The following is a 47,155-nucleotide window of genomic DNA, read 5'->3' as shown; positions in this document are numbered from 1 at the left end:
TGTTGATTGAGGGCCTTCACTTGGTGTTCTTTAACAATGATAAGACTGTATTTCGACAGTTAGTTAGCTTTTTAACCCCTAAACCTATGAAAATCGGGTGGGGATGATTTTTTTGTCGTGTGCAGAGTTATTATTTATAACTTATTGTTTTCGTTTACTAGCTTCTTAGGGTTCGTGATTATTGCTATTCACTATTACATGGCATCGAAAAGCCCTGAAAATATCGGCTGGCATGACAAATTGGCCAAAACCTTAGTGGTAAAAGCAGATAGCAGTCAGTTAGTGAAAGAACCAAAAATAAAATAGCTTGTTTATTAACAATCCATCTTATTGTTTTGATAAAAAAGCAGCGTGATATCGCTGCTTTTTTATGAACCGAGCATTTCTAATTATTGTTATAATTTATTAACGGTGGCTTAGTGATTAACCTTTGTGTTAGTTGCTAAGTACTGTTATAATACGGCGCTTTATAAACTAAGCTTATTTCTTATTATTTTTCATAATAATAGCTAGAAATCGGGCTTACCTTATAAATCTCCTTGCTATTAACATAGGGTTAATAGCTACTAATCCGTAAGGAGTCATAATGCGACATTACGAACTGGTGTTACTTGTACACCCAGACCAAAGCGACCAAGTGGTCGGCATGGTTGAGCGCTACATCAAGTTAGTTCAAGACAACAACGGTGTTATCCATCGTTTAGAAGATTGGGGCCGCCGTCAATTGGCATATCCAATCAACAAGATTCACAAAGCTCATTACGTTCTTTTCAACATTGAAACTGACGGTGAAACTTTAGCTGAACTTGAAGAATTATTCCGTTATAACGACGCGATCATTCGTAGTCTAGTTATGCGCCGTGACGACGCTGTCACTGAAGAGTCGCAGTTAGCCAAGAATGCCGATGAAAAACGCGCACGCAAAGCAACTACTCGTCGTCCAGACAGTCGTGAAAACGATAATGACGACAACGACAACAGTGAAGACTAATTAAAGGAGAATACTCATGGCACGTTTCTATCGCCGTCGCAAATTCTGCCGTTTCACTGCTGAAGGCATCACTCACATCGATTATAAAGATGTTGAATTGCTAAAACAGTACATCAGTGATAATGGTAAAATCGTACCAAGCCGCATTACCGGTACATCTACTAAATATCAGCGTCAACTAGCTACTGCTATCAAGCAAGCTCGTTATTTATCGCTACTTCCATACACTGATAACCATCAGGGTTAACCGTTAATTTTAACTAGGAATGACTCATGCAAATTATTTTGTTACAGCGTATCGTCAACCTTGGTAAACTCGGTGAAACTGTCGATGTGAAACCAGGTTACGGACGTAACTTTCTTATCCCTTTGGGTAAAGCACTACCTGCTACTGCAGCTAACATTGAAAAGTTCGAAGCACGTCGTGCCGAGCTTGAAGCTGAAGAAGCGAAAGAAGTAGCTGTTGCTCAAGAACGTGCTGATGCGCTAACTGACGTTAATGTCATCATGCGTGCTAAATCAGGCGACGAAGGCAAGCTATTCGGCTCTATCGGTACTCGCGATATTGCTGAAGCATTGACTAACTCAGGTCTAGAAGTAGACCGTGCTGAAATCAAGCTTCCTGAAGGCACTTTACGTCAAGTTGGCGAATACAATGTTGATATTCAGCTACATCATGACGTTACCGCTACTATTCTAGTTACCATTCTTTCTGAAGATGGCGACAACGAAGAGTCAGCAACAGAAGTTGAAGACGAGAACGAAGATTATTCAGAAGAGTAATTTTTTGAATATCTAGATCTAGTCTAAAAAAGCCAGTAACGTCATGTTGCTGGCTTTTTTGCGTTTTGCTATCACGCTTAATTTATGATTTTATTAGGTATCTTTAACAGTGATATATTCTAGCAACTATTTGTAATAAATAGCTTGGAAAGCCTATACTTAACAATAAGATACTACCTATAAAGTCATCTTTATTATTGTCACCTGACTTGATATGCTCGTTGTATTTGATTGATAGATTTTATTTAGATAACGATAGGCTGCAATGACATGATAAATACTGACGACAAATTACGATGTACACAAGGGAATCATTTTTATAGCGAAGGTGAAATTTATAAGGTGGGTAGAATCGTTAATAATAAATACTTTCAAATCCTAACCGATAATGATGCAGACCATTGGTACGCAACACTGGATGTTAGAGGCATTTATGTGAGCTTTGATTCTAACCTAGGCTTAGCAGAAAACGAGAGAGCTTACTTTGAAAAGATCGATGAGCTACAAGCTGAAAGCTAGCAGCCTCCTAAATTATTCAAAAGCACTCAAAAGCATTCAAAATTTAAGAACGGTCAACATAATGGCCGTTTTTTTAATTAAATATCAATACGATTACAGGATAGATATGCTACAGAGCGCGGCCACTCAGCGGCTGTTTTCGGCACTTCTTGGTCAGCAGCTATTATTTTGGATGCATTTATCCAGCCTGCATGACCGATGACTAATACTGGGCTATCTTTTTGTTCAGCTGAAACCTTAACCAACCAACCTTCAACACGCTCAAATAGCTGCTGCAAGCTCTCTCCATGACTGGGTGCAAAATGGGCAAAATTATGACACCACTCATCAATCTCTTGCTTGGTGATTTGCGCCCACCGACATCCATCCCATTCGCCAAAATGAATCTCAGCCAATTCAGGTGCGACTCGACACTCAAAACCACGTTGCGCTAATATTTTCCCAACCTTTAGTGAACGTTGTAAGGGGCTGACCCAAATTGTTTTTGGTAATTTATGCAAACGCACAAAGCGCTCGATTTTATTGGCAAGACGTTTCAACTTACGTTTATCGACGCCGATATCCGTTTGTCCAATACAAATTCCTTCAGTATTCATCGGTTTGGGATGACGCCAAATATAGAGAATCATGAATGAGTATTGTCCTTGTTGACGATTTGATTTAAATAAAGGGTATAGAAGCAGCCAGTCCGATATAAATAGCAATTTCACTAAGCTGCTGCGTCGCGCCGAGCCCATCGCCCGTGTAACCATCCAAGCGCCTGCGCAATAAACGTCGCATGTAGTCAGTGGCTATCAGCGCCAATATCATGGCTAACAACCATTGAGCAAGCCCAATCTGCTGCATCGTATTGGGAAATATAAGTGCGACTAAAATAATAGCCAATATTAGCCAGCCACTGCTATATAGCCCTTGTATTGGCGTCAACTGCTGCGCCATCGGTTTGGCTTTTGCGTGTTCTATCTCTCCACCATAAGGCAGTAAAGACAGCAGGCTAATGCAAAGTAAACGCGACGCGGTATGTCCTATGATAAGCGCGAGGACAGCCATCGTTAAGGGCATCGAGGCAAGTAAGCTAATTTTGAGTAATAGCGCCGACACCAAACCTAATACACCATAAGTACCTAGGCGTGAGTCTTTCATAATAGTCAGTGTTCGCTCGCGAGTCAGACCACCGCCGAGACCATCACAGCTATCCGCCAGACCATCTTCATGAAAAGCGCCCGTCAGTTTAATTCCAAAAGCTGTGCTCAGCGCTGCAGCAACTAGGGGCGTAAATAAGAGACTGCCCAGCCAAAACAAGCCAGCACAGAGTAAGCCCACCAGTAAACCGACTGCGGGAAAATGGCGACTGCTTTGATGCAACCATTGCGGATCATAATGCTTAAATGACGGTACAGGTATTCGGGTTAAAAATTGAACAGCAACCAGTAACAATATCCATTCATGCTTTATCAATTGAGCAAGGGTTCGTCTAGGCGAGGATGGCTGATTTGATGGTTTGTTTAATGATTGTGACATCAGTTGTTTTGCTCACTGATACCGGCGTCACTAAAGCTTGCCATCTCATTGATAATGGCGCAAGCGGATTGCAACAATGGATACGCGAGCGCAGCCCCGCTACCCTCGCCTAAGCGCATGCCCATATTAAGTAAAGGCTCAGCATTTAGTGATTTCAATAAATGCGCGTGCCCCGGCTCAACAGAATGATGAGCAAAGACCGCGTATTGAGCAACACCGGGCGCTAGGCGTTCAGCCACCAATAATGCGCTACTGGCAATAAAACCGTCAATCAGGAGAATACGCCGTTCACTAGCAGCCTGAATCAGCGCACCCGCCATCATGGCAATTTCAAGCCCGCCCAATGCAGCGAGTACATCAAACGGTGCTTGTGCCTGTTGATGACGCTCTAATACTTGCGTCAAAACATCCGTCTTATGCTCTAATCCCGCATCATCAAGCCCTGTGCCGCGACCAATACAATCAGCAATGGGAAAATTGCCCAATCTCGCCAGCAAGAGACTCGCCGCCGAAGTATTACCAATACCCATCTCCCCAACAATCAACAGATTACCCGCTAGATCCTTGACGACTTTCATGCCGTTTTCTAGCGCTGCTAAACACTCTATTTCTGTCATTGCAGGCTCTGTTAGCGCGTCTCGGCTACCATGGCGAACCTTGTAATCTAGCAATTTTGGATGAGGAGCAAAGTCGGCATCCACCCCAGCATCAACAACCTTTAACTCAATATTATGCTGGCGTGCCAGTACGTTGATGGCGGCACCGCCTTGCAAAAAATTATGAACCATTTGCGCAGTGACAGCACTAGGAAACGCTGATGTACCATGCTTAGTCAAACCATGGTCTGCCGCAAACACTCGTATTTGCGCTTGCTCAATATGCGGTGTGATCGTTCCTTGAATCATGCCCAACTGCACAGCGAGTGCCTCTATTCGCCCAAGCGCGCCCAGCGGCTTGGTTTTTAGGTCTATAATCTGCTGTAGCTGCTGACGTAATTCATCATTTTCTATATTGGCGATAGTAGGCGCAGTAAATATGGTCAAGGTAGGCATCCTGATAATGGTACGTGTGAAGCAAAAAGCACATACTAGCAGAGTATCTAAGCTTTACCATGAATAAAATAAAATATGAGCCGAATAGATTCCCTAGCAGCTTGGATTTACTATAGAATATGCCCCTTTAAAAATCCATATACCTATTGATGCTGCTATCAATGAAATAATAGCTCAGTAGCAGCATCCACAATTATCGCTATCAACCCTACATGTAGAGACAGTAATGATCGTATTTTGGCTTGTGCTGACCATTCTTTTTATTATTTTTGCCACAGCAAAGTTAAAGTGGCATCCTTTTTTAGTATTGATATTATCAGCCTTTTTAGTAGCACTATTTTACCAAGTGCCGCTTAATACTGTTGCTAAAACCATCTCGGATGGCTTTGGCGGTATTTTAGGTTACATCGGTCTGGTTATTGTCTTTGGTACTATCATCGGGCTAATCCTTGAAAAAACAGGTGCCGCCATTGTAATGGCAGAAACGGTCATCAAAGTTTTGGGGCCCCGCTTCCCTACTTTGACCATGTCTATCGTTGGTGCTGTAGTTTCAGTACCAGTATTCTGTGACTCTGGCTATATTATTTTAAACTCATTGAAAGAAACATTGGCCGAGCGTTTACATGTATCCAGTGTGGCGATGAGCATAGCCTTAGCGACAGGCTTATACGCAACTCATACCTTTGTACCGCCAACCCCAGGTCCAATTGCCGCAGCAGGTAACTTAGGACTAGAGTCCAATTTAGGTTTGGTCATCATGGTTGGTGTGGTGGTAACAGCGGTTGCTGTATTGGCTGGCTGGTGGTGGTCTAATCGCTTCTTGAATGTCGCTCCCGACAATATCGACGCACTGGATGCGCCAGCAGCGACTTTGCCTGAAAAAATGAAGACACGCGACGACTATAGCAGCATGCCGTCAGCAACAATGGCGTTTTTGCCTATTATTGTGCCTATCCTATTAATTTGCTTATCGTCTGTTGCGAACTTCCCAAGTGCACCATTTGGCAGTGGCACGTTGACAGATATTTTAGTGTTTATCGGCAATCCACTCACGGCATTACTGATTGGTTTATTCTTGTCTTTCTTACTAATTAACACTGAGCAAAAAACACAGCAAATTAGCGACAGCATCTCACAAGGTTTGGTTGTGGCAGCGCCTATTCTCTTAATCACTGGCGCTGGTGGTGCATTTGGTGCCATGCTAAAGGTCACACCTATTGGTGACTATTTAGGCACAACGCTATCTGCGTTAGGGCTTGGTATCTTTATGCCATTCATTGTCTCTGCTGCGTTAAAAACGGCACAAGGCTCGACCACAGTCGCCTTGGTCACCACCTCTGCGATGATCGCCCCGTTATTGGATCAAATTGGTCTCGACAGTGAGCTTGGTCGCGTATTTTGTGTGATGGCCATTGGTGCAGGTGCCATGACTATCTCGCACGCCAATGACAGCTTTTTTTGGATTGTCAGTCAGTTTAGTCGTATGAGTGTGGCGCAGGCTTACAAAGCCCATTCTATGGCAACGGGTATTCAAGGCGTTACCAGCATCGTCTTTATCTGGTTATTAACCTTGGTATTTATTTAAAGAGATTCAAAGAGATTCAAAGAGACATTCATGAAAATTTTAATTGCTCCCGACTCATTTAAAGAAAGCTTAGACGCATTGGATGTTTGCCGCGCCATTCAATCTGGCTTCAGTCAAGTGTTTCCAGAGGCTGATTATAAGCTACTACCGATGGCTGATGGCGGCGAAGGCACGTCTGCGGTACTGTCTTATGTATTGGGTGGACGCTGGAAAGAAGTGGTGGTCAATGATCCACTGATGAGACCGATAACGGCAAAGTATTTGTTATTGCCCGACGCTACGGCTGTCATCGAAGTTGCTCAAGCGTGCGGGTTACATCTATTGACAAGCGGTGAACGCAATCCTGTCATTGCTAGCAGTTACGGTGTCGGCGAGCTGATTGCTGATGCGTTAGAAGAAGGGGCTAAACGCATCGTGATTGGTCTAGGTGGTAGCGCAACCAATGATGCAGGTCTTGGCATGCTAATGGCATTAGGCATCACATTTCACGATATCAATGACACTCTACTCACTCATGGTGGTGGTGCACTTGCCAGCCTACATAGGCTTGATAATATAAATATTCATGCAAAGGTATTAGACACAGTATTTGAAGTCGCTTGTGATGTGACCAATCCATTATGTGGTCTTTTGGGTGCGAGCGCAGTATTTGGTCCACAAAAAGGCGCTTGTGCAGATCAAGTCAAAGCCTTAGACAAAGCTCTCAGTCACTTTGCCACCATGTGCGGTCATCACGGTTATGAGGACTGCCAACATGTCGAAGGCGCTGGAGCAGCTGGTGGTCTTGGCTACGCGATGATGACATTCTTTCAAGCTCAGCTAAAATCAGGTTTTGACACAGTTGCTGAGGTGGCTCACCTGTCGCAGCATATCGCAGAGGCTGATCTCGTTATCACTGGCGAAGGTAAGCTCGATGCGCAAACAGCCATGGGTAAAGTGGCAGGTGGTATCAGTCAAATCGCCAAGGCTAGCCATACACCTGTTATCGCTATCTGCGGCAGTGTTGACGGACTCAAACCTGCGCAAACTAGCCAGTTCGAGGTCATCATGCCCAGTATTCAAAAAGTAGATACCATTGAAAACGTACTGAGTCAGGCTTATGACAATATTGAAACCACGGCTGTAAATATCGCTGCAAGTATCAAACTTGGGCAAAACTTGAAATAACGATAGTCTATTAAATAAGCGGCTTCTATTAAATGCACAGCTATTTAACCTTTGATAGCTGTGCATTTATCATTTATTCTCAAAATATCTATAACCATTTTTTTACTTCATCAATGACAGTATGTATTCTATTAGAGAGTGCATGCTGTCGTCTTACCGCAAGATATAGCGTCTCGCTAACGGCAACAGGCAGATGATGGCTTTTAATCAGCTCAGGCTTTGGATAAGCAGCCACTGCATGTGCAGGTAATACGGTAAAGCCTATTCCTCTGCTGACTGGCTCTAAGATTAAACCTATCTGGTTAGAAAAGCCTTTTTTCTCAAAGTCATTGATATGCTGGAATTGCTCATAATTGGCAGTCAGCAGCATACCTGCATGATGTGCACCATCTGGATGATCAATAAAACCAAGCTCGGTGAGATGCTCCCAGCTCGGCTCCACCGTAGTTGCAGGTGTTACTAATATTAGCGCTTCTTGAGCCATAGACTTACAACTGACTGCCTCATCATCTGAGACATCCGTCATAAAACCGATGTCAATCTCATGATTGGCAAGCGCCCGCTCTATATCAGAATTTGGGGCAAAGCGATAATCAATCACTAGCTTTGGATGCTGCTGTTGTAAGGTCAAAAGCTGCGGATATAGCTTGAGTCCCACACTACCAGGCGACATCAAACGCACCAATCCTTCATAAGGAGGATCTTCACCGATGCGCTGCTCCAGATTTGATAAGCGCTGCAATATCTCCCCTGCTTCTTTATAGAGCTGCTCACCTGCATTGGTCAGTGAAAACTGCTTTCCTTGACGAATCAGTAAGTCTGTGTCCAACTGATCTTCTAGCTTACGTATATGCTGACTCACGCCAGATTGGGTCATGTGTAAGCGTTCAGCCGTACGAGTGAAGTGCCCGAACTCGGCAAGCGCACAAAAAGTGCGCAACCATGTGATATTTATCATTACGATACATAATTATTTATATAATATTTGATAATTTTACATAATAATCGTATGTTTGTATACTGGCCTCACGTTAAAGAAGAGTACAACTAACAGGAGCAAAAGCTATGAACAACGTTTATCCAAGGAGTTTTTCGCACATCGGCCTTTCAGTCCCTGACTTAGAAGCCGCCGTAAAATTTTATACTGAAGTAATGGGTTGGTACACCATCATGGAGCCAACAGAGATTGTTGAAGATAATAGCCCGATTGGTGAGATGTGTACTGAAGTATTCGGTTCAGGTTGGGGCAGCTTCCGTATTGCTCACCTATCTACTGGTGACCGTATCGGTGTTGAGATTTTTGAATTTAAAAATCAAGAAAACCCTGAAAATAACTTTGAATATTGGAAAACAGGTATCTTTCACTTCTGCGTTCAAGATCCAAATGTTGAAGAGTTGGCTGAGCGCATCGTTGCAGCAGGTGGTAAAAAGCGTATGGAAAAACCACGCTATTATTACCCTGGTGAAAAACCTTACCGCATGATTTATATGGAAGACCCGTTTGGCAATATCGTCGAGATATACAGCCACAGCTACGAGCTTATTTATAGCGAAGGCGCATACTAAGCTCAGTGTAAAGACAGCTTAATACAGCCTTGGCTTGTATCTGACTGATAAACAAATAGCGACCCCAGAATATGAGATCGCTATTTTTATTTGTCTGCTTTCTACATGAGCAACCTATTATATAAGAGGTAAGCCATGCTACTATTTAGGTAGCTATACATAGCATCTACCAAATGAAACAACCCATTATCAAGGATGATAAATGACAAACTCTGACGTTACCTTAGCCATGGACGACCTTCTCGTTATTAGAAAAGACGATAGAAAAAGTGGCGTGGTCACTCTCACCTTAAACCGACCAAAGCAATTCAATGCCTTATCCGTTGAGCTACTCTCTGCGCTACAAGCGGAACTGGACAGTATTGCTCAAGATGACAATATCCGTGTAGTCGTCATTGCAGCAAATGGTAAAGCGTTTTGTGCCGGTCACAATCTAAAAGAGATGCGCGCACATTCAGATGAAGCCTTTCAGCGCGCCCTATTCCAGCAATGCAGTCACATGATGCTCACTATTAATCGTATGCCGCAAGTCGTGATTGCAAAAGTGCAAGGCATCGCGACAGCAGCAGGGTGCCAACTGGTTGCCGCCTGTGATTTAGCCGTTACCGCTGATGAAGCCAAATTTGCCACTTCAGGGATAAACGTTGGGCTTTTTTGCTCTACGCCTGCCGTTGCAGTCAGTCGCAACCTACCTCGTAAGCAAGCGTTTGAGATGCTCATTACTGGTGAGTTTATCGATGCACATACTGCTTTACAATATGGATTAATCAATCGAGTAGCCCCAGCAGATCAATTAGAGCAAGTCTTGCAATCGTTGATAACGGCGATTACTACCAAATCTCCAGTAGCGGTAATAACTGGCAAAGATATGTTTTATAAACAACTAGATATGAGCGTCGAAGATGCTTATGACTATGCCTGTGAAGTGATGACTTGTAATATGATGGCAGACGATGTGAGTGAAGGTATTGACGCCTTTATTGAAAAGCGTCAAGCCGTATGGAAAGGATGCTAACTGTTTGACGAAAATACTCTGACTAAAGAAAGATGACGTTGCTATTATTATGAAGCCATCAAAGCGCCCACAATCATAAATGCAACGGCTATGAGTGATCTCAAAAATGGTGAACTGCACTCTGCCCAGCGAGTGATAATAAAGTATAAATTGGCAAATGGAAGAAATAGATATAACAGCCCCCAGAGTACCGACTCTTGGAAGGCTATAATAATTAACTTAATGCTATAAATAATGCACATGATGCTTGCGATGACAAGTAAAATAACGCCTATGAATTCCACGTGAATTTCCTCAAAATGTTTAATAAGAAACAAACTATTATTAATTTAAAAAGACATCGAAAATATAACTACCAGCAGTTCGCTTAGTCATTAATGCTAAAAAAATGATGGTTTTGAGAGACTGTTTATTATCTCAGAACTGTTGCTGGCGTATAATAACAGGTAACGTGAGAAACACATAATATTATAAAACATAAGTTGAATAAATATAGCTTAATCTACTTTGATAGCTTATAAAAATATACTCACAACCAATCTATGAGAAAACAGGAAAACAAAAAAAGGCCATGATAGCGATATCATGGCCTTTTTTATTTAATACAACTACTACAATCAATCTACTACTCAGCGGCGATGGCAATCATCTCAACCAACAGCTCAGGACGTGCCAATGCAGACTCGCCACAAGCACGAGCTGGCGGCTGAATGCCTTCAAACCACTGGTCATAGACTTCATTCATAGCAGCAAAGTCTGCCATGTCTTTTATCCAAACCGTTACTGACAGTAGTTTTGATTTATCGCTACCCACTTCTTCTAACAATGTTTGGATTTTTTCCAAACAAGTCAATGTTTGCGCTTTGATATCGTCTTCTGCATTACCTACCTGACCACATAAATAGATAGTCTGGTTATAAATTACAGTTTTGCTCATACGTTGATTGCTATGCAGCTTCTTTATCATGTTATATACCTTCAATTTATTAATTTAAGTCTGTGCTAAATCTGTCAAATGCGCTGTTAATTAGAAAAACGCTGGGCACTGAATGGCGCAACATCTACTAATACTGGCTTGTCATGAATCATCTCTTCAACCAGACGCCCTGTCATAGGCCCTAAAGTAAAGCCTTGATGACTGTGACCAAAGGCAAACCATAATTTTTCATGCTTGTCTGCAGGACCAATAACTGGCTTCATATCAGGCATACAAGGACGTGATCCTGCCCATGCTTCGCTCTCAACCGCATCTTCTAATGGTAAGATTTTTCTTGCCAGCTTCAGAACCGTTTTTAATTGGCCAAAGTTCTTTGGTGCATCCATCGTGGTCATCTCAGCACCAGTCGTGATACGGATACCCTGCTGCATTGGACCCATCACAAAGCCTTTGTCCATATCGAACATACTGTGATTGATGGTGTTCTTTTCTGTCACTTTGAAATGCTGATGATAGCCACGCATTGGGAACAATGGCAGATTATAGCCAAGTGGCTTGATCAAATCATTAGACCATGGACCTGCTGCGATAACCAACTTATCACTATAATAAGTGTCATTATCAGTAATGATTTTCCAACCTTCACCGTCTTGTACGATTTCTTTTACATCGCTCTCTTTAATCGTACCACCCATCTCTTGGAAATTTTTTGCATAGGCTTTTACGAGCGAGCTTGGGTTTGACACTTGCCAAGAGTTTTTCCAATGAATCGCACCAACGAAACCTTCAAAATTAGCGCTAGGCTCCATGGCTTTTAGCGCTTCAAGGTTCAATACGTTATGCTCAACTCCTTGATTGCGCGCATCAATGGCTGATGCTTGCGCTTCTTTAAACGTCTCTTCAGAACGATGCAGTTGTAACCAACCATCACGAGTAATTAGCTCGTCAGCACCAGATGCTGAAATCATTGTTTGATGCTCATTGGTACAATGCGCAATCAATGTCTGCCATTCTGATTCTATTTTTTTGACCGAAGCGGGCGTAGAGTATTTCCAATACTGCAACAACGCTTGGTGATAACGCAAAATTGCTGGGATACGATAACGAATATCAGTGCCTTGGTTCGGTAATACTCTGATCATTTCAGTCAATTGACGAGGAAAAGGATGGGTATGAATGGCTTCGCGCTGAATCAATCCTGCATTGCCATACGAGGTCTCTGAGCCTGGCAACTTCTTGTCTAACATCAGTACTTTTGAATTATTTTTTTGTAAATGCCACGCGACTGACGTGCCAACCATACCTGCACCGATAACGATCACTTCATAGCGCATAACCTATCCTTTTCTTATGGTGTTAATACAGAGTATCAAATATGAGGGTCTAACGGAATAAGGTGGTAATAGTAACGTATTGAGCTGAATATTAAACCCCAATCTCATAAATATTTTTGCTATTAAATACTTTTGGTTATGGGGTTTTTGAAAAGGTATTTTTGATAGGAATAATTTAATAAGTTAACGAAGGTTTTGTCTTTAAATTATTCTTTCTAAACTGAATATAGGTAATTCTAGTCGGTTATTTAGAAACGCTATTGAAGTAATAAACATATTTTACAAAAAGGTGGTGCGTTGCGTAGCTTCCAAAATTTTATTTGTAGTCAACTTCTCTTTCAAATAATAGCTGCAACCAGTCACTGAGACCATCAGTATCAAAAGCCTTTGCACCATAGCCAAGATTTAATAAATCCTCAGGCAAATATTCATCAAATTTCTCAATCATCTTGTTGGGTACGTTTTCGGCAAGCTCAGTCGCAGACGGCATATTACTGGAGGCTAAATCTCTCAAAAACCTAATAACCTGAACCGAATTGACTTTATGAACACAGATAACTCCTGCATATACCTCAGTAGAGAAATCATGCTGCATAAGCAAAGCTGCTAGGGTATGAACGACTTTGTCTCCGCGCCATGTAAAAATATAAGTATTACCGTCTTGATCTATTATTGGCCGATGACGCAATTGACACCTATCAAAAGTCTCAATGCTTTCTGTAAACAATTCACGCGCCGTTTTATCAGCAAAATCGACTTTTTTATCGCCGACTGAAATACGATAGTCACCTTTAGTTAATATGTCATACATCTCTTGACGGACTCGGTCGTGTATCGACATATCTCCGCCGCCATCAAATTTTGGAGGCTGACCGCCGCCTTGGACAGCAACCACATAAATGACCTTTTTATCCATATCGATATCTTTGACTTGCCAGCGTATACCCGCAAAGATGATGTATTGTTCGGGTAGCAGCAAAGTAGTGACGGGTAATGTGCCTAGTGTTTTACTACCAGCCACAAGACGATATTCCTCTGGCGTTTTAAACACCGCATAAAAAGTATAATGACCAACGATACGCTCGCCTACTATCCCTAATACCAATTGCTGATTGCCAAGCTGAGTAATCAGTTGCATCGCGCCCATTTGTGATAATAAGGATTTAAAGTGAGTAGGCGTTATCTTTTGAAAAGGTCCTTGTCTACATAGCAAAGTATAAATTTGGTCGGCACGGATACCACCCCATTGACCGATAGTCGCGAGCACTTGATGAAGGAGCGTTGAGAAGTGATAGAGCGACGTATCGGCAGGCTCAAACCATCTGCTAGCGATAAGCAGTCTTATCATTGCTAATGACTGTATAAGCTGTAGTCGCAGTCTATCCACCAAACTGGTATCGATATCGATTTGCTTTTCGGTGATAAGCATACGCAGCACTGACGAACCACCGCGCCTACCCGAGCGCCCAAGCCGTTGCCGTAAGCTTGAAACTGAATGCGGAGCTGTCACTTGTACGACAGAATCAACTTTACCAATATCTATACCTAGCTCTAAAGTCATGGTACAGACGGCGGTAGTCGGCAAATCCTCTTTTTGCAAACGCTGCTCTAAACCTTCTCTTAATTCTTTTGCTAACGAGCCGTGGTGGGGGAAAAACTCATTGGGAACGATATTATGCTCACACTTGTCACTTAGCAATGCAGCTATGAGTTCAGTACGCTTACGGCTATTGGCGAATATAAGATGATTACCGCCACGGCAGAAGCGATATAAATCCGTGCATATTTGTGATTGAGCATCATGAGCAAGCTGATAACTATGAATTAGAGAATTATCATCCTTAAACTCACTAATCTGAGCACTTTCGCTTTTCGAATCAATAGCTATATAGCTCTCATCAATGTCATTATTATCATAATAGCTCTTAGACCCATTGCTTTGAAGCTTGTGCATTACTTGGTTAGGGTCTACATAACCTTTTAGCTGAACTTTGACGTTGGAAGTCGATTCAGTATCCTTAATAATGACACAAGGTAAAGAATTATTGGGGCGTAGTGATAAAGGCACAGTTTCTATATCGCCCAAAGTTGCACTTAATGCCACTCGTGGAATAGGCGCGTCTAGCCGTCCAGCTACATGCTCAAGACGGGTCAAAAGTGACAATAGATGCTGACCACGCTCGCTACCCAAGAAGGCATGAAACTCGTCAATGACAATATATTTGAGCTCGCCAAAAGCTTGTTTCACCCAGCCTGCATCTCGTATTAGTAGAGACTCAAGCGATTCAGGGGTAATCAAAATAATACCCGATGGCGACTTTTTCTGTTGCTTCTTTTTAGCTAGCGCACTGTCACCATGCCAAGGCGTCACTTGCATATCGAGCAGCTCTGCTAGACTTTGCAAGCGTCGATACTGGTCATTAATCAAAGCTTTTAACGGACTGATATAAAGAATACCAACGCCCTTGTCTTGATGAGCGATAGCGCTACAGGCAGGCAAAAAGAAAGCTTCTGTTTTACCCGCAGCGGTTGCCGCACTAATAAGCACATCCGTTTGCCCTGATAAAATGGGCGCAATGGCTTTGGCTTGTACTTCCCGGAGTCCATGCCAGCCTTGGTCAAATATCCAGCGTTGTATACGCTTATCAAGCTCAGTATGGGCATCTCTCAAATTAAATCTCTCAAAGTAGGCATTCGTCTTATAAGCTAAAGTCTGCTAGTCCATCATCTTCATCCATGTCACTAAGGTCGCTCATATCGATGTCCATATCTGAAGGTGTTTCAGGGTCGATAGCTACGGATTGAATCAGATGATTCCATGAGATAGTAGGATTTTGGTCGATGACAGCTAGCATATCTAAAAATGCCTTGATGGTATTACGTGGCGTTCTGAAGTAAGCATCGCCAATCGTTTGGCTACAGTGTTGCAAGAAAGCTTGTAGTGATTCATCAGGCACTAGATATGCAGACTCATCGCCGCCTGCATAAACATGACGTAGGTTTTTTAGCAAAATATACAGCTCCTCTGGCGTTAGGCTAGCCAAATGTAACGCTGGAGAAGAATAATCAATTACCCCTGCCTGCTTGGCAAAGCTGTTGTCCGCTAAGCGAGTTTGCAAAGCATCGTAGCTGTATAAGCCTTTGCGCGGATCGAGTAAAAACTCAGGCGTACCCCCTAATAAAAACCCTAAATGCTCAGCTGTACCTTGCAAACAATCATTTAAGATACGCAATATTTGCTCATAGTTACCTTGGCGCGCTTGAGTGCTGTTAAGCTTGTATAGATTGACCATCTCGTCCAAATTAACGAGCAATCCTTGATAACCAGCTTGACGGACGAATAAACTCATGATTTTTAAAGAGTCATAAAAGGATGAGTCGGAAATAATAGTGCGCACACCTAAGTCGCGTCTGGCATCAGTCTTAGTAGCGTATTCTGCACGTAACCAGCGAATAGCGTTGGCTTTTAACTCGTCATTACCTTCTTCGTGCCCTTGCCAATACGCTTCAATGACTTTTGCAAAATCATAACCACCTACCAACTCAGTCAATTCAGCTAAATTTTGCTGGATAACGTCACTGATAGCCTCTCCGCTACTGTCCGCTTGTTTGCGTGCTTCGGTAATAAAACGCTCAACCACACTAGCAAGCCCATTGCCATCAGGCTTATTGCGCGTCGATAAGTTACGCATCAGCTCAGAATATAAATTCCTCGCTTGGCCTGACGATGCTTGAATGCGTCTGTCAGGCGATAAATCCGCATTCACCGTGACCAATTTACGCTCAAGTGCAATGGCGCGAACCACGCTCAAAAAGAAAGTCTTGCCCGACCCATATTCCCCAATAATCAGCCGAAACGCAGAACCGCCATCAGCCACACGTTCAATATCATCTATCAAAGCTTTGAGCTCATTAATACGTCCCACTTGGATATGCTGAATACCAACTTTGGGGGTAACGCCAGCCTTGAGCGACTGGATAATCGCGTCGCGTTCTTTGGCTCTAATTTTTTTACTACTCATCTTTATTCCTTTTTAATCCACTATTTTTAGTGTGCTATGAATTCAACGCTTTTAACTCGTCGACAATCTCAAAATCAACGACCACTTCATCATCATCTTCTAATACGGGTGCATCAACTTTATCGTATGCCCAGTCGTTAATGGTTTCGATAGCACCATTTATCATTAGATTTAACGATTCGCATAATTCGTTGACGGCTTCACGTTGCCATACTTCGGCACTAATAAGCTCTTGATACAGTTGGCTGTGACTACGATCTAGTCCGTTTATGACCGCCTCATTACCTGAACTATGATTGTTAACAGGCGCGTTACTGTGATGCTCAGTCGCCGTCTTACTGCTTATTTTTAATAGTACACTCTCTTTTATATCATCTTCGCTTTCTTCATCTTCTACAGCAAAGATCTTACTTAGCATCGCTTTAGCCACTGCAGTCTCACGTTCATGTAGCGCCAACAGTTCGGCATCAAAACTAAATGAACGGCTACTTTTGCTGCTATTGTCTTTGGTTTCGGGCTCATTTTTTATGCCTATGTTTACTTTTTTATTCGTCGTTAGCTGATGAATATCACTAGTCACTAACGTTTTATCCAGACCTAAAGCTTGATATAACTTTTCTATTTGTTTGATTTGACTGGGTTCAATATTGCCATTCGCTAAAGCAACGGTAATGATAAAACGGCTAATAAAGCCAATATATTGCGTGTCAAGATCAGCCAATGTCGCTTTTAGACCTGCCATATTTGCTGGGGTATTTAACTGCCATAGCAAATAAGCGGTCAGCGATTCTTTTTCAATAGTGGTCAGTTGACTGTCTTGATTGAGCAGCGTCAATAGTGTATCCACTTCCCTTTTATCAACATAACCATTAATAGTCGCTACCATTGCCCCTAATCTCATAGCTAGGCTGATTTGATAGAACGACGAGCTCGGTTCGAAACCTTCACAATGCGCACCATGACCGCAAGCAAATAGCACGGCATAACCGTCCGATTGCAGGCGCGTCTGATGATAACGTTGGTCTGGAGCAATACCAAAACCAGCAAGCTCTACCAAATTAATAATCAGCTCATTTTGCTTTTTACTCAGCGCTTTGCTAGATGTTGGCGGCAAAGTTTTATCCAAATATGCCCATAACTCTTTAGTCGTTGTCAGCCCTTCATCGTTTTCTATAATGGACTGTGCCCATGTTTTAAATTTTTCAATTGCAGGATGGTGATAGTTATGAAGTAAGGGTTTCGGCAGTAGCATAACAGCGGCAATATCATCAGCCGAGCGGCCTTCTTTTCCCAGATAACGACTGTAAACATCTAAAGCATCATTGCATTGTTCAGCGATAGTTATAAGTTTTTTGACAGGTGCTCGCAGGATGCTTGGGTCTGGCAAGTCATCAAGTGTAAGCTCTACGCTAATGATAGAACGACTGGCAGCGTTATAGATGAGCTTGAGCCTAGTTTTATTGGCAGAAACTACAAAACCGTTTGGATAAGCGTCATGGTAAAGAATTTTAAATAAATCTTTGAACGTATCTTCACAGCGCTTGGCGGGAGTTTTAAAATTGTATTCATTAGAATATACCAACCACTCCCATGCTAATGACGCAGGAATAGGCAATTGCAACGCTACCGTCTTTGCCAAATGCATCTTAAAGTTTAGGTTTTGGCTAGTGACAGGCGGTGGTAGTAAATGCCCTGTTTGCGCTTTGTCTTCAAATAACAAGGACCGAATAAGAGTCATAAATGCTAAAAAATGTGCTGAATAACTGTCGAACGAAGCAGACTGGCTGCCATAAATACGATTGAGTCGTGTCACTTCTTCATAGATAGCCATAAACTCAGTATCGGAGACAACATCATCGTTAATATGTTCAATGATACGGCGCTCAAAACCGCCAAAATAAATGAATACATAGCCAATAGGCGTACTTGGATGCGCGCGATTTGAAGCTAGCCAATCAAGATAAGCGCCTCGGCATTTAATGGACAAACGCTCATAACTTGGCCAATAACCAAGCGACTCATCATAATAAATTTGCGAAATACTGTGGATGATGTTTGGAGAGCTGGCAGGTAAACTGTCATCGACTAGCGAAGGTTCAATACCAAACCCCGTTAGCATTGTAAGCTGACCACCAACATAATAAAAACCGCGGTCAATAAAGCGTCCTTTAATATCAAAGGATTCATTTTCTTTGAACCAGCGTCCTAACTGCTTATTGGCTGAAACACCAGAAACATTGTTAGATTTACCAGATGAGATGATAAATGACGCGAAATCATCTGTATCATCATTTTGACTAGACTGACTTACTCTATGCCGGTTATCGGGCTTGATATCAGGTGGCAAGTCTATAAAGGCGGGCTTATTTGCTTTATTACCTTGAGCGTCGGCATCATATTTTTGTCTAAAAAGTGCCTTCACGTCGGCAATAAAATTCTTCATTAATGATAAAGTCCATGCTGAGTAGTACGAAGGTGGTGTAAAGAATCGGTCGCCGATACCATTCTAACAACAAACGCGCATTATTTATGCCTGTATTTTTACATTATTTATCGATAAACAAAAAAATCACCACCACACTGGATCATCACTCTCTTCTCTCACTTGTTTAGAATTTTCTACCGTCACTTCATCAGCAGACAGCTCCGCGATAAACCGCGACGGCTTGTCAAAATACCCTGAATAACTGGCAAAGTAATCAGGTGCCGTTAGATACAGTCTGCTCTTGGCGCGACTACAAGCAACGTAGAATAATTTACGCTCTTCTTCTAGCTCCTCAAAGTCATCCAAAGAGCGATAGTGCGGCGTGATACCATCGACCAATGAGTTAACAAACACCACTGGCCACTCTAAACCTTTGGCACTGTGAATGGTCGAAATCGTCACTTTATCTGTGTCATTATCTTCTGGTTTATCCATGGCTGCGACCGAATCATTGGGCGGATCGAGTGCCAAATTTTCTAAGAAGTTATCAAGGCTACTGTGTTCTATTGCCAAATTTTTGAGCACACGAAAGTCTTCGTTGCGCTCTCGCCAATTTTCTTCAATTGTTTTTAAGACAGGAATATAGAACTCTAAAATATGCTCAATGACCCTCTCGACGGATTCAGCCTGATTTGCCTTAGTCAGCGTATTATATAAAGGCTCAAGCTGTGCGCTTTTTTTAGCAAACTTTGGCGTGAGTAGTGGCTCAAAGGAGTTGTTATCGGCATTAATCGCTTGGGTCAAACACGTCGCGGTGACTATTCCCACGCCTTGGAATAAGGTTAAAATACGATGCCAAGCAATCGTATCATTCGGGTTATAGAGGACTTTAACAAAGGCCAAAACATCTTTGATATGTCGCCTTTCAATGAACTTGATACCGCCCACCACAATGAATGGAATATGACGCTCCATAAACTCTAATTGGACATAGTTAGATTGAAAAGATGTGCGGCACAGTACCGCAAAATCATCGTAGTCATGATCCGACTTTAGCTCGATGATTTTATCGGCGATATATTTCGCTTCTTTTGTCTCATTGCTTAGGCGGCTAAACACTGGCTTATGCCCACTTATCAATGCACCAGAGTACAATTGTTTTTGATACCCTAACGTGATTTGCGCGGACAATGCATTGATAAAATTTAAAACAGCAGGCGTACTACGATAGTTTTGCTCAAGTTTAATCAGGCTTGCTTCTGGATAGGTCTCACCGAAGAGCAAGATGTTCTCATAATTAGCACCGCGAAACGCATAGATACTTTGATTATCATCGCCAACGACCATCAGCGAGACCGACGCAGGTGCGCAAATCAGATCGATAAGCTGCTTTTGCGGAATATTGGTGTCTTGATATTCATCGACCATGATGTAGCGATATTGGTTTTGTAGCATTTGGCGAAAGGTATCATTCGTCTTCAAATGGCGCACGACCTGACTGATAATATCGTCAAAGTCGTAGAGATGATTGGCACGCTTGTACTCATGGAAATCAACTGCCAATTGTTCGATAATAGGAATATGCACAGCGATGTCAGGATAACTGCTTTCGATTAAATCACAGATGTGAATACGTCTATTCCGAGAGCTAGAAATGATATTTTGCAGTGTCTTTTTGCGCGGGAATGCTTGGCTCTTATTTTGCGCGGGATACTTTTTTTCTTTGTGAATTAAGTCGATGGCATCTTCACTATCGCCCGTGTCTAAAATCGTAAATCGCGGATTAATGCCCAATAAACCTGAATATTGACGCAGCAGCATATTGCAAAAAGAGTGAAAAGTACCACTGGTGATATCGTTGAGCCGTTTATCAGTTGGCAGCTTATCCTTTACCAAGTCTTCATCAGACTGTTTATCAAATAAGGTATTCGCAAGCAAAGACTTAGCTCTATCTTTTATTTCATTGGCGGCTTTACGCGTAAAGGTCAGTAGCAAGATGCTTTTGGGCGTGACCCCACTCTCTAATAAATAACTGGTACGATACGTAAGCGTTTTAGTCTTACCTGAGCCAGCTCCTGCTATAACCAAAACTTTGCCTTCGATAGTTGTGGCTGCTAATAATTGGTCAGGATTTAATTCACGAGCGTAGTCTACTTTTAACCCTAATTCACCATTCAGCCTTTCATTTAGTAGCTCAATACTTGCATCATTATTAGCATCGATTAAATTTTCCTCTAGCTTTTTAATTGCCTTTTCCAGACGCGCCAGCTTGGGCTTAATCTCGATGAAGTTCTGCGGATAATTGTAGTGGCGCGTGTCAAAGATCGTGGTAGTCATTATAAGGTTTTGCCTTTCGTTTTATTTTAGCGGCCTTTATCGAAACGGCGCATTTATACATAGTGTTTTGCAGATTTGACTGAGAGCGCTTGGTGTTCATAATGAAGATTACTCGTACAGTGTAACGAGTCGTAGGCGCTTACCTGTCATACGCCTACAAGCCAAACTATCCTTTTATAGCACAGCTTACCATAATCGATAAAACAGCAAAATTACCAGTCATGACCAAACGCAAAATCTCAGTATACAACACAACAACCTCACCCCTATTCAGGTAAATTTGATACAATGTGTCCAATTTTGATTTATCATTTAACCAACCTTTATACCAACTGATTTTATTACTATATTGAGAGAATGTTATGGGTTTTAATTGCGGCATCGTTGGCCTACCAAACGTGGGTAAATCCACCTTGTTTAATGCGTTGACCAAAGCGGGTATCGCCGCTGAAAACTTTCCGTTTTGTACCAAAGATCCCAACACAGGTATCGTACCAGTACCTGACCCACGCCTAAAGAAACTGGCTGATATCGTTAAGCCTGAACGCGTATTACCAACGACGATGGAGTTTGTGGATATCGCAGGTTTGGTCGCTGGTGCTTCAAAAGGCGAAGGCATGGGCAACCAGTTCCTAGCCAACATTCGTGAGACTGATGCGATTGCGCACGTCGTACGCTGTTTTGACGATGACAACGTTGTCCACGTTGATGGTCGCGTCAGCCCAATCGATGATATCGAAACCATTAATACTGAATTGGCATTGGCAGATTTAGAGGCCGTTGAGCGTGCCATTCACAACCAAACCAAGAAGGCTAAAGGTGGCGACAAAGACGCGCAAGCATTGCTTGATATCTTCAAAAAAGTTGAGCCTTTATTAGCCGAAGGTAAAGCGGCACGCGCAGCGAACCTAGATGCTGATGAGAAAAAACTCATCAGAAGTTATGGTTTAATCACCCTAAAACCAACCATGTATATCGCTAACGTCAGTGAAGATGGCTTTGAAAACAACCCTTACCTTGATGCGGTACGCAACTATGCGACTGGCGAAGATTCTATCGTTATCGCTCTATGCAACCAAATCGAATCTGAAATCGCTCAGCTTGATGAAGACGACAAAAAAGACTTCTTAGCTGAGATGGATATGGAAGAAGCCGGACTTGATCAAGTCATTCGCGGTGGTTATGATTTGCTAGATATGCAGACTTACTTTACCGCTGGGGTTAAAGAAGTGCGTGCTTGGACGGTTGCAGTTGGCGCAACGGCTCCGCAAGCAGCTGGCGTGATTCACACTGACTTTGAGCGTGGTTTCATTCGTGCCGAAGTCATTGCTTATGATGACTTTATCGAATACAACGGTGAAAAAGGCGCAGCTGCCGCTGGCAAATCACGCTTAGAAGGCAAAACCTATATCGTACAAGATGGCGATATCATGCACTTTAGATTTAACGTGTAACGTTAAGCGGTACATCCTGACTGATAGTTAATAAGCCGATGTTGGAAATTCTCCATCATCGGCTTTATTTTATCTTAACATTGTTATATTATAACATATCTTTATTTTATTATTTGAGGGCTCATATTGTGACCAACTATTTCTCTGTTTCTAGATTTGCCAGTGTTGCGCTTGTAGGAAGTATCATGACAGGCTCTCTATTGGGCTGTCAGCCTAATACAGAAAGTGATACGGTAGTATCCGAAGAAATAACACCCGTAGACGATCACGCTGAACATGCTCATGAAGAGCACGAAGGGCACGATGCTATGGAACAAGGTCATGAAGGACACAATCATGAAAGTCATAGCCACGAAGAAAGCGCGCACGCAGGCCACGATCATGCAGAACATGTCAGCAACAGCACACCATTCTCTTGTGAGCCTACTGCTACTATCGGTGTGTCCTACCATGATGATGCTCCATTGCAGACAGTGCACCTACTCATCGATGGTATCGAATACGATTTGACCGCTACCTCTGATAGCGACGCCAGTACTGAAAAAACCATCTATACCAGTGATATCGGATTAGATAACACCCATGGCATCATATGGCAAGTAAATGGTGACAAAGCAACGTTGCGAAATAAAACATTGGGCAGTAATGTGGCTACCGAAGAGGAAGAAGTGCTTTTCAACTGCCAGAAATCTTAATGTAGTTCTCTGACTATATATCTGTACCAAGGGCGCTATTTTGCTATGCTAGAGGCTCCCTTGGTTTCGGATGTTTCAATATGCTAACTACTCCAACCTCTTTGCCGTCTCCTACTACGCAATGGTCTCATCTCCTCAACTCGCAGCGTCTTGGTGCTGCCAAAAAGTTTAACGCCAATACGAGTACTCGCTCTCAGTTTCACAAAGACTACGACAGACTGGTATTTTCGCACTCCTTTCGGCAATTGAATCAAAAAACCCAAGTCCATCCATTAACCAATCAGCTCGGTATCCATACACGTCTGACTCATTCGCTTGAGGTCTCCTCTATTGGACGCTCTTTAGCAATGATGGCAGCAGAAAAGCTCCATGATAAATTGGTCAGCGGTCTACCAGCAGGCGTATCGCCAGCCGATTTCGGTGTCATTGTACAAGCCGCCTGCCTCGCTCACGATATTGGTAACCCGCCTTTTGGTCATGCGGGAGAGTATGCCATTCGAGATTGGTTTAGGCAGCCTGACACTCAAGCGATATTACAAAAGTTAAGTAGCAACGAGCGCTTGGACTTGCTGGCCTACGAAGGTAATGCACAAGGGTTTCGACTGTTGGCACGTAATGAACACCATCCTGATAAAGGTGGCATGCGTCTCACTTGTGCGACCTTAGGCGCTTTTATGAAGTATCCGTGGCTTGCCTCTCACAGCAACGATGTCAATGATAAACACCACCATCAAAATGTACAAAAATTTGGCTGCTTTTATAGTGAGTCAGCACAATTAGAAGAGCTGGCAGCTTGCTTAAATTTGCCGCGCTCAGAGCAACACGACGGTTTTGCGCGTCATCCGCTGGCTTATTTACTAGAAGCGGCAGACGATATTTGCTATGCGTTGATAGATTTAGAAGATGGTATCAATCTCAATATGCTGACCTATAGTGAGGTTGCCGCCATATTTTATGAGCTGATTGGTGAGCGCCCTAGCAGTATCAATCTGCCCGTACACATGTCTGTCAGGCAGAGCTTAGCGTCATTGCGAGCCCGTGCGATGATGCGCTTGGTCAATACCGTGACCGATGCTTTCGTCGCCAACAGTGATGCATTGCTGGCTGGTACACTGCAAGGCAGTCTATTTACCCATTGTGAGGCAAATGTGCAAAATGGCATCTTGCAGGCCAAGCAATTGGCACGCGAAAAAATATTCAATCACCCAAGCAAAGTACGTATGGAATTGATGGCCAATCAATGCTTGCATCGTTTATTAGATGCTCTTATGCCATTAGCTTGGACAAGTAGTAGAGCAACATCTGATCCTCAATCCATGTCCTTTGAGCAGCAGCGCCTACTAATGTTGTTACAGCCACATCTCGATGAGCATCGGCGGGTATTATCAGATAATGTCTATTATAATATCTTAAATATATTGGACTTTATCACTGGGATGAATGATCATGAGGCGTATCGATTGGCACAAGAGTTACAAGGCCATTGGGGTACGATGGTTTAAAAGACCCGTGCAGGTCTAGTAAATTAACACAAGTTGCGTATTTCAGTCGTATTTTTACGCTGAAATGAGTATGATAAACCCTTATTGGACAATTTTGAAATATTATGAGCAGTCGCGAACAAAAGAAACTTCAAACTCGGCACGCCTTTTTTAATGCCGTGCTTGATTTATGTATGACAGGGCAGTCTTTTAGCTCAATCAGCCTCCGGCAAGTAACGCGTGAGGTTGGCGTGGTGCCGACCGCATTTTATCGGCATTTTGATGACATGGAATCGCTTGGTCGAGCGTTGGTGGTAGAAGAACTAGGCGGTACGCTGGCAATCCTAAGCGATAGCTTACAGATTGGGCGCAAGCGTAGCTTTGATCGCCAAATTGCTAAGAGCATTCAGCTGTTCTTGTATATGGTCAGTGATCAGCCTTATTACTGGCAATTTTTAGTCAGTGAGCGCTACGGTGGCTCAGAAGCTGTACGCAAAGCCATTAATGAACTTGTCAAAAAACATGCTCAAAGCTTGGCTGATGATTTAGCGCTACAGCCTGCTTTTACTCATATCAATGCCTATGACCGTCGCCTACTGGCTGAAGCTGGGGTAAATATGTTCTTTTCTTGGATTATCGATTGGTTGGAGCTGACTTATACTGAAGACCATGATGATGAAATCGATCTGAATGAGATTGAAGAAAATAAACAGCTGATGCTCCATAATTGCACTCGCCAAGCACAGATGTTGTTTTATGGTGCTTATAACTGGAAATCTACGGAAGAGACGCACTTAGGAGATTAGGTGACGTCAGCTATTCTACCTCGGTATTAAGCACGACTCTTTTTAGGTGGCTCAACGTTAGAAACTGGGTCTAAATGCCCATAAACGCTGTGTCACCACTTTAATTTCTTTGGCTTTTTTATTATTGCCATTCTCATTATTTCCATTATTATTGTTAGGCGTGCTGCTATTCGCGTTACTCCCTGCTGCCGCGCTAGCGTCAGTCGCAATTTTACTAATCAATACGGTTGCAAACCGTTGTCTTTGTTGACCAAGATTTGCACTATCCGTTGCGGTAATAAGCGCCATAAAGGCTTGGCTATCGACTGCGAGCAATGGTTTTAACGCCTTTCTCTGATCATCATTTAAGCTGCTCAACATCGGCAATTTCCACACATCATCGATAGAGGCTAACGCCTGCTTTGCCCGCATATCGACCAATCCCTGCATCTGTTGGCTGGTTGCGCCATCTATCAGTGCAGCCAGCAAAACTGGACTGGCAGTATTGACATTAATAGGCACATAATAAGGAACCGCCGTAATATAAGGACGTAGTGCTGCTAGTATTTCAGCATTTACCCCTCGAATCTCTTGCAACTGATCGACACTCACCAATGCTTGATTGGGCAAAGTCTTACTCGCTGAGCCACTTGATTGCTGAGAATAAACCACACTCTCATCACCACCATCTTGATAAACGTCGCTATCCGTATCTTGATAATCAAGAACAGCAATGGCAATATCAGGTTCCAGATTTAATTGTGTCAACAGCCTTTGAAATATGGCTAAGGTGGCGCTATCAACCGCGCCATTCTGATATAAATTATTAATATTAAAACGACTGGCTTCATCACGCAATTCGATACTGATGCTATGATTGGCTAAAAGATAAGGCGGTAATGGCTGCGCCCAAATGTCTTGCTCGCTATCTGTGTCATTCAGCTTATCGTCAGCACGAATCATCGTGATGGCCAATTGCTGACCAGCATTGATATCTTGTGACAGCTGATTTTGATCAAACAATAAGCCGCTACGCCTAATAGCAATCTTTTGACTGGCAAGCATCGCCCCCGCCACCACGGTAATACTGACCACCAATAGTAAGATAGTGAGCAGCGCTACTCCGCGCTGAGAGTGCGCTGTCATTGACTTAAGCCGCCTTTATTATTGACCCAGTGGTACATTTTAAATATTACTTCCTGCATTGTTATTTACATTGCTATTCGGGTCGTCATTATTAGTCTTATCACTACTATCGTTATTGCTACCATTGCCATTATTAGCAGCATTGTTATTGCTTTTGTTGGTATTGTTAATTGGCATTGGTTGAGGAGCAAGCGCCCACTGCCAAGTGATGGGCATATCCTGATAAGTAAAATTGACAGCAATGCCTTTGGGCAATAAAACCACTGCTGGCTTGACGTTTATGGCATTGGCCGTTTGCCCAGAGGTTGTATTTGTACTGCTATTGCCGTTATTACTGCTGTCTTTATTGGGAAATTTGGTGCTCAGTTCAGGTAAATATGCTTGCCAACGCCCTGCGGTAACGCCTTCTAGCAATACACTGTCTAGGCTGATGCTATCGCGCCCACCATCGATGCTGGTATATTGGCGGCGAATTAAACGCTCATCTGCAAAAATGTATTCGATATGCTGGACACTCATGCTACTTTGATAACGTGGATCAGGGTCGGCAAAACGAACAAAGCTGACATGCTCACCATCCAAGCTCATAAACGGCTCAGGCACTGTTTCATTGGCTTGGGCGCTATTGTTTGTGCTATCACTGGCATTTGTACTGTTATTTGTCATACTGATATTTTGAGTATTTGGTATTTGATAAGGGATAATTTGCCCCATATCTTGCTGTAGCTGCAAATAAGCATATTGCAAAACAGCTAAGTTATCAGCATGAAATTGTGCACGTTCGCGAGCGCGGTTGACGCTATCAAACACCTGCCAGCCAGCCACCGCCAACATCGCAAATATTGCCATGGCGACCATCAATTCAAGTAGCGTAAATCCACGCTGCGACTTCACGGATTGCCTCCAGACTGCCCTGCAATATCAGCACCCAAACTGCTTAAGTCCAAACTACCAACGTCTTGCTCCGCATTGCTCAATATTACGTTGATATCAGTCACGGCTGTGCGCGTCTGTCCATCTATAATGGGTGCGACAGCGATATTCACCTCTTTTAAAGCAGGCGTAATGGCATCACTGACCGTCATCACTACTTGCCAATCACGCCCTTGAGCATTGATTGTTTGTGTGCGATTGGCCGTCAGCCAAGTCTCTTGAATACGCAAATCAGCGGCCGCATTCTGTGCGACAAAATGTGCCAGTGTGCGTGTGCGTAAGACATCCACTGAGCTGAGATAAGCACTACTGGCACGGCTAGCAGCCACAGCAACAACCGCTAAAATCGCTAACGCTACCATTACCTCAATCAGAGTAAAGCCGCTTTCATGCGATAGCATTGGCTTTTTGTTTATGTCAGCAGATATAATGTCATCCTTATCTATCATCAGCTACATCCCTTGTCCGATCGTCATACTACCATCAGGCATAATGGTAATGACCTCGCCCACCAGACGCGAATTGTGCAGCACCTCAATGGTAACAGGCGTTGCTTGCCCTGTACCAAACCATAATATTTGTGGGATTGCTTGATCGGCAAACCAAGGCTGCAATGTTTGCCCCTGTTCAGGCATTGATAGATTGCCAGCCTCCAAGCTTTGCACCCTTAAACTAACCCCAGCAGGTAACTCCGGCAAACTGACTTCTGGCTCAATCTCCCAGCTAGGCACTGGCTGTTGCTTTCCCATCGCCCCCGACATACCTGTCAGGTCAGCAGACAATTCCATCGAATTTTTAGGCGTGCTGTCCATGCTATTTGACGGGGTATCATTGGTCTGATAGGCAGTATAAGGATTTGATAAAGTAACAATCACAGGAGCTACTTGACCTTGTTTATCTGCTTGTAAACTTAAACCCATCGGCTGCATACGCTCAGCAGACAACAATCGTACATAGCTCAGTGAATCCGTTAAATGCTCATAAAAAGCACGGTTTTTACGCGATTCACTACTACCCACCGACAAGCTCATCATGCCAGCAAAGATAGATAGAATAACGACCACTACTACAATTTCGACAAGGGTGAAGCCCTGTTGTACCTGAGCAAAGTTTGAGGATTCATAAGGGGAAATGTGAGCGTTTCGTACTAGAAAGGATTTATGCTGATAAACCAGAGGTAAGAGATATCTATCCGTGTTTTTATACTGCAAATATTGATGACTTAAGTGTGAATAGCAAGTGACCGCTGAGCTGGACGGAGTCTTGGCAGTGACCGGCATATTGCACCTATAAACCTACAAGTAGGTTGTGGTATGAAGAATAAAACTATGATTGGGCGCTAAAGCTGGTAAGCATATACCCATTTTTAGCATGGATGCACCGTGCTGCGATAATGAATATAGCAACACGAATTTAAAAAAATTGGGTTAAAAGACCATAAGTTGAATAAAGATATTAATAACTGGTATTACGGTGCTCTTCTGACTCAGTATCGATTTGCTCTACCAACTCCTGCATATCTTCATCCATCACCTCATCGTCGGCCGCAGGATAATGGCTCGGCAACTCAAGCATTTGCTGAACGAAAGCATAACGTAAGGTATCACGGCGACCCAAATACCGCTGGTAAAAGCTTGAATTTAATAGTCCAGCACCGCCCTGACCCATCGCCCAAATCGAGGACAAATAGTCGCGCGTGCTCAAACTACTATGCTGCTCTTGTAAATACGCACTGATAATGTCAATCAAGCGTTTCATACGCTGACGGCGAATATCATATAGCTCACCAAACAATCGATTAAGACCCGTCACTGATGCCGCCAAACGCTCTTCGATTTGATTGAGCAACATGGCTTTTTGTGGATTAAATAACTGCTGAAAGATCATACGAGCAACGCCTGCTGATGGACAATCATCAATACGATTAATCTCAAACAGTTGTTCTTCATAGCGGATAATAATACGCAAATAGAGTTCATCTTTACTGGAGAAATGCTTGTACAGTGTACCTTTAGCCAGATCCAGCTGGTCTGCCAAACTGTCTAAAGTAATATCACCATCGCCCGACTCAAGTAGCAATTGCTCTGCCATCGCTAAGATATTCTCTTCTCGTGCCTTGAACTGATGCTGACGACTCATAATCTCTCCTAAAACCTGACAAGATTAAGCATATGACTGTCCTGTGGGTGAATGCATCGGCGACAAGCGTATAACATCATACAAAGTCTGCTCGAAAAACACCAAAGGAGATATGCTTATGTTTGCTAAATAGTCATTGATAATCATAGGCTTACGCTCCACATCATAAGTTCAAATAACGTAAAGCAACAGGACTGTATCATAAATGACTGAGTGGTCATAGCATAACCATTTTAGTGATACTGTGCCAGTAAATTCTCAAAGTTTTTTGCAGTTAATGCCCCAACATCATCGCTACTACAGCCATACATCTCTGCCAGACAATTGGCGACATACGGTACGTAGGCAGGCTCATTCGGTCTACCACGCTTGGGCACCGGTGCTAGATAAGGACTGTCAGTTTCGATAAGCAGTCTGTCTCTAGGCATATTTTTTGCTGCATCTTGAATCATTTGAGCACTCTTAAAGCTAACAATGCCCGAAAATGAAATATAAAACCCTAAGTCAAGTGCACGTTTGGCCGTCTCCCAATCTTCGGTAAAGCAATGAATAATGCCATGTTCAGCGCCTTCTGATTTTAGGATGTCAATCGTATCTTTTTTGGCATCACGCATATGAATGACGAGTGGTTTCTTCAGGCTTTGACTGGCATGAATATGGCGAGCAAGACTGGCTTGCTGCTCTTTTTTGTTTTCCGTTGACCAGTAATAATCTAATCCTGTCTCCCCAATCGCCCATACATGGTCAGCATCAGCCGTTTCGATCAAACGCTCAACTGTCGCTGATTGCAAGACACTGATATCTTCACAAGGATGAATACCGACGCTCATGCCAAGATTTAGCGCCTCATCACCGTAGGTGCTGACAATATGAGCAATCTCATCATATTCAGCAAAATCACACATAATCGCCATTGCCCGAGTGACATTGGCTTCTTTCATCGCGTCAATCGCGCCAGACAATTGACCATCATACTTGGTTAAATCTAAGCGATTAAGATGACAATGGCTATCAGTAAACATAAATAATCTCGTTAATAAACATGAATGAATAAAAAATATTAGGTTTAAAACCTTAGAGTATTGATTGCTCCAAAGGCAGCTGTTTTCAAGCAAAGTTTAGCGTTACACTATCAAAGTTATGGTTAACCGTGTCTGAAACGGTATCAAAACTGACTATATTCTTGACATGAGCCTTGATATAAAGACAGCTAATCAACCATACAAGCCATTTGCTAGCGAAAACATTACGCCTTCTACTCACTTTTCATAAGCCCATCATTATGAACCATAAAAAAACCATCAGCCTTTCTCCGATTATAAAAACATTATTACCCAAACAGCTTTATAAAAAGCGGTTTTTATTACAAGACAAAGGGCTCAATAATCATATCAGTATTGCCAAAGATGCACGCATCATTGGCAATTCGACCATTACCATTCGTAAAGGTCATGACAATCAAATTACTATCGGTAAGGGCGGCAAATTTAATGAGTTAAAAATTGACATCAACGGCAATCACAATCAAGTCACGATTGGAGAGAAAGTTAAGTTCTCGGGGCAATTATTGGTTGTCGGTAATCATCTGCATATTTATATCGGCAATAATACCACCGCTATTGATTGCTATATTTTGGCGCGTGATAAAAGTGTGGCCATTGGTCAATCATGCATGATATCACGTGGTATCGAAATTCGAGCGACTGACGTTCACAAGGTCTATGATATAGACACTAACGCGCGAGTGAATAAGGCACATACAGACGTCATTTTAGGAGACCATATTTGGATTGCCGCCAATGTGACCATTTCTAAAAACGTCTCTATCGCCAGTGGTTGTATTATTGCAGCAGGGGCATTTGTCAATAAACCAGTTGAGACGCCCAACTGCATGATTGCTGGTACACCAGCCAAAATTATTCGCCAAAATGTACGCTGGGAGCGTTAAAAAGTTAAGTTACAAGGCAGCCTTTTACCATAGCAAGCGTTAGCCGTTTGATGTCAATGCAATGGCACCACTCGCATTACTTCTTCTATAGTCGTTACCCCTTCACTAATACGCTTTGCGCCCGATAAGCGCAATGGCTGCACACCTTCGCGGTACGCTTGCTGCTTAAGCACATCTAAATTGGCATCGGCGGCGACCAGTTTTTTTAGCTCATTTGACAACGGCATGATCTCGTACAGACCAACGCGACCTTGATAGCCCGTATGACGACAATGCTCGCAGCCTTGCGCCGTATAAATTTGCGCTGGAGCGGGCGCACGCCAAGGTTGAACCAATTCCTGCCACTGAACAGCAATTTCACTGTCTGGGATCACGTCTAGGGCTTTTTTGCAATGTGGACATAACGTGCGTAGCAAACGCTGCGCCATGACGCCTAGTATCGTCGCTGAGGTTAAAAACGGCTGAATACCCAAATCATGCAAGCGAGTAAGTGAGCTTGGTGCATCATTGGTATGCAACGTCGAGAGCACCAAATGTCCAGTCAGTGATGCCTGCACTGCCATATTGGCGGTTTCGGCATCGCGAATCTCACCAACCATAATGATGTCTGGGTCTTGGCGCATCAAAGAGCGAATGCCTTCAGCGAAGTGCAAGTCAACCCCTGGATTGACCTGCATTTGGTTGAAAGCTGGCTCAATCATCTCGATAGGATCTTCAATCGTACAGACGTTGACTTGTTCTGTGGCGAGCTGCTTGAGCGTACTGTACAACGTCGTAGTCTTGCCTGAGCCAGTCGGACCAGTGACCAAGATAATACCGTTTGGATGCGCCGTCAGCTCATGCCAAGTCTCGAGCTGTTTACCTGACAAGCCAAGCTGAGCAAACGAGCGCACCAGCACTTCAGGGTCAAACACCCGCATGACCAGCTTTTCGCCAAAGGCAGTGGGCATCGTCGATAGGCGCAGCTCAGTTTCTAGACCTTTTGGCGTACGGGTTTTTAGCCTGCCATCTTGTGGTTTGCGTTTTTCTGCCACATTCAGTCGTCCTAATATTTTAATCCGCGCCGTCACCGCGACAATGATTGCCAATGGCATCTCATAAACGGTATGTAGTACGCCATCAATACGAAAACGGACTTTACCCGTCTCACGGCGAGGCTCTAAATGGATATCACTGGCGCGCTGCTCAAAAGCATATTGCAACAGCCAATCGACAACTCTGACAATATGTTGATCGTTGGCATCAGGGTTGGTATTGTCGCCCAGTTGCAATAATGCCTCGACATTGGTGACATCAGCCGCCGCCCGTTTGTGGACACTATTTGCTCCTGCAATCGCTTGGGTGACTTGGTAAAACTCTTGACGGTAGCGATTGATTTGCTCAGGATTGATATAAACCGTACGATAGCTTTTAGACTTGATTAATTTTTCGATACTTGTCTGCCACTCAGTACAAAACGGCTGGTCTGTACCGATGACGACTTCATCATTCGTCACTTCAATGGGCAAAATATGCTGTGAGCGGGCATATTCAAAGGACATTAGTTGAGTGACGGCTGGGACATCGACTTTTAATGGATCAATACGGACAAGTGCCATGCCTGCTTTGGCCGCCAACCATTGATTCAACCATACCAAAGTCAATTTATGCTCAACATTTTTATCCAGTGCATGACCGTTTGGCAGACCAAACTCACTGATGGTCAGGAGTGGATGCTGCGCTTTATCACGGCGGCTCGTCATCACTAAATTGTAGCCACGCTGATCAATCACTTTATCTGCCAATAGTTCATCTAAGCACCAACGTAAATCAATCACGATTGAATATTTCTGAGCAGACATTTTTTTCTTCTTTTATTATTGATGCGTTATTTATTGAGGAGTGATTTATGGATAATTCATGCGGCAGTAATGGCGTCACTGGGCACTATAAGCTCACTTTGACAACAGCTGTTATCTGCAATTGCCCTGATTCTATCAACTGGAAGCTCACATCGACAGACTTATAACGCATGACAAACGGCGTATGTATCTCCGCGCGACGATAAGCTGGACGCGGGTCTTGCGCAATTAATGCTTTAATAGTCTCGATATCAGCAATGAGCAATTGCTCTTGCATTTGTTGAATAAGCGTCTCCACACTATTATTTTTTGCATGAATAGCTTTCTTATTATTTTTATTTTCAGTTTCATTGTCATTTTTATCGCATCGTCCAGCGTCAACCAACATCATAAATTGCTCGTAAGCAGACTCCGTAATAATTATCTCTAATAAATCTGGCGCAGTTGGCGCAAACCCGCTTTTTGCATTACTGAGCGCATCGCTATAAGCGACATAGGGCTTAATATCGATAATCGGCGTACCATCTATCATATCCGCACCGCTAATAATAAGTAACACGCGCCCTTCTACAACCTCGATACTTTCAAGCTTGACGACAGATAACCCAAGCGCTGAGGGTCGATACATACTGCGACTGGCAAACACCCCTATTTTTTGATTGCCACCGAGCCTTGGTGGGCGGACTTGCGCACGAAAGCCAGTGCCGCTTTTGCCAATGTGAGTGTCTTTATTGGTATAGTTATAATGAAACTGCCAACTGATCCAGATATGGCTGAACGCGTCTAAACCGGCAAATGCTGCTGGCGAGTCATAAGGCGCTATCATCTCGATGATACTGGTGAGCGCAACCAAATTCGGCTGGCGTGGCGCACCAAATTTCTGTGATAGCGGCGCACGATGGTAGCCAATCATTGGCGCATGGTGGTAACCCGCCAAAGAGATATTATCATCAGACATCATGTTTCTCCAAAAAACCGTTCAATAGTCAGCATCTACTTTTATGAGAGCGTTTAGCGCATATTATCTAGTGATACAAAATTACTCACTAACGATATTCCATTTTATCATGCCGCATCGTCGCTACCAGACGGATTTTTATTTTAAATTTTGGTATTATGAGCCATAAATTCGATGAGAGCCTTTATTTTTCAACCCTTATAAGCCATCTACAGCAACAGCCATTGTCGTGGTTTGACAGGTGACAGATTCAGTCGTATCTATCCTTAGACCTTATCAGTCCCTCTCCTGATTTTAAATGCTTAATAAGGTGTTAGAATATCGCCCCATAACATTGGTTAAAACATCGGCTATGCTACTTACTTTGCGTGACAGAGGTTTTAAACGATTGGCTGTTCTAATAGTGATTGAAAATTTACTACCCTTCTATACCCTTTTTCATTGAAAATTTTAATTTAACACTCATTTAAACTTAATAAAACCGATAGCAACTTATTAACGAGGACTTTATGTCAAAACTTCGCACCGAAACGGTCACAGAGGTTCATCACTGGAATGACGCTCTATTTAGCATCAAGACAACTCGCGACGATGGCCTGCGCTTTCGTAATGGCGAATTTGCGATGATCGGAATCGTTGTCGATGGCAGACCGCTATTGCGCGCTTATTCGATTGCTAGCCCGAACTACGAAGATCACTTAGAATTCTTTTCTATCAAAGTTCAAGATGGCCCATTAACCTCGCGCTTGCAGCATATCAAAGTCGGTGACGAGCTGTTGGTCAGCAAAAAACCAACGGGCACTTTGGTACTAGATGATTTACTGCCTGGCAAAAATCTTTATATGCTCTCTACAGGCACTGGACTGGCGCCATTTTTAGCATTGGCACGTGATCCTGAAGTCTATGAACGCTTTGAAAAAATCATCTTGGTACATGGTGTGCGCCATGTCGATGATTTGGCGTATCGTGATATGTTTGAAAATGAGTTACCTAACGACGAGATCTTTGGTGAATGGTACCGTGAAAAATTCATTTACTACCCGACAGTGACTCGTGAGGAGTTCAAAAATCAAGGTCGCGTGACTGACTTAATGACCTCAGGAAAGCTCTTTGAAGACATTGGCTTACCACCGATGAATAAAGAAGACGACCGTGTCATGATCTGCGGTAGCATGCCATTTAATGCTGAAGTTTCAGCGATTTTGGATGATTTTGGTTTGACTGTTTCACCACGCATGGGTGTCCAAGCAGATTATGCCGTTGAACGTGCTTTTGTAGGCTAAACCAATTTAATTGAAAATTATATCAAATAATTCTTGACGGATAAAAATAGGCTGCTATAATACGCAGCCTATACAGAGTTAACCCTGTAGCCCAATTCGATAATCTCTATCTAATAGACCTTATCTTCTAACATGCCAGTGTGATGGAATTGGTAGACATGACGGATTCAAAATCCGTTGCCTAATAAGCGTGTCGGTTCGAGTCCGACCACTGGTACCAATATTAGTAACAAATCAGCCTCCTCATTAGGAGGTTTTTTTGTGCCGGTAATATTATTGCTTCACTTACTTCTCTATTTCAGATTGCAGCACCGCAATTATCTTAATGGGCACGGCAAACTCCCACGGCATGCCAGCATTGCAATAAAAATGTCCGTCACGAAATGACACGATATAAGCCGTAAAATCATTACCACAATGATCCATCATTGCTTGCTCATCACTATCATCACAAACCGCACACCATACTTTTTTATCGCCGCGTGCTAGCATCGCCCTTGTTAAATCGCTCCCTTTTAGTTCATTATTCATCATCAGCTCCTTAGTCATTCTAAACTCTCTAACATCAAGCTCTTAAAGAGTTAATTTTACCAAAACTCCATTTTCGATCTTGGCATGAGCGATAAGCAATGTCTTTTTTACATAGTCATAGAGGCGCACAAGGCATTACTTATTGTTTTACAGTCATCCATTAGCGCGGATACTATATTGTAAAACACCAGAATCAAAACTGTAACATCTAAATGTGAGATTTATGACAAACGGTGAGGTGGATACGACAGGTGGTGCAAGAGTACAAATGAGTTTGATTTACAGCAGACCTAAACAATTCAATAGCAAAAATATGTTTGCTAAATACGATTTTTTTTGAATTAATACTACTGTTTATTATTAACTAACTCTATAATATATAAGATTTATGACATATAAAACTATTCATATATCATTGCTAGCGTTCTACTAACCTAGCAAAGGAGTCTATCGATAAATTTAAATTTTGATACTCAATCAAAGCGCTTGAATCAGGTAAAATAGTGAGTATGACAACTTCTATAAATGCTAGCCCCCGTAAAATCATTCATATAGACATGGATGCTTTTTATGCCAGTGTGGAGCAGCGTGACTTTCCTGAACTGCGCGGTAAGCCACTGGTGGTTGGTGGCGATCCAAGTGGTCGCGGTGTGGTCGCGGCAGCCAGCTATGAAGTACGTAAATTCGGTGTACGCTCTGCCATGTCTTGTTATGAGGCGCGTAAACGTTGCCCAGAAGTCATTTTTGTTAGACCACGTTTTGAGGTTTATCGCGCAGTTAGTAGCGATATTCGCCAGATTATGTACCGCTTAACGCCGCATGTTGAACCATTGTCTCTAGATGAGGCCTATCTCGATGTTACAGGGCTACATGTCCATAAAGGCTCAGCGACCTTGATGGCGAACTGGCTAAGGGCACAAATACTAGCGCATACTGGATTAACGGCCTCAGCAGGTGTGTCGTTTAACAAGATGCTGGCTAAAATTGCCTCTGATACCAATAAGCCCAATGGTACGGCCATTATCACGCCAGCGGACGCTGATGCCTTTATCAGTACGCTACCTATCGAGCGCTTTCATGGTATTGGTAAAGCCACTGCCAGGCGCTTACATGCGATGGGTGTAAGTACTGGCGCGGATCTCAAGCGAATGCAAGCGGCTGTATTGGTGCAGGAGTTCGGCAAGCGTGGGCAGTTTTATCACGATATTGCCCATGGGCGTGATGAGCGTGCTGTCAAATCTGAGCGCGCGCATAAATCTGTGGGTTCTGAGACCACATTCAAAGACAATCTAAGTGATAACCATGAATTACGTATACAAATTTATGAACAAAATGCTGATGCCTTTCATCAATTGCAACAAAAACAGCTGGTCGCCTATACCATTACTCTAAAAGTTAAATACGCAGACTTTACTCAAATCACCCGCTCACACACGCTATCGACTGCCTTTAACAGTGCTGATTCTGCCCATTATTGGTTAGACAAACTGTTTTTAGACATTCCTCGTGAGCTACCTATCCGCTTAGTCGGTGTTACTTTCTCTTCATTAGCACCTGCCGCCCAATTGTTGCCGCAGTTAAATTTATTTGACTAACATACTGACGCTCATTGCTTTTGTTAATGATTCATTCTAACAATTAATGCTTAGGCTATTTAATGTACAAGCCGTTTTGTGCGCATGAGTCGTTACTAAACTGTCCTTTCATGACATCGTTTCTGCTACAATTACGCCAAAATTTACATTCATTTAAAGATTGATTATGACCGATTTTCACACTATAGATTCTACTACTGCCGCCTCAATTGATGCCGAAAAAAACAACAATGATTTGAATTATTTGAGCGTCGATGACTATGATTATGAGCTGCCAGATAGCCTGATTGCACGCTATCCTCTCTCACAGCGTTCTGCCTCAAAACTTTTGTATTTGCCCGCCAATAATCAAAAAGACTCTACGCTTGTAGAAGATCGCTTATTCACTGAGTTACCTGAGTTATTAAATGAAGGTGATTTGATTGTATTTAATGATACAAAGGTGATGAAAGCACGCCTCTTCGGACAAAAGGATACTGGCGGTAAGCTTGAAGTATTGATTGAACGTTTGGTTGATATCTCAGATTTAGAGACAGCGACTTTATATGTAGAGGCTGAAAAATCTGTAGAAGCTGCAAATGACAAACCCCTGAATCAAGAACATATTGCACTTTGCCATGTTAAAGCCAGTAAAGCGCTCAAACTTGGACAACACTTGCAGCTTGCTGACGGTCATATGAAGGCGGTGATGATTGGTCGTCAAGACAACTTATTTATTTTAGCGTTTGATGCGCCGATCTTGCCGCATTTAGAGCTTTATGGTGAGCTGCCTATTCCACCCTACTTTGAACGTCATGCGGATGAGACAGACAATACTCGTTATCAAACTGTTTTTCATGATCCAACCAAGCTTGCGAGTGTGGCTGCACCGACTGCAAGCTTACACTTTGATGAATCGGTACTGAGCAAACTTGCGGCAAAAGGTATTCGTACGGCTTTTGTGACTTTACACGTTGGTGCTGGTACATTTGCGCCAGTAAAAACGGACAACTTGCTCAATCACACCATGCATAGTGAGTATGCACATTTACCACAAGCAACCGCTGAGCTCATCAATCAAACCCATGCGAATGGTAAACAAGTCATCGCTATTGGCACCACGGTCACACGCGTGCTCGAAACGGCTTATCAAAAAACAGCCGTTAACGGGCAGCCTCTCTCCAGCTGGTCAGGTGATACCGATATATTCATTTACCCAGGGTTTAAGTTTGGTGTGATAGATCGATTGTTGACCAATTTCCATTTACCCAAATCAACGTTATTAATGCTGGTGTCGGCATTTTCGGGTAAAGATGCCATTGAGCATGCTTATCAACATGCGATTAAAGAACACTATCGCTTCTTTAGTTATGGCGATGCAATGCTGCTCGACAGAAAGCGAGATTAAACAATACTTAAACATTTTTTGCATTGTCCACAACAGTTGTGAAATAAACTGGTAAACTAAATGGTATTTTGTTATAACAGCACAGATAACTTATATCTTAAAGGTCTGCACATGTCTTGTCATTTATCTCATCGGTTGACTACGGTACATCGCGCGGTCTCGATGGCACTACTTTGTTCCGTAGGCTATGCGGCTCTCGTATCGAGTGCACAAGCTGCAACGATTGGCAAGACTGTTGTGACCTCTGCCCAGCATGAGCCGCTAGCTGCGAGCATTGTGGTCAGTGATATTCGAGCCGCTGACTTTTCAGCAAGTTTGGCAAACTCTACTATTTATCAGCAAATGGGCTTAGCCCAAACTGATTCGATGACCGTACGCTTTAAACCTACCTCAGCGACCAGCGGTCAAGTATTTATTACTACCTCAAAACCTGTATCTACACCTTTTGCTGATGTGGTTTTAAACATAAATGATAAGGGTCAACGCAACGTCATTCCCAAGACATTGTTGATGCCGCTCAATAGCCGTTTGCCCATTGACACGCCTAAAAACATCGTTACTGGCGCAAAAAAACCGAATCTACCCAGTGTGTCCTCTAATACGGCTAAACCATTGACTGTTAGAGAAGGTGCACCGCCGCCATTAACATTATCGCCCATACTAGCGACTACTCACTCGTCAACGAGCGAGTTGGTGGCGTCTAAATTGCCAGCACCTAATATCCAAGCACCTACAACGACTCCTACCTCGCAAGGCAACAATCTTGCTTATGCGCCTAGCCGGCTAGATAATGGTCGTTTAAACAACGTTAACAATACTCTTAACGCTAACGACAATGATCGTAATCCAACCAGTCGATTAGACAATGGTCGCTTGAGTGCAAATGGCAACGTTACCACAATAGGTAACAGCAATATCAACCTCAATTCTGCTAAGAATGTAGCGAATGATACAGCCCTAGTCAATAACAAGACCATGCCAATAGATAATAGTCTATCAGCGACAGCTGTCACTGATAAACAGCTCGATATTTTGAATATCCAAGTCACTCGCCAGATACAGCCGAGTAGCAAATCAGAAGCTGGCATGATGACTGCTTCTCCTATTATGCCAACGCCGAGTGACAACAAAGTGAGTACCGCAAAAGCCAGTCTTGATACCAGCAATACAGCTGTCGCCACTGTCCCATCTAGTGTCACCAACAACGCCTCTATCAGTACGGCTGCCAGCACTACTACTGCGTCCCAATATCAAGTACAGCGCAACGACAGTCTATGGGTTATTGCACAGCAAATTGCGCAAGAAAATGACTTAGACATTCAAACAGTAATGAAGCAGATTCAGACACAAAACCCTGATGCCTTTATTAATAAAGACGCGGGTCAACTCAAAGCGGATGCCAAGCTTAGCTTGCCCAGTTACGATGTTGTACCATCACAACAAAAACTAGAAGCGGCGATTGAGGCGCAAAGACAATATAGCCGTAGAGCAAACACACCTGTGGTAAAAAAGGCTGCCAAAGCACCCTCTAAAAAACCGTCTGAAACAAATCAAGTCGCTAAACAGCGTAAAAAACCCATGATTACTAAAACACAAACGCTGCCAAAAGCACAATTTTCAGTGCTCGCACCTGGTCGTAATGGCAACGCAGATGGCACCCAAGCAACATCAGCAGCGACAACAGGCAATGGTCTCAGCACAGATATATTAGCCACGCTCAAGGCCTCAAGACAAAGTACGGCAGCTCAAGCTCAGCAGCTGTCAAAAACCAGCAGTGCACTTGATAGCTATACGAGGAAAATTCAATTACAAAACCAAAAACTGGCTGAGCTCCAAGCTCGTCTCAAAAAACTACGCAATCAATAATTGCCTAACTGATCAACGCAGTGTGCTGTGATCATAGGCGTGGGAGTAACTATGGACAATATGCTATATATCATCGCCGGATTGGTACTTATTCTAATAGTAGCCGGTTTACTATTGTACAAAAAGAAAGCGCAAAAGCCCTCAGCGCAGCCGGGCATGAGTACCGCTACGCCAGCTCCGATGCCAAAAACGGATCACAACACTCCTGCCCAAAGCCACAAAGATGATGACAATAAGTTTGATCATATTACGATTGCCCAGCGCTTCATGGATCAACAGCGTTATGACAAAGCCATTGAAACCCTCAGTCGCGGCCTAAGAGAAAAACCGAATGATGGTCAATTATCTGTTAAATTACTCAGCATCTACGCGACTATTAATCAGCCAGAGAACTTTAACAAAGTTTATGATGCCATCAAGACGCAAAGCGACCCAAAAAGTCTTGCGCTAGCTGATGAGTTAAAAGCTTTATTTTCGGAAGAGCAAAATCAAGTCGCAGCAAAAGAGGCACCCGTAGAAGATAATAGCCATTTTGAAAGCATAGATTTTGACTTACCGATTCATCAAATCGATAGTAAGAACGCGCTATCTGATCAGCCAGCAACCTCTGAAGATAACCGTAGTACGCTGATAGACGACAGCATGTCTAATTCGGCAGTAACAAATACATCTTATGAGGCCAGTCTTACTAGCGACAATGTAGAGGATAACTTTGATCTTACGCTGAGTGATTTAGAGAGTAATATTAGCGCATCTGAGGCGACTGATACGACGCCAGTCACGTCATCATTAGAGATGACAGATGATGAAAGCCTGAACACTGACAATATTGACATAACTGATACTGATGTTGCGGTGTCCGCAGAAGATAATGATCTTAGTGATTTTGACTTTAGCTTTGATTCATCTGAAGAAACTGATGCGCAGGCAACGGATTCTGTCATTCCAGAACGCCCTGATAGTATTAACGATGAAATGACGCTAGAAGATGACGCATTCATTTTAGACTTTGATGATCTAGCAACTGATGTCGATAAAGGTGTTGACGAAACTGCTGAAGCATTGTCTATCAACACTGTCCAGAATGACGAAGAAAATGATTTCACTTTGTCTTTAGACAGTCTCGATGCGCCAAACGATATAGAAACATTAACAGAAAGCGAAGCACCTGTACTTGAAGAAAATAGTGATACTGATAACTTCATTATTGAAGAAGATCGTTTTGAAACTGAGAGCTTTGAAACTGAAAGCTTCGAAACTGAGAGCTTTGAAAATATTAATCTCGAAGCACAATCGCTTGATAATAATGATTCAGAATATACTCTTGCTGAAGAATCTAGTGTCACACCGATAGCCCCGCTGCTATTCGATGATAACTCTTTATTAGACAATGAATTCGATACTCAATCTTCAACAGCACTCAGCCTAGTTGCTCCAATTGAGGACGAGTCTACCCTTACCGCCGAAGATGCTGCTGAAACAGCAGAAGACTTTTCCTCGCGCTTTGCGGCCGACTTTGACTTTGTCAAATCATTAGATAGCACTCAAGTTACGCTGGATTTGGCAGGCCAATATTTACAATTGGGTGAATACGACAGTGCCAAACGCTTATTGAATGAGGTATTAATTCAGGGCACTAGTGAGCAACAGAACCAAGCAAAAGTATTACTAGATCGTACTGCGTAAAAGCCCCATCGTTCTTTGGTCAGCAAGTATTCTATAACACTAAGAATACTTGCTGATTTTTTTTGCATTTAACCTTTATACTATTTATTATTACTGAGCGCTATTAGCTATTAGCATCCAACCTTAAACTCTCTTTTTTATCACATACTTCTTTATTACGGCTCATACTATGCCATTTTCTGCTATGACAAATACATTATCCAATCCTGTCCAACTCATTTATGCTGGCGGTACTTTTGGTAGCTATGGACGACCCTTAGCACCGTTATCAGCAGAAATATTCTTACCCACTTTACAGAAGCTATTGACTGACCAAGATAACGCTAACCACCTGCCTCAAATCTCATGGCTGGATAATGCCTTAATTAAAGACAGTAGCCAACTTACCCCTAACGACTTTGTACATTTTTATCAGCTTTTGCTAGCAGCCTATGCACAAGGCGACAGGCGTTTTGTGCTCATCACTGGTACAGATACTTTGAGTTATTTGGGTGCATTTTTAGCAGAAGCATTTGCTGGCAGTGATATTTGTATAGTCGTCACTGGTAGTATGCGCCCACTGTTAGACAGCGAGGTGATACATTCCTATGATATCGATGACCATAGCGACGCATGGGATAACCTCAGCGATTCATTAAAACTGGCTGCTGCTGGTGAGTCGGGTGTGAAGATTGCTTTTGGCGGTGAGTCTTGGCCTGCGCAAACGGTACAAAAAATTCATAGCCATGATTTAATGGCATTTACGGGTCACTCCAGAGCTGCCTATCCTGCCAATAGTTATATCAAAAACTTACCGGATACCCGCCGCCAGCATTGGCTCGATGATAAGCAAGCAATGATTGACCATATCGAATCTCGAGCTGAGCAAGCACGCATTCATGCTTTATATTGCTTGCCAAACGACACTGAGGTAATGACTAGCCAGCTACAGGCATTATTATCACAGCCGCCATGTGGCATTATCCTATTAGGATTTGGCGCAGGTAATGTTCCTTATTCGCAAGCGCTAGCAGAGGCACTAGAGCTTGCTTATAAAAACGGCCACATGGTGATATGCGCTAGCCAATCTCCATTTGGTGGTGTCAGTGACAGCTATGCGGCTGGTAGTTGGCAATATGATTACCATGTGATTGCTGGCGGACGCTTAACCATTCCCGCTATCTATGCACGACTGTTATGGCTATTGCTGCGTTATGACAATCCCGCTCGGCGCAGACAACGTTGGTTGAACAATGTCAATCAGGCGGGCACCACTATCAAAAAACGTTAGACTATCGTTAAATATGTTTACTTTATAATAACCAATACGAAAATGTCCAATACCAACCATGTCCGAGATTAACATGTCCCAGATTAACAGCAGCAACGCTGAAACGCCCCCAATCTATACATTAGCCATTGCAATTGAGTTCTTGGGCACGCGCTATCATGGCTGGCAGCGACAACGAGAAGTATTAGGCGTACAAGAAGCGTTAGAAACCGCTATCGGTAAAGTTGCAAATGAGGCGGTAGAGGTCGTCGCGGCTGGTCGTACCGATGCAAGCGTCCATGCCAGCAATATGATTGCCCACTTTACGACACGTGCCTATCGTCCTACTCATAACTGGCTGCGCGGGGTAAACAGTCTATTACCTGATGATATCGCCCTGCGGTGGATTCAACCTATGCCTGACGACTTTCATGCGCGTTTTGGTGCCATTGCCCGTCGCTATCGCTACATCACGCTGAATCAAGCACAGCGCCCTGCTATTTTGAATCACCAAGTCACTCATATCTATGAACCGCTCGATTTAGCAGCGATGCAACTGGCAGCGGCTGAGATCGTCGGTACTCACGATTTTAGTAGCTACCGCGCCGCTGCTTGCCAGTCTAATCAACCAGTACGCTCAGTCAGTCACGCAAGACTCTTTGCCCATGGTCAGTTTATCGTTTTTGACATTCAAGCAGATGGATTTTTGCATCACATGGTCCGCAACTTAATGGGCACCTTGTATGCCATCGGTCGCCACGAGTTACAGCCAGAAGCCTTTTTAGATATTTTAGCCAAAAAAGATCGTACTATCGCACCGCCTACTGCCTCTGGTGATGGTCTATATTTTATCAATGCTTACTATCCTGAGCATTTTCAACAACGACTGCCAAATGCTCCTTTAACCCCCATTTGGCTAAATTTACCTGACTGAATAAATAGAAGTTGGCATACATAACGATTACAGGCTGTCAAGTAAAAACCTAGTGCTGTATTGCTTTAATCCGCTAACTTACGTATAATATGGGCTTATTTTTAATTGATTGATACCAACTATGGCAAAAGACGATATTATTGAATTTGAAGGCGAAGTCATTGATACCCTTCCAAACACCCTGTTTAGAGTTCGTTTAGAAAACGGACACGAAATCATTGCTCACATCTCAGGTAAGATGCGTAAGCATTATATCCGTATCTTGACAGGTGATAAAGTTAAGGTCGAAATGACACCTTATGACCTATCAAAAGGTCGTATTACTTATCGTGGCAAAAACTAATTTCTTACACACTAAAATGGTTATAAAAGCATTTATATAAATACAGCTGGTTGCTAAATGGCTTCTTTTCGCTGATAGCTGATATAGACGCTTGGGTGGTTTAACTGATAATAATAATGAAAATGCTAACCTGCTCATTATTGCCTATCAATATTTTAGTGATTCAGTCTTAGTTATTTGTTTTTATCATAAAAAATACCGCTAAATTTCAGCGGTATTTTTTTGTCTAAATTTTATGAGTTGACTTACTTTCAAATTTTTAAATCATGATTAATAAGTAGCATGATTAAGAAATAGTGAGGCATTATTTAAACTCGACAGTCGCACCGTTTTGAATCACCCCTAGCAAAGCAAGTGCATCCCAATTTGTCAGGCGTATACAACCCGCTGATGCTTGACGGCTAATACGATCAGGATCTGGTGAGCCATGAATACCATAAGAAGGCTTACTAAGCCCGATCCATACCGAGCCCACTGGATTATTAGGGCCAGGTGGAAGAATAGACTTGCTACCGTCTTTAGCAGTATAAGTATAATTAGGCTCATGCACCTTCACCTCTACCGTATGTGTCCCTGTTGGTGACGGTGTTGCCGTACTACCTACTGTGGTCGGATAGCTGGCAACTAAGTTGTCTTTATCATCATAGGCATATAGCGTTTCAGTGGCTTTATCAGCAACGACTCGACTGACAGGCTTGGTATTTGGGTTGCCAGGATTATAAACTGTGATGGTTTCACCCGCCGTAAAGCTAGCCTTAGGGTTTAACGCTTTAAGATAGCTTTCACTAATATGGAATTTTTCTGCTAGCCCTTCTGTGATGCTCTCGTAATACAATCCCTCAAGTTTGGATTTGGCTTCAGCACCAGCTGGTATTTCTGTCATTTTAATATTAACATCCGCATCAGTTATCTGATAACTGACTAGCACTGGCTGCACCGCGAGTTTTTCATTCTTTGTCAGCGCTTGCCATGTTTCGTTGTTTAGCGTGTCAGTGACTGCCAAACCATTTGCTTGTTGAAACGCTTGCATGGCCTTTCGGGTATTTTTGCCCCAATAACCATCAACAGGACCCACACCATTGTGATGCCAATTTAATAAGGCTTGCAATTTAGTACCGATGATACGGTCGATATTCATACCCTCTTTCCAAGTGGCATTATTCACCTTTTGCGCAGCAACTGATAAATTGTCTGTCGTATACTTGATAGTAGGTAAAAATTTGTTCGAAGCATTTGCGGTTTTGCTATCACGTGCTGACTTTTGGCTAACGCCATTGGTCACAGGGCTGACCTCTTCAACAGTATTAGCATTATTTTTGCTAATACTGGCTTCATTGTTATTGGTCGGTACTTGGTTGTCAGAGTTATTGGTCGGTGCTTGATTGTTAGCATTTACACTATCCAGTGGTGCTGCAACGCTCTGCCCCATAAAAACTGCCGTAGAAAAACCAATCATAGCTACTGCCGTGCTGATTTTTTTTAATTGATACACCTCATGCTCCTAATTTTTTATAAAAATAATCTCTGCACACGACAAAAAAATCATCCCCACCCGATTTTCATAGGTTTAGGGGTTAAAAAGCTAACTAACTGTCGAAATACAGTCTTATCATTGTTAAAGAACACCAAGTGAAGGCCCTCAATCAA

The 47,155-nt window shown here is 43.0% G+C and carries 41 protein-coding genes and 1 tRNA gene; 22 read left to right on the top strand and 20 right to left on the bottom strand.

Going from position 1 to position 47,155, the window contains the following annotated elements:
- The first annotated feature begins 586 nt into the window (after window positions 1-586).
- The 4 genes from rpsF to JMW94_RS12910 all read left to right on the top strand — a co-directional run bounded on the left by rpsF (window position 587) and on the right by JMW94_RS12910 (window position 2,293).
- Window positions 587-991 carry a 30S ribosomal protein S6 gene (gene rpsF / locus JMW94_RS12925; RefSeq protein WP_045446907.1) on the top strand — a complete coding sequence of 135 codons (405 nt, stop codon included), beginning with the start codon at window positions 587-589 and terminating at the stop codon, window positions 989-991.
- Window positions 992-1,007: 16 nt separating this feature from the next.
- On the top strand, window positions 1,008-1,238 hold the full coding sequence (gene rpsR, locus JMW94_RS12920) for a 30S ribosomal protein S18 (protein ID WP_010198808.1): 231 nt from the start codon (window positions 1,008-1,010) through the stop codon (window positions 1,236-1,238).
- A 26-nt stretch (window positions 1,239-1,264) separates the two neighbouring features.
- Window positions 1,265-1,774 carry a 50S ribosomal protein L9 gene (gene rplI, locus JMW94_RS12915; RefSeq protein ID WP_045446903.1) on the top strand — a complete coding sequence of 170 codons (510 nt, stop codon included), beginning with the start codon at window positions 1,265-1,267 and terminating at the stop codon, window positions 1,772-1,774.
- A 342-nt stretch (window positions 1,775-2,116) separates the two neighbouring features.
- Window positions 2,117-2,293, top strand: coding sequence for a hypothetical protein (locus tag JMW94_RS12910; RefSeq protein ID WP_227685527.1), 177 nt, complete (start codon window positions 2,117-2,119; stop codon window positions 2,291-2,293).
- 77 nt (window positions 2,294-2,370) lie between these two features.
- On the opposite strand, the gene JMW94_RS12905 is transcribed toward JMW94_RS12910, so the two are convergent.
- Genes JMW94_RS12905 through cobT form a run of 3 tightly spaced genes read right to left on the bottom strand, consistent with a single transcriptional unit; the run spans window position 2,371 to window position 4,866 of the window.
- Entirely contained in the window at window positions 2,371-2,922 is a 552-nt protein-coding gene (locus tag JMW94_RS12905) for a histidine phosphatase family protein (RefSeq protein ID WP_201604675.1), read from the bottom strand.
- A 31-nt stretch (window positions 2,923-2,953) separates the two neighbouring features.
- Window positions 2,954-3,814 carry an adenosylcobinamide-GDP ribazoletransferase gene (gene cobS, locus JMW94_RS12900; protein WP_201604674.1) on the bottom strand — a complete coding sequence of 287 codons (861 nt, stop codon included), beginning with the start codon at window positions 3,812-3,814 and terminating at the stop codon, window positions 2,954-2,956.
- Window positions 3,814-4,866: a nicotinate-nucleotide--dimethylbenzimidazole phosphoribosyltransferase gene (cobT, locus tag JMW94_RS12895; protein ID WP_227685526.1), complete on the bottom strand. Its 1,053-nt coding sequence runs from the start codon at window positions 4,864-4,866 to the stop codon at window positions 3,814-3,816. Before cobT ends, cobS begins: the two co-directional genes overlap by 1 nt.
- A gap of 226 nt (window positions 4,867-5,092) precedes the next feature.
- On the opposite strand from cobT, the gene JMW94_RS12890 reads away from it, so the two are divergent.
- Together JMW94_RS12890 and JMW94_RS12885 are read left to right on the top strand one after the other, a co-directional pair.
- On the top strand, window positions 5,093-6,451 hold the full coding sequence (locus JMW94_RS12890; protein ID WP_201604672.1) for a GntP family permease: 1,359 nt from the start codon (window positions 5,093-5,095) through the stop codon (window positions 6,449-6,451).
- A 30-nt stretch (window positions 6,452-6,481) separates the two neighbouring features.
- Window positions 6,482-7,618, top strand: a complete 1,137-nt coding sequence (locus JMW94_RS12885; RefSeq protein WP_201604671.1) for a glycerate kinase — start codon at window positions 6,482-6,484, stop codon at window positions 7,616-7,618.
- 88 nt (window positions 7,619-7,706) lie between these two features.
- On the opposite strand, the gene JMW94_RS12880 is transcribed toward JMW94_RS12885, so the two are convergent.
- A complete protein-coding gene (locus JMW94_RS12880; protein WP_201604670.1) occupies window positions 7,707-8,576 on the bottom strand; it encodes a LysR family transcriptional regulator in 870 nt (289 codons plus the stop codon).
- Window positions 8,577-8,683: 107 nt separating this feature from the next.
- On the opposite strand from JMW94_RS12880, the gene JMW94_RS12875 reads away from it, so the two are divergent.
- On the top strand, window positions 8,684-9,184 hold the full coding sequence (locus JMW94_RS12875) for a lactoylglutathione lyase family protein (RefSeq protein WP_055124259.1): 501 nt from the start codon (window positions 8,684-8,686) through the stop codon (window positions 9,182-9,184).
- Window positions 9,185-9,386: 202 nt separating this feature from the next.
- The gene (locus JMW94_RS12870; protein WP_201604669.1) at window positions 9,387-10,199 is read left to right on the top strand and encodes an enoyl-CoA hydratase; all 813 of its coding nucleotides are present in this window, start codon (window positions 9,387-9,389) and stop codon (window positions 10,197-10,199) included.
- Between the two features lie 625 nt (window positions 10,200-10,824).
- Here JMW94_RS12870 and JMW94_RS12865 read toward each other — a convergent pair.
- The 6 genes from JMW94_RS12865 to JMW94_RS12835 all read right to left on the bottom strand — a co-directional run bounded on the left by JMW94_RS12865 (window position 10,825) and on the right by JMW94_RS12835 (window position 21,254).
- Window positions 10,825-11,163, bottom strand: coding sequence for a RidA family protein (locus JMW94_RS12865; RefSeq protein WP_201604679.1), 339 nt, complete (start codon window positions 11,161-11,163; stop codon window positions 10,825-10,827).
- Window positions 11,164-11,222: 59 nt separating this feature from the next.
- Window positions 11,223-12,470 (bottom strand): NAD(P)/FAD-dependent oxidoreductase, encoded by a 1,248-nt coding sequence (locus JMW94_RS12860; RefSeq protein ID WP_201604668.1) that lies wholly within the window; start codon window positions 12,468-12,470, stop codon window positions 11,223-11,225.
- A 316-nt stretch (window positions 12,471-12,786) separates the two neighbouring features.
- Window positions 12,787-15,141: a DEAD/DEAH box helicase gene (locus JMW94_RS12855; RefSeq protein ID WP_227685525.1), complete on the bottom strand. Its 2,355-nt coding sequence runs from the start codon at window positions 15,139-15,141 to the stop codon at window positions 12,787-12,789.
- A gap of 28 nt (window positions 15,142-15,169) precedes the next feature.
- Window positions 15,170-16,492 carry an ATP-binding protein gene (locus tag JMW94_RS12845; protein ID WP_201501479.1) on the bottom strand — a complete coding sequence of 441 codons (1,323 nt, stop codon included), beginning with the start codon at window positions 16,490-16,492 and terminating at the stop codon, window positions 15,170-15,172.
- A 34-nt stretch (window positions 16,493-16,526) separates the two neighbouring features.
- Window positions 16,527-18,935 (bottom strand): TerB N-terminal domain-containing protein, encoded by a 2,409-nt coding sequence (locus JMW94_RS12840; RefSeq protein ID WP_201604667.1) that lies wholly within the window; start codon window positions 18,933-18,935, stop codon window positions 16,527-16,529.
- A gap of 126 nt (window positions 18,936-19,061) precedes the next feature.
- Window positions 19,062-21,254, bottom strand: a complete 2,193-nt coding sequence (locus JMW94_RS12835; protein WP_201604666.1) for an ATP-dependent helicase — start codon at window positions 21,252-21,254, stop codon at window positions 19,062-19,064.
- A 362-nt stretch (window positions 21,255-21,616) separates the two neighbouring features.
- Between JMW94_RS12835 and ychF the strand changes: the two genes are divergently transcribed.
- The 4 genes from ychF (at window position 21,617) to JMW94_RS12815 (ending at window position 25,690) form a co-directional block, all read left to right on the top strand.
- A complete protein-coding gene (ychF, locus tag JMW94_RS12830) occupies window positions 21,617-22,708 on the top strand; it encodes a redox-regulated ATPase YchF (protein ID WP_201501482.1) in 1,092 nt (363 codons plus the stop codon).
- A 185-nt stretch (window positions 22,709-22,893) separates the two neighbouring features.
- On the top strand, window positions 22,894-23,403 hold the full coding sequence (locus JMW94_RS15035; RefSeq protein ID WP_201604665.1) for a hypothetical protein: 510 nt from the start codon (window positions 22,894-22,896) through the stop codon (window positions 23,401-23,403).
- Window positions 23,404-23,483: 80 nt separating this feature from the next.
- Complete coding sequence (locus JMW94_RS12820) at window positions 23,484-24,905, top strand: deoxyguanosinetriphosphate triphosphohydrolase (RefSeq protein ID WP_201604664.1); 1,422 nt, start codon at window positions 23,484-23,486, stop codon at window positions 24,903-24,905.
- A 104-nt stretch (window positions 24,906-25,009) separates the two neighbouring features.
- Window positions 25,010-25,690: a TetR family transcriptional regulator gene (locus JMW94_RS12815; RefSeq protein WP_045446867.1), complete on the top strand. Its 681-nt coding sequence runs from the start codon at window positions 25,010-25,012 to the stop codon at window positions 25,688-25,690.
- Window positions 25,691-25,747: 57 nt separating this feature from the next.
- Here JMW94_RS12815 and gspK read toward each other — a convergent pair whose 3' ends face one another.
- The 6 genes from gspK to JMW94_RS12785 form a co-directional block, all read right to left on the bottom strand.
- A complete protein-coding gene (gspK, locus tag JMW94_RS12810) occupies window positions 25,748-26,815 on the bottom strand; it encodes a type II secretion system minor pseudopilin GspK (protein WP_201604663.1) in 1,068 nt (355 codons plus the stop codon).
- A 39-nt stretch (window positions 26,816-26,854) separates the two neighbouring features.
- Window positions 26,855-27,709 carry a type II secretion system minor pseudopilin GspJ gene (gspJ, locus tag JMW94_RS12805; RefSeq protein ID WP_201604662.1) on the bottom strand — a complete coding sequence of 285 codons (855 nt, stop codon included), beginning with the start codon at window positions 27,707-27,709 and terminating at the stop codon, window positions 26,855-26,857.
- Window positions 27,706-28,197 carry a type II secretion system minor pseudopilin GspI gene (gene gspI / locus JMW94_RS12800; RefSeq protein ID WP_201604661.1) on the bottom strand — a complete coding sequence of 164 codons (492 nt, stop codon included), beginning with the start codon at window positions 28,195-28,197 and terminating at the stop codon, window positions 27,706-27,708. The genes gspJ and gspI overlap by 4 nt, the downstream gene beginning before the upstream one ends.
- 3 nt (window positions 28,198-28,200) lie before the next feature.
- A complete protein-coding gene (locus JMW94_RS12795; RefSeq protein ID WP_227685524.1) occupies window positions 28,201-29,028 on the bottom strand; it encodes a prepilin-type N-terminal cleavage/methylation domain-containing protein in 828 nt (275 codons plus the stop codon).
- Window positions 29,029-29,203: 175 nt separating this feature from the next.
- Window positions 29,204-29,887 (bottom strand): TetR/AcrR family transcriptional regulator, encoded by a 684-nt coding sequence (locus tag JMW94_RS12790; protein ID WP_045446854.1) that lies wholly within the window; start codon window positions 29,885-29,887, stop codon window positions 29,204-29,206.
- A 233-nt stretch (window positions 29,888-30,120) separates the two neighbouring features.
- A complete protein-coding gene (locus tag JMW94_RS12785; protein ID WP_201604660.1) occupies window positions 30,121-30,909 on the bottom strand; it encodes a TatD family hydrolase in 789 nt (262 codons plus the stop codon).
- Between the two features lie 260 nt (window positions 30,910-31,169).
- Between JMW94_RS12785 and JMW94_RS12780 the strand changes: the two genes are divergently transcribed.
- A complete protein-coding gene (locus tag JMW94_RS12780) occupies window positions 31,170-31,835 on the top strand; it encodes an acyltransferase (RefSeq protein WP_201604659.1) in 666 nt (221 codons plus the stop codon).
- Between the two features lie 53 nt (window positions 31,836-31,888).
- Here the strand turns inward: JMW94_RS12780 and JMW94_RS12775 are convergent, their stop codons facing one another.
- Window positions 31,889-33,676, bottom strand: a complete 1,788-nt coding sequence (locus JMW94_RS12775) for a GspE/PulE family protein (RefSeq protein WP_201604658.1) — start codon at window positions 33,674-33,676, stop codon at window positions 31,889-31,891.
- An 85-nt stretch (window positions 33,677-33,761) separates the two neighbouring features.
- Window positions 33,762-34,634 carry a tRNA (N6-threonylcarbamoyladenosine(37)-N6)-methyltransferase TrmO gene (gene tsaA / locus JMW94_RS12770; RefSeq protein WP_413786200.1) on the bottom strand — a complete coding sequence of 291 codons (873 nt, stop codon included), beginning with the start codon at window positions 34,632-34,634 and terminating at the stop codon, window positions 33,762-33,764.
- Window positions 34,635-35,143: 509 nt separating this feature from the next.
- Between tsaA and JMW94_RS12765 the strand changes: the two genes are divergently transcribed.
- Window positions 35,144-35,917, top strand: coding sequence for a ferredoxin--NADP reductase (locus tag JMW94_RS12765; protein ID WP_193012877.1), 774 nt, complete (start codon window positions 35,144-35,146; stop codon window positions 35,915-35,917).
- A gap of 134 nt (window positions 35,918-36,051) precedes the next feature.
- Window positions 36,052-36,137 (top strand) — tRNA-Leu (locus tag JMW94_RS12760).
- Between the two features lie 65 nt (window positions 36,138-36,202).
- On the opposite strand, the gene JMW94_RS12755 is transcribed toward JMW94_RS12760, so the two are convergent.
- Window positions 36,203-36,448: a hypothetical protein gene (locus JMW94_RS12755; protein WP_045446843.1), complete on the bottom strand. Its 246-nt coding sequence runs from the start codon at window positions 36,446-36,448 to the stop codon at window positions 36,203-36,205.
- Between the two features lie 509 nt (window positions 36,449-36,957).
- On the opposite strand from JMW94_RS12755, the gene dinB reads away from it, so the two are divergent.
- The 7 genes from dinB (at window position 36,958) to infA (ending at window position 45,508) form a co-directional block, all read left to right on the top strand.
- The gene (gene dinB / locus JMW94_RS12750) at window positions 36,958-38,043 is read left to right on the top strand and encodes a DNA polymerase IV (RefSeq protein ID WP_201604656.1); all 1,086 of its coding nucleotides are present in this window, start codon (window positions 36,958-36,960) and stop codon (window positions 38,041-38,043) included.
- Between the two features lie 166 nt (window positions 38,044-38,209).
- Window positions 38,210-39,430 carry a tRNA preQ1(34) S-adenosylmethionine ribosyltransferase-isomerase QueA gene (gene queA, locus JMW94_RS12745; RefSeq protein ID WP_201604655.1) on the top strand — a complete coding sequence of 407 codons (1,221 nt, stop codon included), beginning with the start codon at window positions 38,210-38,212 and terminating at the stop codon, window positions 39,428-39,430.
- A gap of 111 nt (window positions 39,431-39,541) precedes the next feature.
- Entirely contained in the window at window positions 39,542-41,296 is a 1,755-nt protein-coding gene (locus tag JMW94_RS12740; protein WP_201604654.1) for a FimV family protein, read from the top strand.
- A 51-nt stretch (window positions 41,297-41,347) separates the two neighbouring features.
- Window positions 41,348-42,982: a FimV/HubP family polar landmark protein gene (locus JMW94_RS12735; RefSeq protein WP_201604653.1), complete on the top strand. Its 1,635-nt coding sequence runs from the start codon at window positions 41,348-41,350 to the stop codon at window positions 42,980-42,982.
- Between the two features lie 184 nt (window positions 42,983-43,166).
- A complete protein-coding gene (locus JMW94_RS12730) occupies window positions 43,167-44,252 on the top strand; it encodes an asparaginase (protein WP_201604676.1) in 1,086 nt (361 codons plus the stop codon).
- Window positions 44,253-44,325: 73 nt separating this feature from the next.
- Complete coding sequence (gene truA / locus JMW94_RS12725; RefSeq protein ID WP_201604652.1) at window positions 44,326-45,165, top strand: tRNA pseudouridine(38-40) synthase TruA; 840 nt, start codon at window positions 44,326-44,328, stop codon at window positions 45,163-45,165.
- A 121-nt stretch (window positions 45,166-45,286) separates the two neighbouring features.
- Window positions 45,287-45,508 (top strand): translation initiation factor IF-1, encoded by a 222-nt coding sequence (gene infA, locus JMW94_RS12720; RefSeq protein ID WP_045446828.1) that lies wholly within the window; start codon window positions 45,287-45,289, stop codon window positions 45,506-45,508.
- Between the two features lie 304 nt (window positions 45,509-45,812).
- On the opposite strand, the gene JMW94_RS12715 is transcribed toward infA, so the two are convergent.
- Complete coding sequence (locus JMW94_RS12715; protein ID WP_201604651.1) at window positions 45,813-47,000, bottom strand: L,D-transpeptidase family protein; 1,188 nt, start codon at window positions 46,998-47,000, stop codon at window positions 45,813-45,815.
- Window positions 47,001-47,155: the final 155 nt, after the last annotated feature.

The sequence above is a fragment of the Psychrobacter immobilis genome, assembly GCF_904846185.1.
Lineage (GTDB): Bacteria > Pseudomonadota > Gammaproteobacteria > Pseudomonadales > Moraxellaceae > Psychrobacter > Psychrobacter immobilis_B.
This window is presented reverse-complemented; position numbering and strand designations above follow the sequence as displayed.

Bases quoted from the DNA above. Each gene is read 5' to 3' on its own strand.
- infA (WP_045446828.1), top strand. From the start codon at position 45,287: ATGGCAAAAGACGATATTATTGAATTTGAAGGCGAAGTCATTGATACC.
- JMW94_RS12820 (WP_201604664.1), top strand. From the start codon at position 23,484: ATGCTAACTACTCCAACCTCTTTGCCGTCTCCTACTACGCAATGGTCT.
- rpsF (WP_045446907.1), top strand. From the start codon at position 587: ATGCGACATTACGAACTGGTGTTACTTGTACACCCAGACCAAAGCGAC.
- dinB (WP_201604656.1), top strand. From the start codon at position 36,958: ATGACAACTTCTATAAATGCTAGCCCCCGTAAAATCATTCATATAGAC.
- JMW94_RS12880 (WP_201604670.1), bottom strand. From the start codon at position 8,576: ATGATAAATATCACATGGTTGCGCACTTTTTGTGCGCTTGCCGAGTTC.
- JMW94_RS12795 (WP_227685524.1), bottom strand. From the start codon at position 29,028: ATGCCGGTCACTGCCAAGACTCCGTCCAGCTCAGCGGTCACTTGCTAT.
- JMW94_RS12785 (WP_201604660.1), bottom strand. From the start codon at position 30,909: ATGTTTACTGATAGCCATTGTCATCTTAATCGCTTAGATTTAACCAAG.
- JMW94_RS12740 (WP_201604654.1), top strand. From the start codon at position 39,542: ATGTCTTGTCATTTATCTCATCGGTTGACTACGGTACATCGCGCGGTC.
- JMW94_RS12765 (WP_193012877.1), top strand. From the start codon at position 35,144: ATGTCAAAACTTCGCACCGAAACGGTCACAGAGGTTCATCACTGGAAT.
- JMW94_RS12875 (WP_055124259.1), top strand. From the start codon at position 8,684: ATGAACAACGTTTATCCAAGGAGTTTTTCGCACATCGGCCTTTCAGTC.
- JMW94_RS12835 (WP_201604666.1), bottom strand. From the start codon at position 21,254: ATGACTACCACGATCTTTGACACGCGCCACTACAATTATCCGCAGAAC.
- JMW94_RS12905 (WP_201604675.1), bottom strand. From the start codon at position 2,922: ATGATTCTCTATATTTGGCGTCATCCCAAACCGATGAATACTGAAGGA.
- cobS (WP_201604674.1), bottom strand. From the start codon at position 3,814: ATGTCACAATCATTAAACAAACCATCAAATCAGCCATCCTCGCCTAGA.
- JMW94_RS12890 (WP_201604672.1), top strand. From the start codon at position 5,093: ATGATCGTATTTTGGCTTGTGCTGACCATTCTTTTTATTATTTTTGCC.
- JMW94_RS12845 (WP_201501479.1), bottom strand. From the start codon at position 16,492: ATGAGTAGTAAAAAAATTAGAGCCAAAGAACGCGACGCGATTATCCAG.
- rplI (WP_045446903.1), top strand. From the start codon at position 1,265: ATGCAAATTATTTTGTTACAGCGTATCGTCAACCTTGGTAAACTCGGT.
- truA (WP_201604652.1), top strand. From the start codon at position 44,326: ATGTCCCAGATTAACAGCAGCAACGCTGAAACGCCCCCAATCTATACA.
- JMW94_RS12870 (WP_201604669.1), top strand. From the start codon at position 9,387: ATGACAAACTCTGACGTTACCTTAGCCATGGACGACCTTCTCGTTATT.
- cobT (WP_227685526.1), bottom strand. From the start codon at position 4,866: ATGCCTACCTTGACCATATTTACTGCGCCTACTATCGCCAATATAGAA.
- JMW94_RS12755 (WP_045446843.1), bottom strand. From the start codon at position 36,448: ATGAATAATGAACTAAAAGGGAGCGATTTAACAAGGGCGATGCTAGCA.
- JMW94_RS12790 (WP_045446854.1), bottom strand. From the start codon at position 29,887: ATGAGTCGTCAGCATCAGTTCAAGGCACGAGAAGAGAATATCTTAGCG.
- tsaA (WP_413786200.1), bottom strand. From the start codon at position 34,634: ATGTCTGATGATAATATCTCTTTGGCGGGTTACCACCATGCGCCAATG.
- gspI (WP_201604661.1), bottom strand. From the start codon at position 28,197: ATGATAGATAAGGATGACATTATATCTGCTGACATAAACAAAAAGCCA.
- JMW94_RS12840 (WP_201604667.1), bottom strand. From the start codon at position 18,935: ATGAAGAATTTTATTGCCGACGTGAAGGCACTTTTTAGACAAAAATAT.
- JMW94_RS12775 (WP_201604658.1), bottom strand. From the start codon at position 33,676: ATGTCTGCTCAGAAATATTCAATCGTGATTGATTTACGTTGGTGCTTA.
- JMW94_RS12860 (WP_201604668.1), bottom strand. From the start codon at position 12,470: ATGCGCTATGAAGTGATCGTTATCGGTGCAGGTATGGTTGGCACGTCA.
- queA (WP_201604655.1), top strand. From the start codon at position 38,210: ATGACCGATTTTCACACTATAGATTCTACTACTGCCGCCTCAATTGAT.
- gspK (WP_201604663.1), bottom strand. From the start codon at position 26,815: ATGACAGCGCACTCTCAGCGCGGAGTAGCGCTGCTCACTATCTTACTA.
- ychF (WP_201501482.1), top strand. From the start codon at position 21,617: ATGGGTTTTAATTGCGGCATCGTTGGCCTACCAAACGTGGGTAAATCC.
- rpsR (WP_010198808.1), top strand. From the start codon at position 1,008: ATGGCACGTTTCTATCGCCGTCGCAAATTCTGCCGTTTCACTGCTGAA.
- JMW94_RS15035 (WP_201604665.1), top strand. From the start codon at position 22,894: ATGACAGGCTCTCTATTGGGCTGTCAGCCTAATACAGAAAGTGATACG.
- JMW94_RS12780 (WP_201604659.1), top strand. From the start codon at position 31,170: ATGAACCATAAAAAAACCATCAGCCTTTCTCCGATTATAAAAACATTA.
- JMW94_RS12885 (WP_201604671.1), top strand. From the start codon at position 6,482: ATGAAAATTTTAATTGCTCCCGACTCATTTAAAGAAAGCTTAGACGCA.
- JMW94_RS12730 (WP_201604676.1), top strand. From the start codon at position 43,167: ATGACAAATACATTATCCAATCCTGTCCAACTCATTTATGCTGGCGGT.
- JMW94_RS12735 (WP_201604653.1), top strand. From the start codon at position 41,348: ATGGACAATATGCTATATATCATCGCCGGATTGGTACTTATTCTAATA.
- JMW94_RS12815 (WP_045446867.1), top strand. From the start codon at position 25,010: ATGAGCAGTCGCGAACAAAAGAAACTTCAAACTCGGCACGCCTTTTTT.